Annotated in this window: 35 protein-coding genes, 1 tRNA gene and 2 rRNA genes (2 of these 38 only partly in view); 25 read left to right on the top strand and 13 right to left on the bottom strand. The window is 60.0% G+C overall.

Going from position 1 to position 41,788, the window contains the following annotated elements:
- The 4 genes from I6L46_RS15795 to I6L46_RS15780 form a co-directional block, all read left to right on the top strand.
- Positions 1–1,082 (top strand): 23S ribosomal RNA (locus tag I6L46_RS15795); it begins 1,807 nt to the left of the window's first position.
- Between the two features lie 81 nt (positions 1,083–1,163).
- Positions 1,164–1,278 (top strand): 5S ribosomal RNA (gene rrf / locus I6L46_RS15790).
- Between the two features lie 97 nt (positions 1,279–1,375).
- Positions 1,376–1,452: transfer RNA gene (locus I6L46_RS15785), tRNA-Asp, on the top strand.
- 584 nt (positions 1,453–2,036) lie between these two features.
- A complete protein-coding gene (locus I6L46_RS15780; RefSeq protein WP_216976285.1) occupies positions 2,037–3,989 on the top strand; it encodes a ligand-gated channel protein in 1,953 nt (650 codons plus the stop codon).
- A 67-nt stretch (positions 3,990–4,056) separates the two neighbouring features.
- On the opposite strand, the gene I6L46_RS15775 is transcribed toward I6L46_RS15780, so the two are convergent.
- The 3 genes from I6L46_RS15775 to I6L46_RS15765 all read right to left on the bottom strand — a co-directional run bounded on the left by I6L46_RS15775 (position 4,057) and on the right by I6L46_RS15765 (position 7,703).
- Positions 4,057–5,445, bottom strand: coding sequence for a transporter substrate-binding domain-containing protein (locus I6L46_RS15775; RefSeq protein WP_216976283.1), 1,389 nt, complete (start codon positions 5,443–5,445; stop codon positions 4,057–4,059).
- A 140-nt stretch (positions 5,446–5,585) separates the two neighbouring features.
- Entirely contained in the window at positions 5,586–6,947 is a 1,362-nt protein-coding gene (locus I6L46_RS15770) for an ATP-binding protein (protein WP_021231762.1), read from the bottom strand.
- A gap of 33 nt (positions 6,948–6,980) precedes the next feature.
- Positions 6,981–7,703: a response regulator gene (locus I6L46_RS15765; RefSeq protein ID WP_040068709.1), complete on the bottom strand. Its 723-nt coding sequence runs from the start codon at positions 7,701–7,703 to the stop codon at positions 6,981–6,983.
- A 199-nt stretch (positions 7,704–7,902) separates the two neighbouring features.
- Between I6L46_RS15765 and I6L46_RS15760 the strand changes: the two genes are divergently transcribed.
- Entirely contained in the window at positions 7,903–8,253 is a 351-nt protein-coding gene (locus tag I6L46_RS15760; RefSeq protein WP_216976281.1) for a hypothetical protein, read from the top strand.
- Positions 8,254–8,431: 178 nt separating this feature from the next.
- Here the strand turns inward: I6L46_RS15760 and I6L46_RS15755 are convergent, their stop codons facing one another.
- A complete protein-coding gene (locus I6L46_RS15755; RefSeq protein ID WP_216976280.1) occupies positions 8,432–8,851 on the bottom strand; it encodes a hypothetical protein in 420 nt (139 codons plus the stop codon).
- A 99-nt stretch (positions 8,852–8,950) separates the two neighbouring features.
- Positions 8,951–9,865, bottom strand: a complete 915-nt coding sequence (locus I6L46_RS15750; protein ID WP_216976279.1) for a LysR family transcriptional regulator — start codon at positions 9,863–9,865, stop codon at positions 8,951–8,953.
- 258 nt (positions 9,866–10,123) lie between these two features.
- On the opposite strand from I6L46_RS15750, the gene I6L46_RS15745 reads away from it, so the two are divergent.
- The 7 genes from I6L46_RS15745 (at position 10,124) to I6L46_RS15715 (ending at position 21,451) form a co-directional block, all read left to right on the top strand.
- Complete coding sequence (locus I6L46_RS15745) at positions 10,124–10,456, top strand: hypothetical protein (protein ID WP_041202176.1); 333 nt, start codon at positions 10,124–10,126, stop codon at positions 10,454–10,456.
- A 30-nt stretch (positions 10,457–10,486) separates the two neighbouring features.
- Positions 10,487–11,173, top strand: a complete 687-nt coding sequence (locus I6L46_RS15740) for a pirin family protein (protein WP_005355292.1) — start codon at positions 10,487–10,489, stop codon at positions 11,171–11,173.
- Positions 11,174–11,212: 39 nt separating this feature from the next.
- On the top strand, positions 11,213–11,605 hold the full coding sequence (locus tag I6L46_RS15735) for a DoxX family protein (RefSeq protein WP_005336513.1): 393 nt from the start codon (positions 11,213–11,215) through the stop codon (positions 11,603–11,605).
- 258 nt (positions 11,606–11,863) lie between these two features.
- On the top strand, positions 11,864–15,217 hold the full coding sequence (gene recC, locus I6L46_RS15730; protein WP_216976277.1) for an exodeoxyribonuclease V subunit gamma: 3,354 nt from the start codon (positions 11,864–11,866) through the stop codon (positions 15,215–15,217).
- Positions 15,217–18,825, top strand: a complete 3,609-nt coding sequence (recB, locus tag I6L46_RS15725; RefSeq protein ID WP_216976275.1) for an exodeoxyribonuclease V subunit beta — start codon at positions 15,217–15,219, stop codon at positions 18,823–18,825. The genes recC and recB overlap by 1 nt, the downstream gene beginning before the upstream one ends.
- Complete coding sequence (gene recD / locus I6L46_RS15720) at positions 18,822–20,885, top strand: exodeoxyribonuclease V subunit alpha (protein WP_216976272.1); 2,064 nt, start codon at positions 18,822–18,824, stop codon at positions 20,883–20,885. The genes recB and recD overlap by 4 nt, the downstream gene beginning before the upstream one ends.
- A 2-nt stretch (positions 20,886–20,887) precedes the next feature.
- On the top strand, positions 20,888–21,451 hold the full coding sequence (locus tag I6L46_RS15715) for a biosynthetic peptidoglycan transglycosylase (protein ID WP_209297292.1): 564 nt from the start codon (positions 20,888–20,890) through the stop codon (positions 21,449–21,451).
- Positions 21,452–21,456: 5 nt separating this feature from the next.
- Here the strand turns inward: I6L46_RS15715 and I6L46_RS15710 are convergent, their stop codons facing one another.
- On the bottom strand, positions 21,457–21,945 hold the full coding sequence (locus tag I6L46_RS15710) for a hypothetical protein (protein ID WP_209297293.1): 489 nt from the start codon (positions 21,943–21,945) through the stop codon (positions 21,457–21,459).
- Complete coding sequence (locus I6L46_RS15705) at positions 21,935–22,267, bottom strand: hypothetical protein (protein WP_209297294.1); 333 nt, start codon at positions 22,265–22,267, stop codon at positions 21,935–21,937. The genes I6L46_RS15710 and I6L46_RS15705 overlap by 11 nt, the downstream gene beginning before the upstream one ends.
- Positions 22,268–22,742: 475 nt before the next feature.
- Between I6L46_RS15705 and I6L46_RS15700 the strand changes: the two genes are divergently transcribed.
- Positions 22,743–23,222 (top strand): GNAT family N-acetyltransferase, encoded by a 480-nt coding sequence (locus tag I6L46_RS15700; protein ID WP_216976270.1) that lies wholly within the window; start codon positions 22,743–22,745, stop codon positions 23,220–23,222.
- A 267-nt stretch (positions 23,223–23,489) separates the two neighbouring features.
- On the top strand, positions 23,490–24,488 hold the full coding sequence (locus I6L46_RS15695; RefSeq protein ID WP_058057085.1) for a sensor domain-containing diguanylate cyclase: 999 nt from the start codon (positions 23,490–23,492) through the stop codon (positions 24,486–24,488).
- A gap of 87 nt (positions 24,489–24,575) precedes the next feature.
- On the opposite strand, the gene I6L46_RS15690 is transcribed toward I6L46_RS15695, so the two are convergent.
- Entirely contained in the window at positions 24,576–25,202 is a 627-nt protein-coding gene (locus I6L46_RS15690) for a porin family protein (RefSeq protein ID WP_021231774.1), read from the bottom strand.
- Positions 25,203–26,468: 1,266 nt separating this feature from the next.
- On the opposite strand from I6L46_RS15690, the gene I6L46_RS15685 reads away from it, so the two are divergent.
- Positions 26,469–27,233: a helix-turn-helix transcriptional regulator gene (locus I6L46_RS15685; protein ID WP_005336490.1), complete on the top strand. Its 765-nt coding sequence runs from the start codon at positions 26,469–26,471 to the stop codon at positions 27,231–27,233.
- Between the two features lie 40 nt (positions 27,234–27,273).
- On the opposite strand, the gene I6L46_RS15680 is transcribed toward I6L46_RS15685, so the two are convergent.
- The gene (locus tag I6L46_RS15680) at positions 27,274–28,083 is read right to left on the bottom strand and encodes a UTRA domain-containing protein (protein ID WP_216976268.1); all 810 of its coding nucleotides are present in this window, start codon (positions 28,081–28,083) and stop codon (positions 27,274–27,276) included.
- Positions 28,084–28,302: 219 nt separating this feature from the next.
- Between I6L46_RS15680 and I6L46_RS15675 the strand changes: the two genes are divergently transcribed.
- Genes I6L46_RS15675 through I6L46_RS15650 form a run of 6 tightly spaced genes read left to right on the top strand, consistent with a single transcriptional unit; the run spans position 28,303 to position 33,582 of the window.
- Positions 28,303–29,364 (top strand): ABC transporter substrate-binding protein, encoded by a 1,062-nt coding sequence (locus I6L46_RS15675; RefSeq protein ID WP_005355254.1) that lies wholly within the window; start codon positions 28,303–28,305, stop codon positions 29,362–29,364.
- A 9-nt stretch (positions 29,365–29,373) separates the two neighbouring features.
- Positions 29,374–30,207: an alkaline phosphatase family protein gene (locus tag I6L46_RS15670; RefSeq protein ID WP_216976266.1), complete on the top strand. Its 834-nt coding sequence runs from the start codon at positions 29,374–29,376 to the stop codon at positions 30,205–30,207.
- Positions 30,207–31,106, top strand: coding sequence for an ABC transporter permease subunit (locus tag I6L46_RS15665; RefSeq protein WP_216947537.1), 900 nt, complete (start codon positions 30,207–30,209; stop codon positions 31,104–31,106). Before I6L46_RS15670 ends, I6L46_RS15665 begins: the two co-directional genes overlap by 1 nt.
- On the top strand, positions 31,099–31,875 hold the full coding sequence (locus I6L46_RS15660) for an ABC transporter permease (RefSeq protein ID WP_005355251.1): 777 nt from the start codon (positions 31,099–31,101) through the stop codon (positions 31,873–31,875). Before I6L46_RS15665 ends, I6L46_RS15660 begins: the two co-directional genes overlap by 8 nt.
- A 6-nt stretch (positions 31,876–31,881) precedes the next feature.
- Positions 31,882–32,889, top strand: a complete 1,008-nt coding sequence (locus tag I6L46_RS15655; protein WP_216976264.1) for an ABC transporter ATP-binding protein — start codon at positions 31,882–31,884, stop codon at positions 32,887–32,889.
- Positions 32,890–32,928: 39 nt separating this feature from the next.
- On the top strand, positions 32,929–33,582 hold the full coding sequence (locus tag I6L46_RS15650; protein ID WP_019445452.1) for an HAD family phosphatase: 654 nt from the start codon (positions 32,929–32,931) through the stop codon (positions 33,580–33,582).
- 115 nt (positions 33,583–33,697) lie between these two features.
- Here the strand turns inward: I6L46_RS15650 and I6L46_RS15645 are convergent, their stop codons facing one another.
- The gene (locus I6L46_RS15645; RefSeq protein ID WP_216976262.1) at positions 33,698–35,332 is read right to left on the bottom strand and encodes a sensor domain-containing diguanylate cyclase; all 1,635 of its coding nucleotides are present in this window, start codon (positions 35,330–35,332) and stop codon (positions 33,698–33,700) included.
- Between the two features lie 83 nt (positions 35,333–35,415).
- Between I6L46_RS15645 and I6L46_RS15640 the strand changes: the two genes are divergently transcribed.
- Together I6L46_RS15640 and I6L46_RS15635 are read left to right on the top strand one after the other, a co-directional pair.
- Positions 35,416–35,856, top strand: a complete 441-nt coding sequence (locus I6L46_RS15640) for a DUF2214 family protein (protein WP_075115790.1) — start codon at positions 35,416–35,418, stop codon at positions 35,854–35,856.
- A gap of 137 nt (positions 35,857–35,993) precedes the next feature.
- Complete coding sequence (locus I6L46_RS15635) at positions 35,994–36,893, top strand: DMT family transporter (RefSeq protein ID WP_139406592.1); 900 nt, start codon at positions 35,994–35,996, stop codon at positions 36,891–36,893.
- A gap of 66 nt (positions 36,894–36,959) precedes the next feature.
- On the opposite strand, the gene I6L46_RS15630 is transcribed toward I6L46_RS15635, so the two are convergent.
- The 3 genes from I6L46_RS15630 to I6L46_RS15620 all read right to left on the bottom strand — a co-directional run bounded on the left by I6L46_RS15630 (position 36,960) and on the right by I6L46_RS15620 (position 39,289).
- A complete protein-coding gene (locus I6L46_RS15630) occupies positions 36,960–37,586 on the bottom strand; it encodes a glutathione S-transferase family protein (protein ID WP_216976260.1) in 627 nt (208 codons plus the stop codon).
- Positions 37,587–37,693: 107 nt separating this feature from the next.
- Entirely contained in the window at positions 37,694–38,962 is a 1,269-nt protein-coding gene (locus tag I6L46_RS15625) for an O-acetylhomoserine aminocarboxypropyltransferase/cysteine synthase family protein (protein WP_216976258.1), read from the bottom strand.
- A 150-nt stretch (positions 38,963–39,112) separates the two neighbouring features.
- Positions 39,113–39,289: a hypothetical protein gene (locus tag I6L46_RS15620; RefSeq protein ID WP_005336463.1), complete on the bottom strand. Its 177-nt coding sequence runs from the start codon at positions 39,287–39,289 to the stop codon at positions 39,113–39,115.
- 100 nt (positions 39,290–39,389) lie between these two features.
- On the opposite strand from I6L46_RS15620, the gene sgrR reads away from it, so the two are divergent.
- Positions 39,390–41,093 (top strand): HTH-type transcriptional regulator SgrR, encoded by a 1,704-nt coding sequence (gene sgrR / locus I6L46_RS15615; RefSeq protein ID WP_216976256.1) that lies wholly within the window; start codon positions 39,390–39,392, stop codon positions 41,091–41,093.
- Between the two features lie 145 nt (positions 41,094–41,238).
- Positions 41,239–41,788 carry the 5' portion of a catalase/peroxidase HPI gene (gene katG, locus I6L46_RS15610; RefSeq protein ID WP_216976254.1) on the top strand. 1,628 nt of this gene lie beyond the right edge of the window, so the window shows 550 of its 2,178 coding nt (coding positions 1–550); its start codon is at positions 41,239–41,241; its stop codon lies off the right edge, out of view.

Here is a 41,788-nt window from a genome sequence, read left to right as displayed (position 1 = left end):
GTGTGACACCTGCCCGGTGCCGGAAGGTTAATTGATGGGGTTAGCGCAAGCGAAGCTCTTGATCGAAGCCCCGGTAAACGGCGGCCGTAACTATAACGGTCCTAAGGTAGCGAAATTCCTTGTCGGGTAAGTTCCGACCTGCACGAATGGTGTAACCATGGCCATGCTGTCTCCACCCGAGACTCAGTGAAATCGAATTCGCCGTGAAGATGCGGTGTACCCGCGGCTAGACGGAAAGACCCCGTGAACCTTTACTACAGCTTGGCACTGAACATTGAACCTACATGTGTAGGATAGGTGGGAGGCTTTGAAGGCGTGACGCCAGTTGCGCTGGAGCCGTCCTTGAAATACCACCCTTGTATGTTTGATGTTCTAACGCAGGGCCCTGAATCGGGCTCGCGGACAGTGCCTGGTGGGTAGTTTGACTGGGGCGGTCTCCTCCCAAAGAGTAACGGAGGAGCACGAAGGTTGGCTAATCCTGGTCGGACATCAGGAGGTTAGTGCAATGGCATAAGCCAGCTTAACTGCGAGACGGACAGGTCGAGCAGGTACGAAAGTAGGTCATAGTGATCCGGTGGTTCTGAATGGAAGGGCCATCGCTCAACGGATAAAAGGTACTCCGGGGATAACAGGCTGATACCGCCCAAGAGTTCATATCGACGGCGGTGTTTGGCACCTCGATGTCGGCTCATCACATCCTGGGGCTGAAGTCGGTCCCAAGGGTATGGCTGTTCGCCATTTAAAGTGGTACGCGAGCTGGGTTCAGAACGTCGTGAGACAGTTCGGTCCCTATCTGCCGTGGGCGTTGGATGATTGAAGGGAGTTGCTCCTAGTACGAGAGGACCGGAGTGAACGAACCTCTGGTGTTCGGGTTGTCACGCCAGTGGCACTGCCCGGTAGCTAAGTTCGGAATCGATAACCGCTGAAAGCATCTAAGCGGGAAGCGAGCCCTGAGATGAGTCATCCCTGACCCCTTGAGGGTCCTAAAGGGCCGTTGGAGACCACAACGTTGATAGGTGGGGTGTGTAAGCGCGGCGACGTGTTGAGCTAACCCATACTAATTACCCGTGAGGCTTAACCATACAACACCCAAGAAGTGTTCTAAGGCTTGTAGCAAACCTAAGCGAACTACTTACATCAGCTTTCACAGATTGAAGACTTTGCCTGGCGGCCATAGCGCCGTGGAACCACCTGATCCCATGCCGAACTCAGAAGTGAAACGCGGTAGCGCCGATGGTAGTGTGGCATTCGCCATGCGAGAGTAGGACACTGCCAGGCACCTAATTAAACAGCGATGTGAAGAATCACGACGCTGGCTGCGAGGATGACACCTCATAAGAAGCGGCACATGATTTAGCGAAAGCTAACCGAATGCGGAGCGGTAGTTCAGTCGGTTAGAATACCGGCCTGTCACGCCGGGGGTCGCGGGTTCGAGTCCCGTCCGCTCCGCCACTAATTTGAAGGCCTTCCCGATTGGGAAGGCCTTTTTTATATGGGTGATTTTTGCCCATAAGACCCACAGGTTTGCACGCCGGAACCAACACAAAGCCCAGTCTCACGACCGGGTTTTGATGTTTTAGCCTGCTGGTGAGCTGCCGACATCCACCACGATGCCAATGCCTTCCCCTATTGGCGTTCTTGCTACTGTCTCCACCTCTGTATCGCAGCACATCCCATCTTGGCCATATTGTTCCGCTGCGAGCTGATAGAGCTTGAGGATTAAATCAGGCCATCTTGCAACGGTACGTCATCGCTTCCGCTTGTTTGTTTAATTCCCTTGTTTTTTTATGGATTTTTTCTATTAAAACAGTCACTTATCAATAGCGATCTGTTTTACAGCAGGAATGCCACGCGAGATAAATGATAATGATTATTGTTTGAATGATCGGGTCGAGGTCGTTACAATGCGGGCTGATTAATAAAGTGCTTTTCAAATGAGCCTTTTCTAATGCTGCGCCTGGCCGGATGCCAGGGCGTTGTAATGAGTGAAGTAAGGGAATACGTCACCTTCCTACTAAAAATGTTCAGGCTAAAACATGACAACAGTGAAACCGAACAAGCTTGCCTTGCTGATCTGCTCCCTTCTTGCGACCCAGGCCTATGCTGCCAAACAAGAGGTGATGGTCGTCACCGCTTCCGGCTTCCAGCAGAAGATTGAAGATTCTGCCGCCTCCATCTCCGTGATTACCCGTGAGCAGCTGGAGAAACGGGCATATCGCGATGTAACTGATGCCCTGAAGGATGTGCCCGGTGTTGTGGTGACCGGCGGTGGCAGCAGCAGTGATATCAGCATTCGCGGTATGGGGTCGAAATACACCCTGATGCTGGTTGATGGCAAGAAGGTGGATAGCCGCGGCACTCGCCCGAACAGCGATGGTCCGGGTATCGAGCAGGGCTGGCTGCCGCCACTGCAGGCGATTGAGCGCATTGAGGTCGTCCGTGGCCCTATGTCATCCCGTTATGGTTCCGATGCTATGGGGGGCGTGATTAACGTGATTACCCGCAAGACCACCGGTCTGGCTTGGCAGGGCTCGGTTCATGCTGATTCTACCTTCCAGGAGAACAAGGAGGCTGGCAACAGTTTCCAGACCGATGCCTATACCGCAGGTTCACTGATCGATGGCGTGTTGGGGCTGCGTTTCAATGGTCAGCTCGCACATCGTGGTGAAGACAAATTTATCCAGGGTTTTGCCGAGCAGGAGACTCGCAGTGGCACGGCTGTGCTCAGCTTCAAGCCTGATGACCATAACCGCTTCGATCTGGAAGCCAGTCGCAGTCTGCAGGATCGGGATCGCACGGCCGGCAATTCGCTGGCTACCAAGGCGAAAGACAGCCTTAACCGATACGAGCGCACCAACTATGCGCTGACCCATGATGGCCAGTATGATTTCGGCTCTTCCAGCAGCTATCTGCAGCAGGAGACCAACACCAACCCCGGCCGCAAGATGGAACTTACCAACACCATCGCCGATACCCATACCCAGTTTATTCTGGGTGATCACTACCTGAGTGTCGGTGGTCAGTATCGCTATGAGGATCTGCACGATCAGGGCAATACCCTGAAAGTGGCCAACCCTGCCGAGCAGCTGACTCGCTGGAGCTGGGCGATGTTTGTCGAGGATGAGTGGTCACTCACCGACAGCTTTGCCCTGACCGGTGGCGCCCGCATGGATCGGGATCAGAATTACGGCTCTCACTGGAGCCCGCGCCTCTACGGAGTTTGGCATCTGGATGATAGCTGGACCCTGAAAGGGGGCGTATCGACCGGTTACCGCTCCCCTGACTTGCGAATGTCGGCGGCCAACTGGGGTCAGGTCACCGGTGGTGGCAGCCTGGATGGTATGCTGGTCGGTAACCCGGACCTCAAGCCCGAGACTAGCGTGAGTGAAGAGATCGGCCTGCTGTGGAACGGTCATCAGGGCTTCAACGCCGGGGTTACCCTGTTCAACACCGACTTCAAGAACAAGATCTCCGAAGTGCGTCGCTGCACCAGCAAGAGCGATCCCGCCTGTACCCTCAATGGTCACAGTTATGACTTCATCAGTGATCGGGTCAACGTCGACAAGGCGAACATGCGCGGTGTCGAGGGGATGATGGATTGGGCCATCAATGAGGATTGGTCGGTCAGCTCCAGCTACACCTTTACCCAGTCCGAGCAGAAGAGTGGTCCACTGGCGGGTCATGCCCTCAACCAGATGCCCCGTCACATGTTCAACGGCAGTGTTGATTGGCAAACCACCGAGGATCTCAGCCTCTGGTCACGGGTCAACTTCCGTGGCGAGACCTCCGAGTACCTGAGTCGGGTCAAGATGGCGGAGGGGACTCCTTCCTACACCTTCTTTGACATGGGCCTGGTCTACAAGGCCAACAAGCATCTGGATCTGACTGCCGGGGTCTACAACCTGTTTGACAAGACGGTGGATTACAGCAGCTATGGCACTGTGCTGGATGGTCGCCGCTACAACCTGGGCGTGACCTACAACTTCTGATAGGGAACCTGTTATGCGGCCGCCATCTTCCGATGGCGGCCGTTTTTATTACGTGTCCGTCAGGGGGCTATGCCTGATAGGGGGCGGCTTGCCAGGTATTGCGCCCCCGTCCCTTGGCCTGATACATGAGGGCGTCAGCCTGCCGTAGTAGCTGGTCGGCATCAGCCTCTCTCTCTGCGGCTACCCAGACTGCCCCGGTGCTGATGGAGAGGGTCACCTCGCCGCTGCTGGTGTGCAGGGTTTGCCGGTTGCTCTCCAGGCAAATACGCTCGGCCCATTGCTCTGTCTCGGCCAATGTGGCCAGCGGCAGCAACAGGCAAAACTCCTCGCCGCCGATGCGGGCCAGTAGAGCCTCTTCGGGCAACAGGTTGGTCACAGTCGTGGCCAGCTTTTCCAGCAACAGATCCCCGATGCCATGACCAAAGCGGTCATTGGTCTCCTTGAAGTGATCCACATCGAACAGCAACAGGGCACAGGGCTCCCCGCTTGCCAGCCGCTGCTCCATGGCGGGCATGAATGCCCGTCGGTTGAGCAGGCCGGTCAGGGGGTCGGTACTGGCCTGCTTCTCCAGTCTGGCGTTGGCGCGGCTCAACTCGGTGGTACGGCTGGCAACGGCGCGGCGCAATTGCACTATGTAGGCCACCATGATCAATGCCCCAGCAAGCAGTAGCCAGGGACCGAGATGGATGGGGTAGACGGTTTCGACATGCATCCACTTGCGGATGATCCGCTCCCGATCGCTCTCTTTGAGCTTGGCGAACCCCTCTTCCAGCCGGTTTAACAGGGCAAGGTCGCCCTTTCTCACTGCAAAGCGGATCTGGTCAGTATAGAGGTGGCGAACCGGAATAAAGCGTGTGGGATCGTCCGAGGTATAGATGTAGAAGTTGGCGACCTGCAGATCGGCGATAAAGGCCTTAATGTCGCCCCGAAAGGCCGCCGCCAGCAGGGTGTCATTGTCGTCGAAGGTCTGCAGTCTGGTGCCGGGGAAGTAGCGTCTGGCGTAATACTCCTCGTAGCCACCGGCTACCACACCGACCGTTTCATGGAGCAGGTAGTAGTGGACATCGGTGCCGCGCAGTTCGCTCGAGAAGAAGAGTTGGGAGTCGAGCTGGGCGAGAGGCCGGCCGTAGTCGAACAGTTTGTCCCGCTCCGGCGACCAGAGCAGTCCGGCGTGAACATCCGCTTTCCCCTCATGGAGCAGGTCGAGAGAGCCTTGCCAGTCGACCAGCCTGAACTCGATCTTCTGGCCGGTCACCCTGGCATATTCACGCCACAAATCGATCAGCAGGCCATCCGGCTGGCCCGACTCATTGATATAGGAGAAGGGCTGCCAGGCTTTGGAGTTGGTAATGATGATCGGCTCTTCCGGGGCTTTGGCCCAGGCAGGCAGGGCAAGGGCGAGCAGCAGGAGCCCCCATCCGATACTGACTATGACTCCTGTCCTGGAAGAGGCCATCCTTGCTCCAATCCGTTGCCGTATACCGTCCCGTGGTCACCGATTATCACCACCTTTCTGATCGAAGAACAAGCGCTCAAATGATGAAGTTTGCATGATGTAAACGGCGCCATGACAAGGTCGGCGGATAGAGTGACTACTTACAGCGGCAGGCTGATCCGCGCCTCCAGCCCACCTTGTGGCCGATTGAGCAGGGTCAGTTCGCCGCCGTGCTGATGGACCAGGGTGCGGGCGATGGAGAGCCCCAACCCGACACTGCCGGACTCGGTGTTGCGCGCTTCATCGAGCCGCACGAACGGCTTGAACACATCCTCCAGCCGCGCCGGATCGATCCCCGGCCCGTTATCGCAGACCCGGATCAACAGCTCCTCCTTGCGCCGCTCCAGCGACACTTCTGCGCTGCCGGCATATTTGATGGCGTTGCCGATCAGATTCTGCAGCACCCGGCGCAGGGTGTTGGCCCGACAGGCGTAGACCTCTTTGCCCTCCGCCAGACAGGTGACCGGCTGGCCGGTATCGGCATAGTCATCGCACAGGCTGACCAGCAGGCTGACCAGATCCAGCTCGCGGGTAGCCTCCTGCTGCCCCTCCTCGCGGGCAAAGCTGAGGGTTGCCGCCAGCATCTGTTCCATCTGTTGCAGGGTCTGCTGGATGCGCTCCTTGTCCTCGCCATCGGCCAGAAACTCGGTGCGCAGCCGCAGGCTGGTGATGGGGGTGCGCAGATCGTGGGAGATGGCCGCCAGCATCCGGGTTCTGTCCTGCACGAAGCGGTCGAGTCGGGTGTGCATCCGGTTGAAGGCCTGAATCGATTCGCGGATCTCGGTCGGCCCCTCCTCTTTCAAGGGCTCGATATCCTCGCCCCGCCCTAGCCGCTCCGCATTGCCTGCCAGCTGCTTGAGCGGGCGGGTGGCACGGCGAAACAGCAGCACCATCAGCCCGATCACCAGACTGGCGACCAGCATCAGGTTGAGGGTGGTCTGCCACGACCAGCTGCCCGCCTCCTTGTCGACCAGCGAACTGAACTGCAGCCAGCCCCCCTGCGGCAGTTCGATGGAGCCGTAGAGCCGCATATCCCGCGGCGGGGGCGGTCCCTTGCGATCCCGCATCATGCGGGCATGATGTTCCCACGCCTTGCTGCGCTGGGTATCCTCCTTCAGTTCGGCACTGATCTCGACGGTGAGGCCGGGGGGATAGTTGAGGCGCGAGCGCACCAGCTGCTCGAAGCGGGGGCTGCGGTTATCCGGTTGCAGCGGCTCGTCAGAGAGGCGCAGCAGCAGAGTCTCGCTGCGGCTCGCCTTGAGGATCTCGTCATAGAGGGACGGGGGGGAGAGGGAGAGCAGCCTGACCACCGAGATGATCCGCTGCATGGCGTTGCGGCTGTTGACGAAGCCGAGCGCCTCCTCCCGATCCGTGCGGTAGATCTGGATACTGAGCAGCTGGATCAGGATCAACCCCGCCAGCGCCACCAGAATGATCTGGCCGGTCAGCCCCTTGGGCCACATCCGTGCCCACAGTCGTCGCAAGGTGCCCACTGCTTAAACCTGCGTCACGTCGGCGGAGAACATATAGCCGCCACCCCAGATGGTTTTGATCAGCTCCGGATTCTTGGGATCCCGCTCCAGCTTGCGGCGCAGGCGGCTCACCAGGGTATCGATGGCGCGATCAAAGGCTACCGCCTCGCGGCCACGGGCCAGATCCAGCAGTTGATCCCGGCTCAGCACTCGCTGCGGGCGTTCGAGAAACACCTTGAGCAGATCGAACTCGGCAGTGGAGAGGCTCAGGCCCACCCCATCCTCATCGACCAGCTCCCGGCGATTGACGTCGAGCAGCCAGCGATCGAAGCGCAGATCCCGGGTCAGGGTTTCGGCGGCGGGCTGGGTGTCGGCCTGGGTGCGGCGCATCACCGCCTTGATGCGCGCCAGCAGCTCGCGCGGATTGAAAGGCTTGGCCAGATAGTCGTCGGCCCCCATCTCCAATCCGATGATGCGGTCGGTCTCTTCCCCCATGGCAGTCAGCATGATGATGGGCAGGTTCGATTTGACCCGCAGCTCGCGGCAGAGGGTCAGACCATCTTCACCCGGCATCATCAGATCCAGCACCAGCAGGTCGAACTCCCGCTCCTCCAGCAGTCGCTTCATCTCCTTGCCATCCCGGGCGCAGCTGACCCGCAGGCCGTGCTGTTCCAGAAAGCGTTTCAAGAGATCGCGGATCTCGCTGTGATCGTCGACCACCAGAATGTGGGTGTTGCCCTGGTTCATGAATACCTCCCCTGCTTGGCGTTGGCACGAGTATACGAAAATCCGCCCGGCGGTTTGTGTCAAAGTGTGCCAGATCCGCACGATGCCACACTCTGCTACAAAAAAGGGCGATGCTGGCAAAGTTCAGACACCGATAGGGTGTTTACTTGAGGGCAAGGCAAGAGCGCCGAACCAGAATCATCCCTACAGGAGATAGACCATGAAAAAGCTGACCAAAACCCTGCTGACCGCCACCCTGATCCTTGGCCTGCCGCTGGGTGCCTATGCAGCCAGTGAAGCAGCCCCCACCGGCCAGCCCGGTGCCATGGTGGATTGCCCGATGGACGGTGGTGGCATGATGGGTGGCAAACACCACGGTGGCCGCCACGACAAGATGGCCCGCATGCAGAACATGACCCCGGAGCAGATCCAGGCCAACCTGCAGCAACGTTATGACCGCATTGAAGATCCGGCCAAGAAGGCGGAGTTCATCAAGAAGCTCAACGAGCGTGCCGCCGGTATGACCAAGCACGCCGAAGCGATGAAGCAGTTCGCCGAAGAGAACCAGTAACAGCGCCAGCTGTTATCAACCCAAGGGTGGCCTAGGCCACCCTTTTTGCGCTTACTGCGTTGAGCCGCAGCTTGGCTGAGCGCTGGTGATTGCCAATAAAAGAGGGAGAGCATGATGCTCCCCCTCTTGCTATCTGTGTCGGTGCGAGTGTGCAACCCACTTCACCGGACGAGCGAACTTAGCCCTGAGCCTTGTCGGTCAGTTCTACTTTCTTGACGGTTTCGCCTTCGAACTTGATGACCACGTTTTTCTTGGCGGCGTCGGTATCTTTCAGCAGGGTTGTGGTTGTCTCTGCCAGCAGCGGAGAGGTCTTCTTCAGGGCATCCAGATCATAGGTCCACACTTCCAGACCGGCCTCGGTCTTGGTGGTGGCAGGAGCGCCCAGCTTCTCTTTGACTGCCTGCTTGTTGGAGCCGCCTTCCTTGATATCCAGCGCCTTTTTGATGGCTTCGTTGGATGCACTGTCCATGGCACCGGATACGGCAGTGCTGGCCGCATCCTTGACGCTGCTGGTGACGCTGTCGGTCAGCGAATCCATCAGGCCGGCATTGGCAAACAGGGGCAGGGTGGTGAGGGCAACCAGCAAACTCTTTTTCATTTTCTACAGCTTCCATGGGTTCAATGAGGCGGCTATGAAATCAGCAAAGATATTGGGCGTCAAGTGAGGCATGCAATTAACATTTCTGTTAACTGGATCTCATTTCTCACCAGTCGCAAACAGTTTTGGTATCTCCCGCACCAGCCAGCTTTTGGCCTTGCCCATGGTGTCTCGCCGCCAGGCCAGCACGACCTGGATCTGATGGCGATATTCGGGGCTGATCACCTTGAGCCGTCCGGCCCGGATGTCCTCCTCAATCCAGCTCTGTGGCATGGTGCCGACGCCGATCCCTGCCAGCAGGGCATCCCGTTTCTCCGTCATGGTGCTGACGGTGAGACGCGGCTGCTTGTCGAGCAGGCGGTAGGTAAGTACCGGTTTGCGCAGGGCGGTATCGGCGACCGCGATGGCGCGGTAGCGGCGCAGGGTCTCGTCGGCCAAGGGTTCGGGCTCCTGATGCAGCGGGTGATCGGGATGGGCGACGTAGAGCATCACCTCGTCCTTGATCACCTGATGCTTGATGCCAGTCATCATGATGTCCGGGTTGATGGAGGAGATCAGCAGGTCGGCACGACCATCTTCCAGACACTCCCAGCTACCCGCCAGCACCTCGGCCCGCAGCCGCAGTCGGGTATCGGTCTGCTCGGCCAGCCTCTCTACCAAGGGGTAGAGGGCCTGCACCGGGACCAGCGCATCGACGGCGACTGTGATGTCGGTTTCCCAGCCACGGGCCAGCGCCCGGGTTTCTCCCACCAGATGCTCGGCTGCCTCCAGCAACACCCGGCCGCGCTCCAGCAGCATGCGTCCCGCCGGGGTGAACTTGGTGCGGTGGCCGCTGCGGTCAAACAGCATGGCATCCAGTTCGTCTTCCAGCTTCTGCACCGTATAGCTCAATGCCGAGGGTACCTTGCCCAGCTCGTCGGCCGCCGCCGCAAAGCTGCCGCGGCGGTCGATGGCGTCCAGCACCCGGATTGCTTCCAGGGTCAGCGCCCGCTCCTTGTTCGATTCCTTGGCCATTCCTCACCTTCAATTTTTTTGAATATGTTTGCCAGTTTATCTCGCTAACAAGTTAGGTCATGTCACTTTAATATTCAATCAACGCTTAGGCAGGAACGTCGAGCGGCCAAATATGCGGGTAGTTCCGCACTGTGACACACCAAATCGGTCTGTCTGATGTCGGTGAAAGAACAACACACTATTTGAATAACCTCTTGCATGGATGCATTGATTCTGGCCGAAAAGGCCTTGGCAATGACATATAAAACAAGAGAGTGAATGAACATGAAAAACGTAATCAAGATGCTGGCCGTTGCAGGCCTGATGACCACTGGTTTCGCCCAAGCTTCCGTACCGGCTGACTTCAATGCCATGCCCGGCGTGCTGTTTGTGAACTGGAACGCCACTGCCGCACTGGATGGTAAAGCCAATCCGATGTTGGAAGTGCGTGACGAGTCTGGCGATCTGCTGGCATCAGTCCACGCCAACCTGACTGGCACCCAGCAGGTGCGGATCCCGAGCCGTACCCAGGGCAACCTGACCGTCAGCCTGGCTGACCAGAGCAGCGAATACCGTATTCCGTTCGGTATCGGTAGCGGCAAACAGCGTTAATCAACCGTCCCGGTAGGTGAGGAGCAGACCATGATGCAATTGAGAGCCGCAGAAGCGCGGGGCAAGGCCAACTTTGGCTGGCTGGACGCGCGCCACAGTTTCTCCTTCGGTCACTACTATGACCCGGAGTGGATGGGACACTCGGTACTGCGGGTGATCAATCAGGATCTGGTTGCGCCGGGTGGCGGATTCGCCACCCACCCTCACGCCAATATGGAGATCCTCACCTGCGTGCTGCAAGGCACCATAGAGCACAAGGACAGCCTCGGCCATGCCGAGCAGATCCCGGCAGGGGATTTCCAGCTGATGAGCGCAGGCAGCGGGATCCGCCACAGCGAGTACAACCCCTCGCAGACGGATCCTCTCTCCCTGTTGCAGATCTGGATCGAGCCGAACGAGTTCGGCACGCCACCCGGGTATCAGCAGAAGAAGATCGAGTCCAGACCGGGCATGACGCTGGTGGCGTCACCGGATGGCGAGGATGGATCGCTGCGGATCCGCCAACAGGCCCGCGTATGGCGGCTGGAACTGGCCCCGGGCGAGACGCTCGAATGGGCACTGGCTGGCCGACACGGTTACCTGCAGATGATTTCAGGGGAGTTGACCGCCAACGGTCTGGCTGCCCGACCCGGCGACGGGGTACTCAGTCGTGATGAATACCGGTGGGAGCTGGTTGCGACCAGTGCCAGCCAAGCTCTGTTATTTGACCTACCCTGAAGCAGTCAGCGGTGATGTGACACAAACGAGGAATATGAAATGGACAAGATGAAAGATGTAGCGCTGCTGGCGGGTCGTGTACTGCTGGCGCTGATGTTCGTAATGGCGGGCTGGAGCAAGATCGGCGGCTATGCCGGTACCCAGGGCTATATGGAAGCGATGGGCGTGCCGGGCTTTATGTTGCCGCTGGTGATCCTGCTTGAGCTGGGTGGTGGCCTTGCCGTCGTGCTCGGTCTCTTTACCCGCAGCCTCTCCGTGCTGCTCGCCGGCTTCACCCTGATGGCTGCCTTTATTTTCCATTATCAGCCTGCCGAACAGATGCAGATGCTGATGTTTATGAAGAACGTCTCAGTGGCCGGTGGTTTCCTGGCGCTGGCGGCAGCCGGAGCAGGGGCTTTCAGTGTGGATGCCCGTCTCGGCAAAAACTGGTAATGCCCTGAAGAGTCAAGTTTTCCAATGCCTTTTGGCCGGTGCAACTGCACCGGCTTTTTTCTGTCTGCGTTTTCCGGGTAGGTGAGGTGACGGCACAAATCTGCGGCGCCCCTCATGGTTCAGCGGTTTGCCCGCCTGCTGGCCACAAGTGCCTTTTGCATCTTATCCCCCGATCCCTGACAATTCCCTCTCTTGTGAAGTGACGGAAATGGCTCGCCTTTTCCCTCGCCCCCTCTCATCCACAGGCGGGAATTGCTCATGTTTACCCTCTACCACTCCAATCAGCTGGATCTGCTCAAAGAGCTGCTGGTGAGCCGCATCCGGCAGGTCCCTCTCTCTCACCCCTTCGATCGGGAGCAGATCCTGGTGCAGAGCCCGGGCATGGCCCAGTGGCTCAAGCTGGAGCTGGCCAAGGCCTTCGGCATCGCCGCCAATATCGACTTTCCGCTGCCCGCCAGCTTTATCTGGGAGATGTTCACCCGGGTGCTGGCGGATGTACCGCGCCAGAGCCCCTACAACAAGGGCTCAATGAGCTGGCAGCTGATGACCATTCTGCCCGCCTTGCTGGATCGCCCCGCCTTTGCCTCGCTCGCCGCCTATCTGGGCGGGGGAGATGAGGAGGAGCCTGCCAAGGAGCCCGAGCAGGTGCGGTTGTGGCAGCTCTGCCAGAAGGTAGCGGATCTCTTTGACCAGTATCTGGTCTATCGGCCGGACTGGATCGCCAGTTGGGAAGAGGGGGAAGGATTGAGTCAGGAGCTGGCCGGGGTGAGCGGTCAGGATTGGCAGCCCGAGCTGTGGCGCGAGCTGGTGGCCCGCACCCTGGCGCTCTCTCCGAGCGGCTACCACCGCGCCAACCTCTACGAGGAGTTTATCCACGAGCTGGCGCGCACCGCCGATCTGCCGGGCAAGCTGCCGCAGCGGGTCTTTGTGTTCGGCATCTCGGCGCTGCCACCGCGCTATGTGGAGGCGCTGCTGGCCCTCGGCAGTCGGCCGGAGGTGGAGGTGCACCTGTTCGTCACCAACCCCTGCCGCTACTACTGGGGGGATCTGCTGGATCGCAAGACCCTGGCTCGGCTGGAGAACAAGCTCAAACCCGGCACCGATATCGAGACGTTGCAGGGCCCCGCCAACCCGCTGCTCGCCTCCATGGGCAAGCTGGGGCGTGACTACCTGCATCAACTGATGGAGCTGGAGGTGCCGCAAATCGAGGCTTTCGTCGATATCGACGAAGTTGATGGTAAAGGCAATGTCAGCCTGCTGCGCGCCATCCAGAAGGATGTGCTGGAGCTTGCCGAGCGAGGCGCAGGTCAGTTCGATCTCGACAGCAGCCATCACAAGAGCCCCATCGATCCGGCGGATGGATCCCTGCAGATCCACGTCTGCCACGGCCCGATGCGCGAACTCGAGGTGCTGCACGATCGGCTGCTGGCGCTGTTCGAGCAGGATCCGACCCTCACCCCGAAAGATGTGGTGGTGATGATGCCGGATGTGAACAGCTACGGCCCCTACATTCAGGCGGTGTTTGGCGCACGGGGCCAGATCCCGTTTGCGGTATCGGATCGGGCGGCGAGTCAGGAGAGCCCCCTGCTGCAAAGCTTCCTCGCCCTGCTCAGGCTGCCCAACGCCCGCTTCGGCGCAGGGGAGTTGCTCGCCATTCTTGAGGTGCCCGCCGTGCTGCGCCGCTTCGAGCTGGATGACGACGAGTTCAACCAGCTGCGGGTCTGGGTGCAGGAGACCGGCATCCGCTGGGGTCTGGATGACAGCTATCCCGTCCGCTTCGATCTGCCGCCCATGTCCGGCAACAGCTGGCTGTTCGGCCTGCGCCGCATGCTGCTCGGCTTTGCCATGGGGGATGGCGAGCCGGTGGCGGGCATCTTGCCCTACGCCGATATCGAGGGGCAGCAGGGACTGGCACTCGGCAAGCTCGCCTGGTTTGTCGACTCGCTGGCCGAGTTTTTGCCCCGCCTGCAACAGGCCCAGCCGCTGGCCGAGTGGAACGCCTGCCTGCTGGCGCTGCTGGAGCGCTTCTATCTGGCCGACGAGGATGAAGAGCGTCAGCTCCAGCTTATTCGCAGCCAGCTGGTCGAGTGGCAGACCCGGCTTGGCGAGGCTCGCTTCGAGCAGCCCATCACCGCCGATCTGTTGCAGGATTACCTCGGCAGCGTGCTGGGGGAATCCCGCTCCAGCCAGCGCTTCCTCGCCGGTCAGGTCAACTTCTGCACTCTGATGCCGATGCGCTCCATCCCCTTCAAGCAGGTCTGCCTGCTCGGTATGAACGACGGCGTCTACCCGCGCACCCTGGCTCCCATGGGGTTCGATCTGATGGCGGTGGCGTCGCGGCGCGGGGATCGCTCCCGTCGCGATGATGACCGCTACCTCTTCCTCGAGGCGCTGTTGAGTGCCCAGCAGGGGCTCTATATCAGCTATCAGGGCTTCAGCGCGCAGGACAACAGCGACAAGGTGCCGTCGGTCCTGCTGGCGGAGCTGATCGACTATGTGCGGCAGGGCTTTGTGCTGGCGGGGGATGAGGATCTCGATGACGAAACCTCCGGCAAGCGGCTGCTCAACCACCTGATGGTGGCGCACCCGCTCACCCCCTACAGCCGCAACTACTTCTACCCGGAGGCGGGTTCGCGCCTCTTTACCTATGCCGCCGACTGGTTGCCCGCCCTCAATCCGGTGCGCGGCGCGGCCAACTTCCAGAGCGGCGAGCTGCCTCTTCCCCCCGAATGGGGCAAGGAGCAGGGGCTGGAGCTGGCGGAGCTGCTGCGCTTCTATCGCCAGCCTACCAAGTATTTCCTCAACCGCCGCCTCAAGGTGTGGTTTGAACTGAACGAGGCCAACATCGAGGACAGCGAGCCGTTCGAGCTGGATGGCCTGCAACATTATCAGCTGAAAGATCTGCTGCTCGATGCCCATCTGGCGGAAGGTGAAAGTACCGAGCGTCGCGAGCGATTGCAGCTCACCGGCCTGCTGCCGCAAGGGTGGTTCGGCAGCCTGCTGCTGGACGATCTGGATGCCGAGATGGGCAAGCTGGCGGATCGGCTGCGGCCATGGGTTGCTGCCAGTGAGTCAGAAAAGCAGGCGGTGGAGATCGATATCTCCCTCACTCAGGGCCAGCTGCAAGGGTGGATCGACACCCAGAAGGGGCGTTTGCTGGTGGTCAAACCCGGCAGCTTCAACGGCAAGGATCTGCTGCTGGGCTGGATCCAGCACCTCTGCCTCTCATTGAGCTGCGCCCCCGGCGACACCCTGTTGTTCGATGCCAAACAGAGTCTGCGACTGCCTGTACTCGCTGCCGACGAGGCGCGTCCCAAGCTGGCGGCGCTGGTGGCGTGCTGGGCGCAGGGGATGAAGCGGCCGCTGCCCTTCTTCCCCAACACCGCCTGGGATTGGCTCAAGGCGATCGAGAAGGATCCCGACAAGCCGGAGGCGGCCGACAAGGCGGCCCTCACCCGTTTCAACGGCGGCTGGATGATCAATGGGGAGGGGCAAGATCCTTACGTTGCCCGCTGCTTCCCCGAACTCGATGACGAGGTGCTTGGTCAGTTGCAGGCGCTGGCCCGCGAACACCTGACCCCGCTGCTCAAGACCCTGGAGGAGCTGAAATAATGGCTAACCCGCTCAATACCCTGCGTTTCCCCCTCCATGGTGAACGACTGATCGAAGCCTCCGCCGGTACCGGCAAGACCTACACCATCGCCGGTCTCTACCTGCGCCTGCTGCTGGGCCACGGCCCGCTCATTGAGGAGGGTGCTGATGCCGGTCAGCCGAGCGCCCACGAGCGGCCGCTCTCGGTGACCGAAATTCTGGTGGTGACCTTTACCGAAGCAGCCACCGCCGAGCTGCGCGGGCGGATCCGCGGCCGCATTCACGAGGCGCGGCTCGCCTTTATGCGCGGCCATAGCAATGATGCCCTGCTGGCCCAATTGCTGGCAGAGGTGGTGGATCACGAGCTGGCGGCCCGTCGCCTGCTGGCTGCCGAGCGCCAGATGGACGAGGCGGCGGTCTTTACCATCCACGGCTTCTGCCAGCGGATGCTCAAGCAGAACGCCTTCGAATCGGGTGCCCTCTTTGAAACCGAATTTCTTACCGACGACAGCCAGCTCAGGCTGCAGGCGGTGAGCGACTACTGGCGATCCGAGTTCTATCCGGTGGATAAAGCCCTCGCCAGCGCCGTGCGCGCGCTCTGGCCGAGTCCCGCCGCCCTGCTGCGGGAGATGGGCAGCTGGCTCGACAACAGCGAGCTGGAGATCCACCCCGCGCTGGGGGACGAGACCCTCGCCGCCCGCCATCAGGCGGCCATGAGCCGCATCGCGGCGGTGAAGAGTGAATGGCTGGCGCAGACGGACGAGATCCGCCGCCAGACCGACGGGCAAGTAAGCCGCTACACCGGCAAGAACTACGAAGGGTGGCTTGCCAAGATAAGCGACTGGGCACAGGACGAGAGCAGTGGCTACGCCATCCCCAAGGAGCTGGAGCGCTTCGGCCAGACGGTGCTGGAGGAGAACCTCAAGAAGGGGGGCGCGGTGCCGACCCTGCCGCTGTTCAGCCAGATAGACGAGCTGCTGGCGAGCCGCCCCGGTATTCGGGATCTGATCCTGCAACGGGCTGCCAAGGTGGTGCGCAGCCGGATGCAGGCCAGCAAGCGGCAGGCCCATCAGCTCTCGTTCGATGACCTGCTCAAAGACCTCGACGGGGCGCTTGGCTCCAGCCTTGGCGAGCGGCTCTGCGAGCGGATTCGCGCCACCTACCGGGTGGCAATGATCGATGAATTTCAGGATACCGATCCCCAGCAGTACCGCATCTTCCATCGCCTCTACGGTGGCCACACCGACACGGCGCTGTTGATGATCGGTGACCCCAAGCAGGCCATCTACGGCTTTCGCGGCGCCGACATCTTTACCTACATTCAGGCGCGGCGAAATGTGAGCGCCCACTACACCCTCGGGCGCAACTGGCGCTCCAGCAGTGCGCTGGTGGGGGCGGTCAACGGCTTGTTCGATCGAGCCAAGGATCCCTTTATCTATGAAGCGGATATCCCCTTCCTGCCGGTGGAGGCGCAGGGCAAGAGCAAGGCGCTGCTGCTCGATGGCGCCACTGCCCCCGTGCTCCACTGCTGGCAGCTGACCGGCCAGCCCACCTTCAACCGGGGGGATTACCAGAGCAAGATGGCCCGCGCCACCGCCGCCGAGATCCACCGCCTGCTGACCCTCGCCCGCGAGGGCAAGGCGCTGATCGGTGACAAGGCGGTAAAGGCCGGGGATATCGCCGTGCTGGTGCGCACCGGCGCCGAGGGCAAGCTGGTGCAGCAGGAGCTGGCGCGCCTCGCCATCGCCTCCGTCTATCTGTCGAACCGCGAGAGCGTGCTGGAACAGACGGAGGCGCGGGAGATTTTGCTGATTTTGCACGCCTGCCAGAACCCGAGCGAAGAGCGCAGCCTGCGGGCGGCGCTCGCCACCGGGCTGTTTGATCTCGACGCCAAGGCGCTTGATGGGCTGGCCAGCGACGAGCGGGCGTGGGAGAGCGCGGTACAGGAGTTTATGGAGTACCGCAAGATCTGGCACCGCCGTGGCGTGCTGGCCATGTTGCGGGCCCTGCTGCACCGGCGCAATCTCGCCTCTTCGCTTTTGGCGAGCCCCTATGGCGAGCGGCGGCTGACCAACTTCCTCCATCTCGGCGAGCTGCTGCAACAGGTGAGCAGCGAGCTGGACGGGGAATATGCCCTGCTGCGCTGGCTGGGAGAGGCGGTGAGTCGCCCCAATGGGCAGGATGCGGAGCAGGTACTGCGCCTCGAATCCGAGCGGAAATTGGTGCAGATCGTCACCATCCACAAATCCAAGGGGCTGGAGTACCCGCTGGTGTTCCTGCCCTTTATCTGCAGCCACAGAACCGCCGAGACCCCGCTCTATCACGAAGCGGATGAGGCGGGCAATCGCACCATTCTCGATCTGACCGGCGCCGACTCGTCGCTCGCCGAAGCGGACAGGGAGCGCCTTGCCGAAGATTTGCGGCTGCTCTATGTGGCCCTGACCCGGGGCGTCTACGCCACCTGGCTGGGGCTGGCGCCGGTGCGGGCGGGGGCGGGCAAGTCGGAGAAGACCGATCTGCACCACACCGCCATCGGCTACCTGCTGCAAAAGGGTGAAGAGGGGGATGCGCAGACGCTGGCGACCGCCCTGACCGAGCTGGCACAGGCGCTGCCCGGGGTGGCAGTCGGTGAGCCCTCGCTCACCCGTCCGGCACCGCTGCCGCCAGAGGAGGAGCAGTTGGGTGAGCCGCAGGTGCGCCACTTTAGCGGTTCCCTTGAGCGGGACTGGTGGATCAGCTCCTACTCCGGGCTGGCGGCGCAGGGCCATGGTCACAGCAAGGGTGTTTTGGCCAATCCCGGCTTCGATGACGAGGTCGTCACCGAGGCGGCTGCGCTGGCTTCCGAGCAACCGGACGAGGCACCCCAGCCCTCCATCTTCACCTTCCCGAAAGGGGCGCGCCCCGGCACCTTGCTGCACAGCCTGTTCGAGACCATCGACTTTCAAAGCGCCGCGGGCGAGCCGCTGGCAGAGCATATTGCCACCCTGCTGGCGCAAGATGGCTTCGACGAGAGCTGGGCCACTGTGCTGCAACAGCAGGTGGAGGCGGTGCTCGATACCCCGCTGGAAACGGGCTTTGGCGAGCCGGTGCGGCTGCGGGATCTGGCCCCCGAGCGCAAGCAGGTGGAGCTGGAGTTCTTTCTGCCCATGGGGCGGGTGACAGCACCGGCGCTGACGGCCCTCTGCCAGCAGCACGACCCGCTGTCGCGGGGCAACAAGCCGCTCAGCTTTGCCACCGTGCAGGGGATGCTCAAGGGCTTTATCGACTTGGTGTTCGAGTGGCAGGGGCGCTGGTATCTGCTCGACTACAAATCGAACCACCTCGGCATGAGCCCCGCCGATTACAGCCGTCCGGCGCTGGAGCGGGCGATGGCCGAGCACCGCTACGACCTGCAATACCAGCTCTACTCGCTGGCGCTGCACCGGCTGCTCACTTTGCGCCTGCCGGGCTACGACTTCGAGCAGCACTTTGGCGGGGTCTTCTATCTGTTCCTGCGCGGCATGCCGCAGGGGGGCATTTTCCATACCCGCCCGAGCCGTGAACTGGTGCTGGGGCTGGATAAGTTGTTTCGCGAAGGCAGTGAGCTGCCAACAGCGGGATCCCAAGCATTTAACGAGGTAGAGGCATGAGCGGCACCATGATCAGCACCGCGACCAGCGCAATGATGGTTGAACGGTTGAAAACACTGGCGCTGGCTGGCCGTATCCGCCAGCTGGATCTGCAATTTGCCAGGCTGGTGGCCGACCTTGGCGGCAGCCCCGAGCTGGTGCTGGGGGCTGCGCTCACCTGCTTTGAGTTGGGGCGCGGCCATGTCTGTCTGCCGCTTGAAATGTTGACTGCCGGATCCCTGCGACCGTTCGGGCTGGATCCCCAGCAAAGCCGGGATCTGCTGGGGGATCTGGCGGATCCTGCCCGCTGGCCCGCTCTGTTTGCGGCTAGTCCCTTGGTTGGAACCGAGCAGGATGAGGGGCTAGCCCCGCGCTGGCCGCTGCGGCTGTGGCGCGGGCGGCTCTATCTCACCCGCTACCACGATTTTGAACTGGGGGTGGCCCGTCATCTGCGCGCCCTGAGTGAATGCGCCGAATGGCCGGAGATAGCCCCGGCCCTGTCGCGGCTGTTTGCCCGCGACTACGGGCTGGTGTTCGCGGCGCTGCTCAAAGCCCGCCTCGTTCCCGACTTTTCGGCCCGCCACTTTATCGAAAAGTATCTCGATCTGGTGTGCCCGAACGAGGTGGACTGGCCCGCCATCGAAGCGCTGCTGGCCAGCGCCCAGGCGGCGAGCGACTTGAGCAAGCTGGATGCGCTGGTGCCCGAGGCGCTCTGCTGCAATGGCCAGAAGCTGGCGGCGGCCACTGCGGCAGCGCGCCCCTTTGCGGTGATCTCCGGTGGTCCCGGCACCGGCAAGACCACCACGGTGGCCAAACTGCTCGCCATTCTGGTGGAGACCGGCCTGCAAGCGGGCAAGGCCCCGGCGATCCGGCTGGTGGCCCCTACCGGCAAGGCGGCGGCGCGCCTCACCGAGAGTATCGGCTCTGCCCTGCAGGCCCTCGATCTGCCCCCCGAGTGGGTGGAGGCGATCCCCACCGAAGCGGGCACCCTGCACCGGCTGCTCGGGGTCATTCCGGGGCGCAGCCAGTTCCGCCACCACGCGGGCAACCCGCTCCACCTCGACCTGCTGGTGGTGGATGAGGCCTCCATGGTCGATTTGCCGATGATGGCGCGCCTGCTCGATGCGCTGCCAAGTCACGCCCGCCTGATCCTGCTCGGCGACAAGGATCAGCTCGCCTCGGTGGAGGCGGGGGCCGTGCTCGGCGATATCTGCAGCTTTATCGAACAGGGCATCAGCCCCGCGCAGGCGGATTGGCTCTCCCGCCAGACCGGCTACCGCTTGCAGGGCACGCCCGCGGGGGCACCGGTGCGCGATAGCCTCTGTCTGCTGGCCAAGAGCTGGCGCTTTGATCAGCATTCGGGCATCGGCCAGCTGGCGCGCGCCTGCAACAGCGGCGATGCCACGGCGGTGGAATCAGTCTGGGGCATGGGCTTTGCCGATATCAGCCTGCACCCCTGGGCCGGGGAGGCCTACGATGCCCTGATTGCCCAGGGGGTGGCCGGTTACGGCAGCTATCTGAAGGCGGCCCGCGCGGGGGAGGCGCCTGCCGCCGTGTTCAAGGCATTCAACAGCTTCCAGATCCTCTGCGCCCTGCGCGATGGCCCGTTCGGGGTGCTGGGACTTAACGAGCGACTGGAACTGGCCCTGTCACGGGCTGGCCTGATTGCCCGCGATGGCGACTGGTATGCCGGTCGTCCGGTGATGGTGGTGCGCAACGATCACGGCGTCGGCCTCTACAACGGTGATATGGGGCTCTGCCTGCCCGATGAAACTGGCCGGTTAAAGGTCTGGTTTGAGCAGCCGGACGGCACCCTGCGGGCCCTGTTGCCCAGCCGCCTGCCGCCCCACGAGACGGTCTACGCCATGACAATCCACAAATCCCAGGGCTCCGAGTTTGCCCATACCGTGCTGGTGCTGCCCGACAGCCCCAGCCCGCTGCTGACCCGCGAGCTGGTCTATACCGGCATCACCCGCGCCAAGGCCCGGCTCGATCTCTATGGCGATCGCGCCCTGCTGGCCCAAGCGGTGCGGAAAAAGACCGAGCGTTATTCCGGATTGGCGGAGAGGTTGTTAGATTGAACATGAAATATATATTTTCGAAAGAGTGGAAGCTGATAGAGAAAGCAATGGCGGATGAATGCTGTCTCGAACTTCCTTTTTTGTTAAAAAATGCACTCGTTGTAGGTGAAGATCATCGTTTTTGGAGTCATTCAGGGGTTGATTACTTTGCTTTGTTAAGAGCTGTCATCAAAACTGGAGTATTTAAGAAGAGAGAAGGGGGGTCTACAGTTGCTATGCAATTGGTGCGAGTTATCACGTCTAATTACCAAGTTAGCTTAAAGAGAAAGATTGTTGAAATTTCTTTAGCAAGACGGATCACGAAAAAGTATGGTAGAGAAAAAATATTGAACAAGTACCTTCATTTGGCATATTTCGGCTGGGATATGCATGGTGTAATTAATGCAGCTGCAAAGTTAAAAATAGACTTTGAGAAATTGAGTGTTATCGATGCAGCTCAATTAATTGCAAGGTTAAAATATCCACAATCCAAAATGAAAAACTCAAAGCAAGATTTAAAAATACTACATAGAACTATACATATAACATGTAAGCTTAAAAGCAATCTTGGCGATGTTTATAGATGAAATGGTTAAACTTTTATCAAGAAAGCTACTCCCTCTTGTTTTGCTATAAGAGATTGGAATGTTCCACTAATGATTACATCATCGTTTACTATTAAATCATAATAGTGTGATGATTGTCTTCTTCGTCCGTTCTCAGTTATATGGAGGACTATCTTATCCTTACCAAAATAGTTCTTATTAATAGAGCCCTGAACAACCCCTGTCGTTCTTTTGTCCCCTTCAAAACGAATTTTCCCGTTCACAGACTCTTCATAACATTTCTCTACGGTTCCATATATGTTATTATTTTCAGACCATAAAAGAACGTCATACTCAAGAGTCATGCTTCTAAATGGGTTGTAAATAGTCTTTTCTGTATAGATTATAAGTTTCCATAAACCATTTATATTTGGTGAGGGGAATATTTTTTCTTTGGTGAAAAAGAAAAATAGAGTTAGGATTATACCACCCAATATTGTAGCTAGAATATCAGGTAGAAAAGAATTAAAAGACATTGTTTTTTACTCTTTCGTAGTTGCCAGAAAATGTTACATTGAGTCCATAAACCCCCATGTATCCATGTTCATGAATAGTAAGTTGATTGTTATTTTGGACGGTCAGGATAAATTGTTTAGGAGTGTTCATGCCATCTCCTAAAAATATATATTCGTCACCTAAACTATTTAATATAAGCTCTATCTCTCCTGTCCTCGGCGCTTCCGTATTTGTACCCCATAAAGAAATACCTTTTATTTTGATTTTGTCTTCAGTAATATTTGATATTTCTATAAGTGATAATGAATTATATCCTATGCTAGTAAACTCACCTTGCAGCACGTTACTTTCCTTGAATGATGCTCAATGTTAGCCGAGATATAATCCTATACATTTCTTACAATTAACTCCATTGTTTTATTGCAGTTTTATCTCGTATTGTTGGGGTCACGGGCTCAGCACCAACCTATCGATTGTGTAGGTTGTGGCTGAGCGTAGCGAAGCCCAACGTTTACCGCGTAATCTCTTTTTTCCTTCCCCTCATCCCCGACCCTTCTCCTCCTTTTCTAATAAACGGGGGAAGGGAGTAATGCCGTTACCGCTGTCCGATTACGCTTCGCTAATCGAACCTACGTGGCAGGTGATCATATTACCGGTGCCGCTTTATCCCCTCTCCCTCCGGGAGAGGGCAGGGTGAGGGCGGGTAGGGTGCAAAGAACGAAGTGAATTGCACCGCTGCTATTTATCTGCCAAAAGGTGTAATGCGCTGCGCTTATTACACCCTACATCGAACCAACACACGACAGGATGTCATTGCTTGAGACTTGAATTTAAAACCATCGATCTGGAGCGGGATTACGATCTCTGTGTGCAGGCACGCAGGGATGCCTACTTCTGCAGCTTTCATACCCATGATGGTTTTGCCGACTTTATCGACGGTTATCGGGAGCGGATCCGCGAAAGGTTGGGGCAAGCGCAATGGCACTACATTCATGTCTGGGCGGGTGAACAATTGGTGGGCCAGCTGGAATTTCGCAGCTTTTCCGATGAACCCGAGACTGGCTATGTGCAGCTGATTTATCTGTTCCCCGAATATCGTGGCAGCGGTCTGGCTGCCGAGTTGCAGGCATATATCCGCCAGCAGTTGCTGGGGGCGGGTTGTAAATGGGCCATTCTCTCCGTGAGTCGTACCAATGTGCGGGCCTTGAATCATTATCGGCGCTTTGGCTGGGTATTTCTGCGCCCCAATCCGAAACATCAGGAGACGGATTTTTATCGACTGACTCTGGCCGAGTGACCTCTGTGGTTGCTCCGGCGTACCCCCTCATTTATTCCCATCCCCCAAATGACTGAATCGTGAGTTAAATCCGGTAAATGGGGCGCGCTTGAGCCACACTTATGGCCACCCTGACTCAGCCTGCGCCGTGAGTGGCCGATAACCGGGGAAACGGCGGTGCGGTGGGGTTCTGGCTGACAGATCTGTTGCAATATGCCAAGGTAGCGCCTCACGACAACAGCGCGATTCCCCGTGGTGGCGCGGGGCGGAAGAACAAGGATAACTGCTATGGTGCAGGACAGTGACACGATCAGGATCTCGGATGTCAGCGAGGCCGTGGTGCATGGCATTCTGGAGGTGACCAGCGATGGCATCTGGGATTGGCATGCCAATACCGGTTTTGTCTATCGCAACCCTGGCTGGTACCGGATGCTGGGTTACGAGCCGCACTCCCTCGGCAATACCGTCTTCACCTGGGAGAACGTGATCCACCCCGACGATCTGGCGGCTGTGATGGCGAAGTTCGATCTCTGTCTGAGCGGCAGCGCCCATGAGTATCGCGCCGAGTACCGTTGCCGCTGCCGCGATGGCAGTTACCTCTGGATTGAGGATTGCGGCCGCATCATTGAGCGCAATCCCGACGGGTCTGTGGCGCGGATGATCGGCGCCCATCGCGATATCCACGCCAGCAAGTTGTTGCTGGAACAGCTGGAGCGGCGCAATCAGTCGCTGGAGCAGCAGGTTGCCGAGCGCACCGCCGAGCTGGTGCGACTCAACGAGGCGCTGCAACAGAAAGCCGAGGAGAACCGTCTGCTGGCAGAGACCGATGCCCTGACTGGCGCCGCCAGCCGTTATCGGCTGGAGCGAGCGTTGCAGCTGGAGTGCGAGCGGGCGCGCCGCTTCCATCAGCCGTTTACGGTGATCGCCATGGATGTGGACAACTTCAAGCAGATCAACGACAGCTATGGCCACAACGCCGGGGATCAGACTCTGATCAACATAGTGGCGCTGGTGCGCCGCCATATCCGCGAGATCGATCTGCTGGCCCGCTGGGGCGGTGACGAGTTTATGGTGTTGTTGCCCAACACCGGCCGCGAGGATGCGCTGGTGGTGGCGAGCAAGTTTCAGGCATTGATGGCGAGCGAGCCCATCTGCCCGCACGCGCCCGCTACCATGAGCTTCGGGCTGGCGGAGTATCAGCAGGATGAGCAGAAAGAGAGCCTGATGGTGCGCGCCGATCGGGCGCTCTATCAGGCCAAGCAGCTGGGTAAAGACCAGATCTGCTAACGCGCAGGGCACGGAAAGAAGAGCAGTAAAAAGGGCCGCAGGTTTGAAACCTGCGGCCCTTTTGCATTGTTACTGACGCGGCGCGACTTAGAAGTGGTAGCGCAGACCCAGCTTGAAGGTATCCAGAGAGTAGTGCTCGTCACCCAGGCTCAGGGCGTCGAACTGGCGCTCGTAACCGATACCGGCAGAGAAGTGGTCGTTAAAGGCGTAGTCCAGACCTACTTCCAGATTGGGGTGTACCTTGCTCTTGGTTGCGCTCTTGCTTACCTGATCGCTGAAACCGAGGAAGGTGGCGTTGCCGACAACTTCCAATTCGGTGCGGGTGTAGGCGATGCCCGGTTTGGCATAGGCGCTGAAGCCCCAGGCCAGCGGCTGGCTCAGCTTGGCGGCCAGGCTGATGCTGCGGGTTTCGATAGTGGTGTCGGCAAAGCCGCTTGCAATCGGGGAGGTTACCCAGGTCAGCTGATCCATCTGCTGGGCGTGCAAGCCACCTTCAACCGCCAGCCAGGGTTTGAAGCTGTAACCCACGATCAGGCTGCCGCCGTCGAGCTGGTCGTCGATCACTTTGGCGTCATAGGCGTCTTTGGCCGCACCATCGAGATCCATCTTGGAGGTAGTCAGATCCAGACCTGCATACCAGCCTTCGGCATGGGCGCCGCCATTCATGGCCAGAGCAAGCAGGGAGAAAGCGGCAATTTTATTAAACTTGTTCATGGATAAATAACCTTGTGTTGCGTGAACTGCGTGTGATTTATATTGCTCAATCCATGAAGCTTTTTATATTTCCGTCATTGCTCTGCTCTCACAGAGGGGCCGCAGTATAGTCAGCACATTTCTGAATAACAAGAGAGTGATTTCCCCATTCTTCTAAATATGACTGGCGGCCATCAGGGTCATTTTGTTTAATAAATGGTGTTATTAGAGTTTTAGCTTTATTGAGGTTTAAATAATTAACCGGTGAGGCAAATGACAGGCTGTGAGTTCGGTTTTGATTCTATGTAATTGATTTATATAGGCATTAAATTTTCATTCGAGCGTAGCCGTGATGAGTTGTCTAAAAATTGGCATCTCAGATGTCACTCACAGGTGTCAGGCTCTTTTTGATGTTTTTTTGAACGCCTCACAAGGTGAAACCGTGAGAAAAAAATCTATCTTTTTGCCTGTTTTTTGCTCTTTTTGAGGCTTGGGATTGTTCCCATCGAGGGTTTTGGTGGTCTTTTGAGGCTGTTTTTGCGTGGGCTATGTTGCCCACCAGATAAGTGGGTGGGTTCTTATGGGTGGCTTTTCTCTTTACCCGGCAGCAGTTGTTGGGGTGGGCATGAGGCGCGATAAGCAGATATGGGGTGTGCGGTCTGATTAATTTTGTTTGCTTATATATACAAGCTATTTAAAAGATAGGTTTTTGGAGTTTTAAATAACTTTCTTATATTCATTTTTATATTTAATGAAGCTTTCCAAACAGGTCATTTAAATATATTGAATGGCAATGAAGCGCTATTAATGATCGTTTAGGATACCTTGCCAGAGAGGTCGTAGTGGCTGGCGCATCAGTGGGCGGCGGACACTTCCCCTTGCCGGGGCCCTTGACCTGACCTGCGAATTCAGGGAAAAGAAAAGGGCGGTGCTATCAGCGCCGCCCAATGCCAGGAAAGAGAAAAAACCTTACGGTTTAAAAGATAAAAATTTGGAAGCAAACAATCGATTTCTCAACCAGGAAGGGTCTTGAATTCGATACGTTTCGATTATGCGCGATGTTCTATGCAGCACTAGCAAAATGTTTGCGGGTTGAAAGATATGCACTGTCTGGTGTCAGATTTTGAGACCTCATCGTTCAACTGGTCTGTCCTGATGGGCGTTGTAGGCGATTTTTTCTCTAGGCTGTTTTTTCGGTGTCAATATCTGAGCCTTGAAGGTAAAAACAGGTCAGAAGCTGACTCGGCATAACCATGCAATGAAAGTGCGATAACAAGGAAGAGTGGCATGACCTACAGCCAGACCCTGGCCAACAATATTCTCGACACCCTGAAGAAGACCCTGACCGACAAGGGGATCCGCTATCAGACCCTGGCAGAAGCCATGGGTGTCTCCATCGCGACCGTGAAGCGGATGATGAACAAGCCCTCCCTGCCGTTCGATACTCTGCTGGAGATCTGCCATCTGGTGGGGCTCTCGTTCGAGGAGTTGCTGGATCGCACTCAGGATGCCCAGAGCCGCCGCGCCGTCTTCACCCAGGAGCAGGATGAGGCGTTTCACAACGAGCCGGGGCTCTACGCCTTTCTCGCCAATATCTTCTGGCGCGACAAGACGCTGATCGATCTCAAGCGGGAGTACGGCCTGACCGATGCCTCCTGCTACCTCTATCTGCGCAAGCTGGAGAAGCTCGGCATTTTGCAGCTCGGTATCGACAACAGTTACCACTTCCTCATCAGCGAGCGGATCAGCTTCGAGCAGCACAGCCGTTTCGCCCGTCAGCAGGCACGGCAGGCAATGTCGGTGCTGGGGGAGTATCTGGTGGAGAACATGCACAAGTCGAACAACTATATGGCGCTCTGCCAGCTGCACCTCAACGAGGGGGAGGCGATGGCGCTGATCGACCGGATGAAGGAGTACTGGCATCAGGAGATCAAGCTCAACCGCCCCGCCATCGGCCAGCAGGAGCACGCCAAGACCTACACCATGTCGCTGCAACTGGCCGACTGCGGGTACCAGAGTTTTGACGACATGATCCCCAATATCGACAACTGATCCCGGCGGATCCTGCGGGATCCGCTCTGTTGGCTGGAGTCTAATCGGCGACCCGGGTTTGTTGCAGCTTGCCTGCGAGCGGCTGCAATGCTCGCGTATCCAGACAAATGCGAATGGCATCCGGCCGCCAGTGCTCGATATCGCAATCCACCAGAGCACCCCGCTCGTCATAGTTGACCCGCACCAGCCGCAGCACGGCGCTCCCCTCCGCCAGATTGAGGGCGCGGGCGATGGCGCCACGCGCCGCCGAGGGGGTGATCTCGAGACTCGCCCCGCCCTGGCCTATGCCATAGCGCTGCTGATAGAGCTCGGTGAGGGAGCTGGCCAGCGGTGCGCTGGCGATATCGGGAAAGCGACTCGCCAGCAGGTGGTGGCTGACATGAAGCACCGGGCGACCGTCGATCAGCCGCTGGCGGCGGATCTCATAAAGTGGAGTAAAGGGTTCCAGCCCCATCCAGCGGCACAGCTCGCTGCTGGCAAGCTCGCTGCCGTGGGCCAGCACCCGGGTTTCGGCGGTGCGCTGCTGTTCGCCGATCCACTGGTGAAAGTGGGTGTGGATGGCGGGATCGTAGGTGAGGCGGGGTGGCGCCACAAACCAGCCGCGCCGCTCGGCACGGTAGATAAGGCCGTCTGCCTCGAGGCTGGAGAGCGCCTCCTTGATGGTGATGCGGGTGGTGGCGAAACGCTCGCTCAGGGCCCGTTCGGCGGGCAGCTGCTGCCCGGCCCCCAATTGGCCGCTGCCGATATAGCGGCGCAGGGTCTGGCAAATCTGTTCGCACTTGGAGGAGACGCGGCCATCGGCCATGCTCTGTTCGTTCACTCTCTGCTCGCTCAATTTCGGCTCGGTCACACTCTTGTCCCTGTTGCTTATTCAGAAGGCGGGTGGCTGGCCAATCCCTTACTGGAATAGTCCAGCCTCACTCGGGTTCAGAGTTGTAACCGCTGTGGATGACAGCGCCATGACAGGGTGATTGTCATCAAACTGCCATTAAAGCGCCCCGCCACCGTCACAATTCCCCTCTAGCATCCCTCTCGAACCTTAACTGACCTAGTCCAGAGGGATGGGATGATGAAAAGCGTGATCGCAAGTGCACTGGCCATGGTGGCCATCAGCCAACCGTTGTTTGCCACAAATAGCTATGCAGCCGAAAATATCGCGGATCTCGAAAAGGCCGCCCGCGGTGAAGGCCAGCTCCACAGCATCGGTATGCCCGACAGTTGGGCCAACTGGAAGGATACCTGGCAGCAGCTGGGCAGCATCTACGGCATCAAGCATCAGGATACCGACATGAGCTCGGCGCAGGAGATCGCCAAGTTCGCCGCCGAGAAGGCCAATGCCACCGCCGATATCGGCGACGTGGGCGGCGCCTTCGGTCCGGTTGCGGTCAAGCAGGGGGTTACCCAACCCTACAAGCCCTCCACCTGGGCCGATATTCCCAATTGGGCCAAGGATGCGGACGGTCACTGGATGCTGGCCTATACCGGCACCATCGCCTTCCTGATCAACAAGGATCTGGTCAAGGCAGCCCCCACCAGCTGGCAATCCCTGCTCGGCGGCGACTACAAGGTGACCCTGGGTGACGTGGGCGTTGCCTCCCAGGCCAACAACGGCGTGCTGGCGGCAGCCTATGCCACCGGTGGTAGCGAGAAGAATCTCAAGCCCGCCCTGGAGTTGTTCGGCCAGCTGGCCAAGCAGGGTCGTCTCTCCCTGAACGATCCCACCATCGCCAACATCGAGAAGGGCGAGGTGGAAGTGGGTGTGCTGTGGGACTTCAACGCCCTCAACTACCGCGACCAGATCGACCCCAAGAAGTTTGATGTGGTGATCCCGAGCGACGGCTCCGTCATCGCCGGTTACACCACCATCATCAACAAGTGGGCCAAGAACCCCAACGCCGCCAAACTGGCGCGGGAATACATCCTCTCCGATGCCGGTCAAATCAACCTGGCCCGTGGCTACGCCCGCCCGATCCGCAGCAACGTGACTCTGCCGGATGATGTGAAGGCCAAGCTGCTGCCAGCCGAGCAGTACGCCAATGCCAAGCCGGTGCAGGATCACGCCGCCTGGGAGCAGAGCTCCAAAGCCCTGCCGCGCCAGTGGCAAGAAACCGTCATGATCAACATGCAGTAAGGAAATCCAGTGCAACACAAGGTGATAGTGGTACTTGTGGATGGTCTGGCAGCCGAGGTAGCCCACACCATGGGCTACCTCGGTGGCATGGTGGAGGCGGGGCGGGGCCTGCATACGACCCTAAATGCTGCCCTGCCGTCTCTCTCCCGACCCCTCTACGAGTGCATCCTGACCGGCGTGCCGCCGGTGGTGAGCGGCATCACCCACAACGGGGTGAGTCGCCTCAGTCTGCATGACTCCATCTTCCATCTGGCCCGCGCCGCGGGCAAACGCACCGCAGCGGCGGCATACCATTGGGTGAGCGAACTCTACAACCGCAGCCCCTGGCTGGCTGCCCGTGATCGCTTTACTCACGACGAGCAGTTGCCCATTCAGCACGGCTGCTTCTACTGGGATGACAACTATCCCGACAGCCATCTGCTGATGGATGGGGAATGGCTGCGCAGCCAGTACGACCCCGATTTTCTGCTGATCCACCCGATGGGGGTGGACGATGCGGGCCACAAGTTTGGCCTCGATTCCCGCCAGTACCGCAATCAGGCGCGCCGGATGGACAGCCTGCTGGCCGACCTGCTGCCCCAGTGGCTGGCGGAGGGGTATCAGGTGGTGATCACCTCGGATCACGGCATGAACAACGACCTGAGCCACGGCGGCACCCTGCCGGAAGAGCGCACCGTGCCACTCTGGCTGTTTGGCGATGCCTTTATCGAGCGCTGGCCGGATGGGGTAGTGATCGCCCAGACCCAGCTCTGCGCCCTGATGGCGGATCTGCTGGGGGTTTCCCACGACAAGCCGGCAGCGCCACCGCTGCTCAAGGCCGCCTTTATGCGCGAGGTGCACTGATGATGCCTGCCACCACCGAGATCCTCGCGGATCAACCCGTGGTCACCAAGCAGAAGGTGCGCCGCCACTGGCTGCCCGCACTGGTATTGCTGCCCTTTATACTCTTGATGATCCTGTTCCAGCTCGCTCCCATGGTGTGGGTGCTGGTGGGCAGCTTTCAGACCCCAGATGGCTGGGGCCTCGACTACTACCGGGAGATTTTGAGCTCCCCCTTCTACCTGCAATCGTTCGGCAACTCATTGCGCATCGCCGGTATCGCCAGTCTGGCGGGGCTGGCTATCGGTACCCTCGGGGCAGCCGCGCTGCGCCACAGCGGCGAGCGGGTCAAGCGGGTGCTGCTGGCCTTCGTCACCATGACCGGCAACTTCAGCGGTGTGCCGCTGGCATTCGCCTTCATCATCATTCTCGGCATCAACGGTGCGGTGACCCTGCTGCTGAAATCCTGGGGCCTTATCGACGGCTTCAACCTCTACTCGGGCAGCGGCCTTATCCTCATCTACACCTACTTCCAGATCCCGCTCGCCCTGCTGCTGCTCTATCCGGCCTTCGATGCGCTGCAGGATGAGTGGCCGCAAGCGGCCGCGCTGCTCGGCGCGAGCAAGGGGCAGTATGTGTGGCACGTGGCGCTGCCGGTACTGACGCCTGCGCTGCTCGGCACCCTGATCATCCTGTTTGCCAACGCGGTGGGGGCCTATGCCTCCGCCTACGCCCTCACCACCGGCAACTTCAATCTGGTGACCATCCGGGTGGCCAGTCTGGTCTCCGGCGATATCTTCCTCGAACCCAATATGGCGGCGGCGCTGGCGGTGATCCTGATGGTGCTGCTGGGGGTGGTGACGGCCGCCAACCAGTGGCTGCTGAAAAAGAGCTATGTAAACAAGGGGCAATCCCATGCATGATTTGACGCCGCGCTGGCCCAAGTGGGTGCTGGGTGGGCTGGTCGCCACCCTGCTGCTGCCGCTGCTGGCCACGTTTCTCTACTCCATCTCCACCCGCTGGGGGGCGACCCTGCTGCCGGACGGCTTCACTCTCGACTGGTATCTCAAGCTGTGGGGCGACCCGCGTTTTCTGGCGGCCTTTGGCCGCAGCCTGCTGGTCTGCTTCGCCACCCTGCTGCTGGGGACCCTGGTACTGGTACCGACCGTGCTGGTGGTGGCCTACTACTTCCCCAAGCTGGATCCCTGGATGAACCTGCTGATCCTGCTCCCCTTCGCGGTGCCACCTGTGGTCTCGTCAGTGGGGCTGCTGCAGATCTACGCCGATGGTGTCCTGCCGATTATCGGCACGCCGTGGATCCTGATCGGCACCTGGTTCACCGTGGTGCTCCCATTTATGTACCGGGCGCTGGCCAACAGCCTGCAAGGGGTACCGCTCAGGGATTTGATGGATGCCGCCCATCTGCTGGGGGCCAGTAGTCGGCGCGCCTTCCTGCTGGTGGTGATCCCCTGCCTGCGAAAGGGATTGTTGGCGGCGCTGTTTCTGTCGCTCTCCTTCCTGCTCGGCGAGTTCGTGTTTGCCAACATGCTGGTGGGCACCCGTTACGAGACCCTGCAGGTCTACCTCTACAACATGCGCGCCACTTCTGGCCACTTCACCAGTGCGCTGGTGATGAGCTACTTCCTGCTGACCCTGCTGCTCACCTGGGCGGCCAATAGATTTCATCGGTGATCCAAGATGTTTCATTTAGAAGTCAATCAGTTGCATAAATCCTACGGCGATACGCCGGTGTTCGAGGGGATCGAATTCGGCATCCGCAAGGGGGAGCTGGTGACCCTGCTCGGTCCCTCTGGCTGCGGCAAATCGACCCTGCTGCGGGCGCTGGCCGGGCTCACTCCGGTAGATGGCGGTCAGGTGCGGGTGGCCGGTGAAGATATCACCTGGCAGGAGCCCCAGAAGCGCGGCATCGGCATGGTGTTCCAGAGCTATGCGCTCTTCCCCAACATGACGGTGTGGGACAACGTTGCCTTCGGCCTCAAGATGAAACCCCAGCCGGGGCGGGATCTCGCCGCCAGCGTGCAGGAGGCGCTTGAGCTGGTGGAGCTGACCGGCTTCGAGCGCCGCTATCCGGCCGAACTCTCCGGCGGCCAGCGCCAGCGGGTGGCACTGGCCCGGGCTCTGGTGGTGCAGCCGCGGATCCTGCTGCTGGATGAGCCGCTCTCGGCGCTGGATGCCCGCATCCGCCGCAGCCTGCGCCAGCAGATCCGCGAGATCCAGCAGCGCCTTGAGCTCACCACCATCTTCGTGACTCACGATCAGGAGGAGGCGCTCACCATGTCGGATCGGATCTTCCTGATGAACAAGGGAGCCATCGTCCAGAGCGGCACGCCGGAGGAGATCTATACCCGTCCCGCCAGCGAGTTTGTGGCGGGCTTTATCGGCAACTACAACCTGCTTGGCGCCGAGCAGGGCAAGTCGCTGTTCGGCCCCCGTTTTCAGGGCAAGCTGGCGCTGCGGCCGGAGTCCATTACCCTGCTGCCCGCAGGGATGACCAGCTGCGAACCCAGCCTGCCCGGCATCATTCGTCAGCAACAGCTGCTCGGCAACGTGATCCGCTATCAGGTGGAGTGCGAGGCGGGGCTGTTGACAGTGGATTGCCTCAACCGTTCGGCTGGCGATCTGCTGGCCATCGGCAGTGCCGTGACCCTGGCGGTGGCCCGGGATCAACTCTGTGAGGTAGCATGAGGCCGCATTTCATTTCCATTTTCACTGCGAGGAGCGCCCATGGCACTGGCACTGTTTGATCTGGACGAGACCCTGATTGCGGGGGATTCCGCCAGCCTCTGGCTGGAGTACATGGTGGCCGAGGAGCTGGCCCCCGCCAGCATGATCGCGGAGGAGCAGGCCATGATGTCCCTCTACCATCAGGGCAAGATGGATATGCACCAGTACATGGCCTTCACCCTGCAACCGCTGGCGGGCAAGACGCGCCAGTGGCTCGACTCGCTCTCTACCCGCTTTGCCGAGCAGGTGCTGCGCGAGCGCCTCTACCCCGAGGGGCTGGCACGTATCGAATGGCATCGGGAGCGGGGCGACGATCTGGTGCTCATCTCCGCCTCCGGCGAGCATCTGGTGGCCCCCATGGCGAAGATGCTGGGGATGGATCACTGCGTTGCCATTTTGCTCGATGAGGAGGAGGGGATGCTGACCGGCCAGACCCGCGGCACCCTCAGCTTTCGCGAAGGCAAGGTGGCCCGCATCAACCAGCTCTTTGCCGGCAGGGACCACCTCTGGCAGGGTAGCTTTGGCTACAGCGACTCTCACAACGATCTGCCCATGCTGCGGGCGGTGAGCCATCCCCATGCGGTCAATCCTGCCCCCGCGCTGCGTCAGCAAGCCGAGGAGCTGGGCTGGCCGGTGTGGGAGTGGCAGCGCTGAGTTGCGCGCCACACAGGCTTAACGTGCGGCAAGAAGCACGAAAAACAAAGAGAGAGGCTGGAGCCTCTCTCTGTGTTTTTGCTGACGACGTTGTGGTTGATGCTGGCGGCGGTGGCTACCCCTCGTTGGTTTGTTGCCGGGGCTCGCCAAAGGCGGGAATGTCCTCCTCGGCACTCTGGTGAGGGGTGTGGCGCAGCGGGAAGCAGATACGGTTTTTCCCCTCCCGCTTGGCCTGATAGACCCCTTTGTCGGCCTGCTCCACCAGCTCTTTGGCCGAGAGCCCGGAGCGACTAAAGGCCACCCCGCCGCTGATGGTGATGGTGAGATCGGGTTCGCGCCACTCCAGCTGCTCCACCCCGAGCCGGAACGCTTCCAGCAGTGAGGGAAGCATCGGCTGCTCTTCGCCGTAACGGAAGATCAGCACCAGCTCCTCGCCGCCATAGCGGCAGAACCAGCCCCACTCGTGGAACAGATTCATGCCCAGCTTGCTCACCCGCTTGAGCACCACATCCCCTGCCTGATGGCCATGGGTATCGTTGACCCGCTTGAAATCATCCAGATCGAACATCACCACCCCGAAGGGGGCGCCACTGTTGAGCTGCTTCTGCAGGCACTCGTCGAAGAAGCGACGGTTGTAGAGCCCGGTGAGCTTGTCCTGATGGGCTTGGAGGCGGATCTGGGCAAAGTCCTGGCTGGCGGCATCCATCTCTTCATAGACCTTGGCCAGCTCCAGCATACGGCGGCCGTTGTAGGCGATACCGCCGGAGCGGCTGGCGCGGATCAGCAGGGTGATCTCCCCCAGCATCCGGCGGAAGTAACGTGACCAGAGCAGGGCCAGCAGCAGATAGAGAATGCAGGCGACGGCAATCATCAGCTGCACGTTGATGGAGACGCTGTCGATCACCTGCTGCATGCTGGCAGTCGGCTCGACGCTGAGCAGGATCCAGCGCTGCTCGGGGATGCGGTAGTAGGAGACCATCAGGCCGCTGGCATCATCGAGGAAAAAGCCCTGCGGCTGTTGCATCCGGGCTAGCCAGTCGGGGTGGGCGAGGGGTTTGAATACCCGTCCGCGATCCGGATGGGCCAGCACCAGCCCGTCATGGTTGAGCAGGAGCTGATAGCCATTACCCAGATGGTGACTCTGCTCATGCCGACTGTTTAGCCAGCTGGCGAGGGGGGTGAGCTGGGTATCCAGCGAGAGTACGCCAACCCGCTTGCCGTCAGGATCTTTAATTACCCGAGCCAGCGCCATGGTGAGAGTGCCCAAGGTGTAGTCGTAATAAGGATCGGTCCAGACAATCTGTCCGGGATGGCTGGATGCCAGCAGATACCAGGGGCGGGTTCTGGGATCGAACTTCTCGTCGGCCTGCCAGGAGGGGTGGATCAGCATCTTGCGATGCTCGGTGCCTACATAGACGTAATCGAGCTCCATCACCTTGTGATAGGCCTGCCACTGTTGCAGGTAGCGCTCGCCGTTAAGGATCTCCGGGCCGCTGAAATCCTGATAATTTACCTGCTGATAAATGAGCGTAAACTGGCGTTTGAGGGTCGCCAGATAGGGTTCGATCAGGGTATGGAAATACTGGGTGTTGCGAGCAATCAGGTTCTGTTGCTGCTCGTGGCGCAGGGTGCGCTCCATATGCAGGTAGTAGATGCTGCCGAGCAGCAACACAGGGATAAAGAGCAAGAGGAGGCCCAGCCGCATGCGGGTGATCAAAGACCAAGTGTTCTTGGGCTTGGCGGGGGACATGAACAGATCCTTTTCGTCTCGGGTGGCACCAGCATATATGATGCTGTGCGGCTCGTCTAAAGGCAGAAAATGAGATGTTTCCGATGTTGAACCACACTCTGCTCTCAATGATTCATTATGGCAGCATAGCGGTACTGATCCTTGCCCTCTGTGTCGAGTATCTGATCTTTCGGCGCGGCCTGAACATGCTGCGAGTGCGCCGCCTGCTGCTGGCAGATGGGGTGGCAGCGCTGGCGCTCTTCTCCATCTTTGCGACCGGGTGTCTGCTGGCCCTCGAACATGCCAGCTCGGTGGCAGAGATCTTTGCCCATCCTGCCCACAGCCTCAAGATGGGGCTGTTTCTGCTGATTGTCGGCTCCCTCGTTTATCCCAGCCGCCTCTTCTATCGCTGGCGTCGTGCCCTGCGTCTGGGCAAGGCGCCGATGATCTCCATTCAGCAGCACTTCCGGGTGGTGTGGATCCTGCGGGGCAATCTGCTACTGATTGCCCTGTTGGCCGTGTTCACCAAACCCTCGCTGCTGTAACACTCGCGGTGCTCAAAAGCAGTGCGATGCAGAGCGTTGAGAGCGAGAGCGAAGACAAAGAGTGGAGACAAGAGGATAGGGAGGCGGGTATCTTGGATCGGATAACCCGTCACGCGCCGATTTAAGGAAGAATCGCCATGCGCTCCAATCTGATGTTGTTGATGGCTGCCACCATCTGGGGTATGGGCTTTGTCGCCCAGCGCCTCGGGATGGATCACATGGGGCCCTATACCTTCAATGGCCTGCGCTTTCTGCTTGGCGCCCTCTCCCTGCTGCCGCTGCTCTGGTGGCTCAAATCCCGACAACCTGTTGCCGTCGCGGGCGACCATCGCCAACTGCTGATCGGTGGTGTGCTGGCCGGGCTGGTGCTGTTCTGTGCTGCCTCCCTGCAGCAGGTGGGGCTGCTTTATACCACTGCCGCCAAGGCCGGTTTCATCACCGGGCTCTACATCATTCTGGTGCCGGTACTGGGGCTGCTGCTGCGCCACAAGAGTGGCCTCAATACCTGGATCGGCGCCATCATCGCGCTGGCCGGCCTCTATGTGTTGAGCGTCACCGACGAGTTCACCATCGGTTTTGGCGATCTGTTGCAGGTAGTTGGTGCCCTGTTCTGGGCTGTGCATCTGCTGCTGGTGGATCACTACTCCAACCGGGTTGCCCCCATCAAGCTGGCTGGAGTGCAGTTCGTAGTCTGCGGCCTGCTCAGCCTCGCCACTGCTTTTGTTATCGAAACCCCGACTGTTAGCGGCGCCGTGGCAGGTTGGCAGGCGCTGCTCTATGCCGGGCTGGTGTCGGTCGGGGTCGGTTATACCCTGCAGGTGGTGGGGCAGCGGGGCGCTCATCCGGCCCACGCCGCCATCATCCTTAGTCTGGAGACTGTCTTTGCCGCCGTGGGTGGCGTATTGTTGCTGGATGAAACGCTGGATGAGCGAGCCATTGCCGGTTGCGCCCTGATGTTGGCGGGGATGCTTATCTCCCAGATCCGCTTGAGATGGTGGTGGAAGTCGCGCCGGGACAAGGTGCCCGCGACCAAGTAAACCGCAGCCCGCTGCATAACAAAAACGCCCCGACAGTCGGGGCGTTTTGCATGATGGCGATTCGGATCAGGGGCGCTGATCCAGCTCGCGCTCCAGCTCTACCGCCTTCTGACGGGCCGGATGGGTATTGAGGCGCTGCCAGTAGGCTTGCAGGTGCGGGAAGTGGGCCAGCTGACCATTTTGCGCCAGCAGATCCACCAAGAAGGAGTTCATGATGTCGGCGCCGGAGAGGCGATCCCCCACCAGATAGTGGCGATTCGCCAGTACCTCATTGAGGTAGCCCAGCACCTTGGCACACTCCGCCTTGGCGTAGTCCGGCAGGAAGCGCATCGGGCTGCCATCCTTGCGCACGAACATGTCGAGCAGCAGCGGCAGGATACCGGAGCTCTCGGCAAAGTGGAGCCACTGCAGATATTCGGGATACTCCGGGCTATCTGGTGCCGGTGCCAGCCGATCGGCGGCGTAGCGGGCGATCAGGTACTCGGTGATGGCGCCTGATTCCGCCAGCACCCGGCCGTCGAACTCGATGACTGGCGACTTGCCGAGGGGGTGGATGGCTTTTAGCTCGGGCGGTGCCAGAAAGGTCGCGGCATCGCGCTGATACGCCTTGATCTCATAGGGCTGGCCCAGCTCTTCGAGCAGCCAGATGATGCGTTGGGAGCGGGATTTGTTCAGGTGGTGCAGGACTATCATGGAAACCTCGACGCAGTGACGGAAGGTGGTTATACGCAGCGGCACAGTGGCAGGTTCACCGCGGGCTAAAAAAGAGCGGGCTGATGCCCGCTCTCTCAACACCTGACTTATGCCTCCAGCGCCTGATCCAGATCCGCCAGTATGTCCTCGATCGCCTCGATCCCGACCGACAGCCGGATCATCTCGGGTTTCACGCCAGCCTTGGCCTGCTCCTCCTCGCTCAACTGGCGATGGGTGGTGGAGGCCGGGTGGCAGGCCAGCGACTTGGCGTCGCCGATATTGACCAGCCGCTTGAAGATCTTCAGCGCATCGTAGAAGCGCACCCCCGCCTCGTAGCCATCCTTCAGACCGAACGAGAGGATGGCCGAGGGGCGACCGGCCATGTACTTCTCTGCCAGCAGATAGTGGGGATGACCCGGCAGACCGGCATAGCTGACCCAGGCCACCTTGGGGTGATGCTTGAGGTGGTTGGCGACCCGCAGGGCGTTATCCACGTGGCGCTCCATGCGCAGGCTCAGGGTCTCCAGCCCCTGCAGCAGCAGGAAGGCGTTCATCGGCGCCAGCGCCGCGCCGGTATTGCGCAGCGGCACGGTACGCACCCGCCCGATAAAGGCAGCCGGGCCAAAGGCCTCGGTATAGACCACCCCGTGGTAGGAGGGCTCCGGTTTGGTCAGCTGGGGGAAGCGCTCGGCGTGATCCGCCCAGGGGAACTTGCCCGAGTCGACGATGACGCCACCCAGCGAGTTGCCGTGGCCGCCGACATATTTGGTCAGGCTGTGTACGACAATGTCGGCGCCGTGTTCGATGGGTTTGCAGAGTACCGGGGTGGCGACTGTGTTGTCGACGATGAGCGGCACACCACGGGCGTGGGCGGCCTTGGCCAGCGCGGCCAGATCGACGATGTTGCCCGCCGGGTTGCCGATGCTCTCGCAGTAGACCGCCTTGGTCTTGTTGTCGATGAGGGCGGCGATGGCCTCGGCGCTGTCATCCTTGGCGAAGCGCACCTCGACCCCGAAACTCGGCAGCATGTGGGCGAACAGGGTGTAGGTGCCGCCATAGAGCTGGGGGGTGGAGACGATGTTGTCACCTGCGGCGGTCAGCGCCTGAATGGCGTAGGTGATGGCGGCGGAACCCGCCGAGACCACCAGCGCGGCAATCCCCCCTTCCAGCGCGGCCATCCGCTGCTCCAGCACATCGTTGGTGGGGTTCATGATGCGGGTATAGATGTTGCCCGGCACCGCCAGATTGAACAGATCCGCCCCGTGCTGGGCGCTCTCGAACTCGTAGGCCACCGTCTGGTAGATGGGTACGGCGACCGCCTTGGTGGTGGGGTCGTTGGAAAAGCCGTGGTGCAGGGCCAGGGTCGCATCTTTCATCACACACTCCTTGTTGGATGTTGCTTGTCGCAGTTATAGATGGATAGACGTCCAATCTATCAGGCCCGTGGCCGATGTAAACAGCAAGATCCGGCAAAGCAATGTCGCCCGCAGGGGATGCGCGTCCTGAGTGGCTGGCATGGCCCGCACTCAGAGACGACGGCGATACTCCTTGTCATCGATCTGGTTCATGTCCCACTGCATCAGGCGGTTGAGCTGCTGCATGGGATCCTCGATAAGTGGCAAGGGGCGCGGCAGGATCCGCTTGAAGTAACGGCGCAAGGTCTGCTGGATCCGGTTCGGTTTGAGGGGGTTGGCGTGGCTCATGATGGTGTTCCTCTGCTATGGCTCTCACGTTCATCAGCAGTATTGCGCTAAAATGCGGAAGTAAAAACTGATGACTTATAGCAACAGGATTTCCTCTTTTATGCCGACCGGTCGCCTCTACCAGCAATTTCAACGACTCGCCCAGCTGCTTGGCAGCGACGAGCGGGAGATCAGCCTCGCCGAGGTGGCGGATTTGCTCTGCTGCACCCCGCGCAACGCCCGCCTGCTGCTGCGGCGGATGCAGGATCAGGGCTGGCTCAGCTGGTCGGCGGAAGCGGGGCGGGGGCGGCGCTCCCGACTTACCCTGCTCGATAGTCAGGAGAGCCTGACCCGGCGCCGCTTGCGGGATCTGCTCAGTCAGGGTCAGCTGGCGCAGGCGGTGCGGCTGGCCGAAGATCGCCTCGATCTGCTCACCCCGCTGCTGATCGAGCAACTCGGTCAGGCCACTCGCGAGGGGCGCCAGATCCTGCGGGTGCCATACTATCGGCCATTGCCGCAGTTGCTGCCCACCGGCCCGATGCGCCGCTCCGAAATTCACCTGAGCCGCCAGATCTTCAACGGCCTCACCCGGCGAAATGAGGAAAATGGGGAAATCGAAGGGGATCTCGCCCACCACTGGGAGTGTCTGGGCCCCTGTCACTGGCGCTTCTATCTGCGCCCGGCGGTGCGTTTTCACCACGGCCGCGAGCTGGTGGTGGAGGATGTGATGGAGAGTCTGCTGGCCCTGCGGGATCGCCCGCTGTTCGCCCATCTGGATCGGCTGGAGAGCCCCTGGCCGCGCACCCTGGATCTCTATCTCGACAGTCCGGATCCCTGGCTGCCCCACCTGCTGGCGGAGCCGGTGGCGACCATTTTGCCGCGGGAGCTCAAGGGGGAGGCGGGCTTTGCCCTGCAACCTGTGGGCACCGGTCCTTACCGGGTGGCCGCCAACGATCCCCTGCATCTTTGCCTTGCGGCGTTTGACGACTACTTCGGCCTGCGCGCCCTGCTCGACGAGATCGATATCTGGATGCTGCCGGAATTGGCGGAGCGGCTGGAGACCCACCTGCAGCTGGGGCGCGACAGCCCTGAGCTCGGCACCATGCGCGGCGAATCGGAGCTGGAGTCGGGCTGCTACTTCCTGCTGCAGGACGATCGTTCCGGATCCTTGCAGGATCCCGCCCTGCGCCAGTGGCTCGGCCAACTGCTCAATCCGGTAGCCCTGATGGGGCGGGTCGCCCCCGAGTTGCAACGGGGCTGGACCAGCGCCCTCGGCCTGCTGCCCCACTGGCGCGAAGCTCTGCCCGCGCCCTTGCCCACACCGGCGCAGTTGCCGACGACCTTGGTGCTTGCCTGCTTCAACCAGCATCTGGAGTTCAACGAGTGCGCCAACGCCATGAGCAGTCTGCTGGCCGAACAGGGGATCCGGCTCGAGGTGCGCACCCTCGATTATGGCCGCTGGGTGAGTGGCGAGGATGAAGACGTGGATCTCTGGCTCGGCACCCTCAACCTCGAACATGCCGGCCCCTTTGCCCCCTACGCCTGGTTGCAGGGCACCCCGTTGCTGCGCAAGGTGTGGGGCAGTCAGCATGAGTTGTGGCAAGGGTTGATGCAGTGGCGCGCCAGCGGTGAGGAGCCCGGCCCCCGCGCCCTGCTGGCAACTGTGCAGCAGCAGAGCTGGTTTGTGCCGCTGTTTCACCACTGGCTGGAGCTGGAGAGCCGGGTCGGCGTGCACGGGGTGCGGATGACAGCGCTCGGCTGGTTCGATTTTCGCAGCGCCTGGCTGCGGCCCGAGCCACCCCATCAGCCCGCAGAGGCGCCATAGTTCGTCCAATTTCTGTCGCGGCCGATGGGCGCTCCGCGGCCGCTTGCGTGAAAGATCCGTAAATCGGCCGCTGCTGCACAGTTTGTGTCACGCCTCTGTGCCATGCTGTTTCAGGTTATGGACAGCAGAGCAAATGAGGAAAACGATGAGCAACAATTCAGACAGTTCCGCAGGAAAATGCCCGGTCATGCACGGGGGAACCACCTCCGTCGAGACGTCCAGAATGGAGTGGTGGCCGAAGAGCCTCAACCTCGACATTCTTCACCAACACGATACCAAGACCAATCCGCTGGGGGCCGGTTTCAACTATCGGGAAGCCTTGAAGGGGCTCGATATGGCGGCCCTCAAGCAGGATGTGACCGCCCTGATGACCGACAGTCAGGAGTGGTGGCCCGCCGACTGGGGCCACTACGGCGGCCTGATGATCCGCATGGCCTGGCACTCGGCCGGGACTTATCGCATCGCCGATGGTCGCGGTGGTGGCGGCAGCGGCAACCAGCGTTTTGCCCCCCTCAACTCTTGGCCGGATAACGCCAACCTCGACAAGGCCCGTCGCCTGCTGTGGCCCATCAAGAAGAAGTACGGCAACAAGATCAGCTGGGCCGATTTGATTATTCTGGCGGGCACCGTGGCTTATGAGTCCATGGGGCTCAAGACCTTCGGCTTCGCCTTTGGCCGCGAGGATATCTGGCATC

Source organism: Aeromonas sp. FDAARGOS 1416 (assembly GCF_019048085.1).
GTDB lineage: Bacteria > Pseudomonadota > Gammaproteobacteria > Enterobacterales > Aeromonadaceae > Aeromonas > Aeromonas veronii.
This window is presented reverse-complemented; position numbering and strand designations above follow the sequence as displayed.

Excerpts from the sequence above, each read along its gene's own strand:
- I6L46_RS15715 (WP_209297292.1), top strand. The coding sequence starts at position 20,888 with ATGAAATATATATTTTCGAAAGAGTGGAAGCTGATAGAGAAAGCAATG.
- recB (WP_216976275.1), top strand. The coding sequence starts at position 15,217 with ATGGCTAACCCGCTCAATACCCTGCGTTTCCCCCTCCATGGTGAACGA.
- I6L46_RS15710 (WP_209297293.1), bottom strand. The coding sequence starts at position 21,945 with ATGTCTTTTAATTCTTTTCTACCTGATATTCTAGCTACAATATTGGGT.
- recD (WP_216976272.1), top strand. The coding sequence starts at position 18,822 with ATGAGCGGCACCATGATCAGCACCGCGACCAGCGCAATGATGGTTGAA.
- I6L46_RS15635 (WP_139406592.1), top strand. The coding sequence starts at position 35,994 with ATGCGCTCCAATCTGATGTTGTTGATGGCTGCCACCATCTGGGGTATG.
- I6L46_RS15695 (WP_058057085.1), top strand. The coding sequence starts at position 23,490 with ATGGTGCAGGACAGTGACACGATCAGGATCTCGGATGTCAGCGAGGCC.
- I6L46_RS15620 (WP_005336463.1), bottom strand. The coding sequence starts at position 39,289 with ATGAGCCACGCCAACCCCCTCAAACCGAACCGGATCCAGCAGACCTTG.
- I6L46_RS15645 (WP_216976262.1), bottom strand. The coding sequence starts at position 35,332 with ATGTCCCCCGCCAAGCCCAAGAACACTTGGTCTTTGATCACCCGCATG.
- I6L46_RS15655 (WP_216976264.1), top strand. The coding sequence starts at position 31,882 with ATGTTTCATTTAGAAGTCAATCAGTTGCATAAATCCTACGGCGATACG.
- I6L46_RS15770 (WP_021231762.1), bottom strand. The coding sequence starts at position 6,947 with ATGTGGCCCAAGGGGCTGACCGGCCAGATCATTCTGGTGGCGCTGGCG.
- I6L46_RS15745 (WP_041202176.1), top strand. The coding sequence starts at position 10,124 with ATGAACATGAAAAACGTAATCAAGATGCTGGCCGTTGCAGGCCTGATG.
- I6L46_RS15760 (WP_216976281.1), top strand. The coding sequence starts at position 7,903 with ATGAAAAAGCTGACCAAAACCCTGCTGACCGCCACCCTGATCCTTGGC.
- I6L46_RS15625 (WP_216976258.1), bottom strand. The coding sequence starts at position 38,962 with ATGAAAGATGCGACCCTGGCCCTGCACCACGGCTTTTCCAACGACCCC.
- I6L46_RS15780 (WP_216976285.1), top strand. The coding sequence starts at position 2,037 with ATGACAACAGTGAAACCGAACAAGCTTGCCTTGCTGATCTGCTCCCTT.
- I6L46_RS15765 (WP_040068709.1), bottom strand. The coding sequence starts at position 7,703 with ATGAACCAGGGCAACACCCACATTCTGGTGGTCGACGATCACAGCGAG.
- I6L46_RS15650 (WP_019445452.1), top strand. The coding sequence starts at position 32,929 with ATGGCACTGGCACTGTTTGATCTGGACGAGACCCTGATTGCGGGGGAT.
- I6L46_RS15690 (WP_021231774.1), bottom strand. The coding sequence starts at position 25,202 with ATGAACAAGTTTAATAAAATTGCCGCTTTCTCCCTGCTTGCTCTGGCC.
- I6L46_RS15665 (WP_216947537.1), top strand. The coding sequence starts at position 30,207 with ATGATGCCTGCCACCACCGAGATCCTCGCGGATCAACCCGTGGTCACC.
- I6L46_RS15660 (WP_005355251.1), top strand. The coding sequence starts at position 31,099 with ATGCATGATTTGACGCCGCGCTGGCCCAAGTGGGTGCTGGGTGGGCTG.
- I6L46_RS15740 (WP_005355292.1), top strand. The coding sequence starts at position 10,487 with ATGATGCAATTGAGAGCCGCAGAAGCGCGGGGCAAGGCCAACTTTGGC.
- I6L46_RS15675 (WP_005355254.1), top strand. The coding sequence starts at position 28,303 with ATGAAAAGCGTGATCGCAAGTGCACTGGCCATGGTGGCCATCAGCCAA.
- I6L46_RS15755 (WP_216976280.1), bottom strand. The coding sequence starts at position 8,851 with ATGAAAAAGAGTTTGCTGGTTGCCCTCACCACCCTGCCCCTGTTTGCC.
- I6L46_RS15640 (WP_075115790.1), top strand. The coding sequence starts at position 35,416 with ATGTTGAACCACACTCTGCTCTCAATGATTCATTATGGCAGCATAGCG.
- recC (WP_216976277.1), top strand. The coding sequence starts at position 11,864 with ATGTTTACCCTCTACCACTCCAATCAGCTGGATCTGCTCAAAGAGCTG.
- I6L46_RS15685 (WP_005336490.1), top strand. The coding sequence starts at position 26,469 with ATGACCTACAGCCAGACCCTGGCCAACAATATTCTCGACACCCTGAAG.
- I6L46_RS15775 (WP_216976283.1), bottom strand. The coding sequence starts at position 5,445 with ATGGCCTCTTCCAGGACAGGAGTCATAGTCAGTATCGGATGGGGGCTC.
- I6L46_RS15630 (WP_216976260.1), bottom strand. The coding sequence starts at position 37,586 with ATGATAGTCCTGCACCACCTGAACAAATCCCGCTCCCAACGCATCATC.
- sgrR (WP_216976256.1), top strand. The coding sequence starts at position 39,390 with ATGCCGACCGGTCGCCTCTACCAGCAATTTCAACGACTCGCCCAGCTG.
- I6L46_RS15735 (WP_005336513.1), top strand. The coding sequence starts at position 11,213 with ATGGACAAGATGAAAGATGTAGCGCTGCTGGCGGGTCGTGTACTGCTG.
- I6L46_RS15750 (WP_216976279.1), bottom strand. The coding sequence starts at position 9,865 with ATGGCCAAGGAATCGAACAAGGAGCGGGCGCTGACCCTGGAAGCAATC.